This window comes from Sedimenticola hydrogenitrophicus (assembly GCF_025175675.1).
GTDB classification, from domain to species: domain Bacteria; phylum Pseudomonadota; class Gammaproteobacteria; order Chromatiales; family Chromatiaceae; genus Sedimenticola; species Sedimenticola hydrogenitrophicus.
In genome coordinates this window covers 1-57,671 of record NZ_JANIOA010000025.1, presented here as the reverse complement: position 1 = coordinate 57,671, position 57,671 = coordinate 1, and the positions used below count along the sequence as shown (strand labels likewise).

Annotated in this window: 51 protein-coding genes (1 of these 51 running past the window's edge); 28 read left to right on the top strand and 23 right to left on the bottom strand. The window is 63.8% G+C overall.

Annotated features, from left to right (window positions below; all coding sequences use genetic code 11):
* A protein-coding gene (locus tag NPX02_RS13970; protein WP_260294360.1) for an efflux RND transporter permease subunit crosses the window boundary here: on the top strand, positions 1-436 show its 3' portion. Its footprint begins 2,783 nt before the window's first position; the window shows 436 of its 3,219 coding nt (coding positions 2,784-3,219); its start codon lies off the left edge, out of view; it ends in the stop codon at positions 434-436.
* 294 nt (positions 437-730) lie between these two features.
* On the opposite strand, the gene NPX02_RS13965 is transcribed toward NPX02_RS13970, so the two are convergent.
* Positions 731-1,930 (bottom strand): TraB/GumN family protein, encoded by a 1,200-nt coding sequence (locus NPX02_RS13965; RefSeq protein ID WP_260294359.1) that lies wholly within the window; start codon positions 1,928-1,930, stop codon positions 731-733.
* A 432-nt stretch (positions 1,931-2,362) separates the two neighbouring features.
* Between NPX02_RS13965 and NPX02_RS13960 the strand changes: the two genes are divergently transcribed.
* Genes NPX02_RS13960 through NPX02_RS13950 form a run of 3 tightly spaced genes read left to right on the top strand, consistent with a single transcriptional unit; the run spans position 2,363 to position 4,550 of the window.
* Positions 2,363-2,779: a hypothetical protein gene (locus tag NPX02_RS13960; protein ID WP_260294358.1), complete on the top strand. Its 417-nt coding sequence runs from the start codon at positions 2,363-2,365 to the stop codon at positions 2,777-2,779.
* On the top strand, positions 2,779-3,882 hold the full coding sequence (locus NPX02_RS13955) for an AI-2E family transporter (RefSeq protein WP_260294357.1): 1,104 nt from the start codon (positions 2,779-2,781) through the stop codon (positions 3,880-3,882). Before NPX02_RS13960 ends, NPX02_RS13955 begins: the two co-directional genes overlap by 1 nt.
* 5 nt (positions 3,883-3,887) lie before the next feature.
* Entirely contained in the window at positions 3,888-4,550 is a 663-nt protein-coding gene (locus tag NPX02_RS13950) for a hypothetical protein (protein WP_260294356.1), read from the top strand.
* Positions 4,551-4,598: 48 nt separating this feature from the next.
* On the opposite strand, the gene NPX02_RS13945 is transcribed toward NPX02_RS13950, so the two are convergent.
* From NPX02_RS13945 to NPX02_RS13930, 4 genes are all read right to left on the bottom strand, one after another.
* Entirely contained in the window at positions 4,599-8,462 is a 3,864-nt protein-coding gene (locus NPX02_RS13945) for a DUF3683 domain-containing protein (RefSeq protein WP_260294355.1), read from the bottom strand.
* Between the two features lie 661 nt (positions 8,463-9,123).
* Positions 9,124-9,456, bottom strand: coding sequence for a PilZ domain-containing protein (locus NPX02_RS13940; RefSeq protein WP_260294354.1), 333 nt, complete (start codon positions 9,454-9,456; stop codon positions 9,124-9,126).
* A 144-nt stretch (positions 9,457-9,600) separates the two neighbouring features.
* Complete coding sequence (locus NPX02_RS13935; protein WP_260294353.1) at positions 9,601-10,311, bottom strand: hypothetical protein; 711 nt, start codon at positions 10,309-10,311, stop codon at positions 9,601-9,603.
* Between the two features lie 305 nt (positions 10,312-10,616).
* On the bottom strand, positions 10,617-12,371 hold the full coding sequence (locus NPX02_RS13930; RefSeq protein WP_260294352.1) for a chloride channel protein: 1,755 nt from the start codon (positions 12,369-12,371) through the stop codon (positions 10,617-10,619).
* A gap of 321 nt (positions 12,372-12,692) precedes the next feature.
* On the opposite strand from NPX02_RS13930, the gene NPX02_RS13925 reads away from it, so the two are divergent.
* The 4 genes from NPX02_RS13925 to NPX02_RS13910 all read left to right on the top strand — a co-directional run bounded on the left by NPX02_RS13925 (position 12,693) and on the right by NPX02_RS13910 (position 16,461).
* On the top strand, positions 12,693-13,412 hold the full coding sequence (locus NPX02_RS13925; RefSeq protein WP_260294351.1) for a class I SAM-dependent methyltransferase: 720 nt from the start codon (positions 12,693-12,695) through the stop codon (positions 13,410-13,412).
* Between the two features lie 209 nt (positions 13,413-13,621).
* On the top strand, positions 13,622-13,876 hold the full coding sequence (locus NPX02_RS13920; protein ID WP_260294350.1) for a FeoA domain-containing protein: 255 nt from the start codon (positions 13,622-13,624) through the stop codon (positions 13,874-13,876).
* Positions 13,877-13,918: 42 nt separating this feature from the next.
* A complete protein-coding gene (feoB, locus tag NPX02_RS13915) occupies positions 13,919-16,231 on the top strand; it encodes a Fe(2+) transporter permease subunit FeoB (RefSeq protein ID WP_260294349.1) in 2,313 nt (770 codons plus the stop codon).
* Positions 16,231-16,461, top strand: coding sequence for a FeoC-like transcriptional regulator (locus NPX02_RS13910; RefSeq protein WP_260294348.1), 231 nt, complete (start codon positions 16,231-16,233; stop codon positions 16,459-16,461). Before feoB ends, NPX02_RS13910 begins: the two co-directional genes overlap by 1 nt.
* Positions 16,462-16,685: 224 nt before the next feature.
* Here NPX02_RS13910 and NPX02_RS13905 read toward each other — a convergent pair whose 3' ends face one another.
* Entirely contained in the window at positions 16,686-17,318 is a 633-nt protein-coding gene (locus NPX02_RS13905; RefSeq protein ID WP_260294347.1) for an SPOR domain-containing protein, read from the bottom strand.
* Positions 17,318-19,078 (bottom strand): arginine--tRNA ligase, encoded by a 1,761-nt coding sequence (gene argS, locus NPX02_RS13900; protein ID WP_260294346.1) that lies wholly within the window; start codon positions 19,076-19,078, stop codon positions 17,318-17,320. Before argS ends, NPX02_RS13905 begins: the two co-directional genes overlap by 1 nt.
* Positions 19,079-19,307: 229 nt before the next feature.
* Between argS and NPX02_RS13895 the strand changes: the two genes are divergently transcribed.
* Entirely contained in the window at positions 19,308-20,981 is a 1,674-nt protein-coding gene (locus NPX02_RS13895) for an acyl-CoA dehydrogenase family protein (protein ID WP_260294345.1), read from the top strand.
* A gap of 226 nt (positions 20,982-21,207) precedes the next feature.
* On the opposite strand, the gene NPX02_RS13890 is transcribed toward NPX02_RS13895, so the two are convergent.
* Entirely contained in the window at positions 21,208-23,412 is a 2,205-nt protein-coding gene (locus tag NPX02_RS13890; protein ID WP_260294344.1) for a primosomal protein N', read from the bottom strand.
* Between the two features lie 578 nt (positions 23,413-23,990).
* On the opposite strand from NPX02_RS13890, the gene NPX02_RS13885 reads away from it, so the two are divergent.
* The 3 genes from NPX02_RS13885 to NPX02_RS13875 all read left to right on the top strand — a co-directional run bounded on the left by NPX02_RS13885 (position 23,991) and on the right by NPX02_RS13875 (position 26,782).
* Positions 23,991-24,608, top strand: coding sequence for an HNH endonuclease (locus NPX02_RS13885; RefSeq protein WP_260294343.1), 618 nt, complete (start codon positions 23,991-23,993; stop codon positions 24,606-24,608).
* Positions 24,605-25,486 (top strand): fructosamine kinase family protein, encoded by an 882-nt coding sequence (locus NPX02_RS13880; protein WP_260294342.1) that lies wholly within the window; start codon positions 24,605-24,607, stop codon positions 25,484-25,486. Before NPX02_RS13885 ends, NPX02_RS13880 begins: the two co-directional genes overlap by 4 nt.
* 414 nt (positions 25,487-25,900) lie before the next feature.
* Complete coding sequence (locus NPX02_RS13875) at positions 25,901-26,782, top strand: cytochrome-c peroxidase (RefSeq protein ID WP_335342571.1); 882 nt, start codon at positions 25,901-25,903, stop codon at positions 26,780-26,782.
* A 346-nt stretch (positions 26,783-27,128) separates the two neighbouring features.
* Here the strand turns inward: NPX02_RS13875 and NPX02_RS13870 are convergent, their stop codons facing one another.
* The 6 genes from NPX02_RS13870 to NPX02_RS13845 all read right to left on the bottom strand — a co-directional run bounded on the left by NPX02_RS13870 (position 27,129) and on the right by NPX02_RS13845 (position 33,530).
* The gene (locus NPX02_RS13870; RefSeq protein WP_418067339.1) at positions 27,129-27,908 is read right to left on the bottom strand and encodes an amino acid ABC transporter ATP-binding protein; all 780 of its coding nucleotides are present in this window, start codon (positions 27,906-27,908) and stop codon (positions 27,129-27,131) included.
* Positions 27,909-27,940: 32 nt separating this feature from the next.
* Positions 27,941-29,041, bottom strand: a complete 1,101-nt coding sequence (locus NPX02_RS13865) for an amino acid ABC transporter permease (protein WP_260294341.1) — start codon at positions 29,039-29,041, stop codon at positions 27,941-27,943.
* A gap of 3 nt (positions 29,042-29,044) precedes the next feature.
* Entirely contained in the window at positions 29,045-30,235 is a 1,191-nt protein-coding gene (locus tag NPX02_RS13860; RefSeq protein WP_260294340.1) for an amino acid ABC transporter permease, read from the bottom strand.
* Between the two features lie 263 nt (positions 30,236-30,498).
* Entirely contained in the window at positions 30,499-31,518 is a 1,020-nt protein-coding gene (locus NPX02_RS13855) for an amino acid ABC transporter substrate-binding protein (protein WP_260294338.1), read from the bottom strand.
* A 401-nt stretch (positions 31,519-31,919) separates the two neighbouring features.
* On the bottom strand, positions 31,920-32,396 hold the full coding sequence (locus NPX02_RS13850; protein WP_260294337.1) for a PaaI family thioesterase: 477 nt from the start codon (positions 32,394-32,396) through the stop codon (positions 31,920-31,922).
* Between the two features lie 321 nt (positions 32,397-32,717).
* The gene (locus NPX02_RS13845; protein WP_260294336.1) at positions 32,718-33,530 is read right to left on the bottom strand and encodes an alpha/beta hydrolase family protein; all 813 of its coding nucleotides are present in this window, start codon (positions 33,528-33,530) and stop codon (positions 32,718-32,720) included.
* A 214-nt stretch (positions 33,531-33,744) separates the two neighbouring features.
* Here NPX02_RS13845 and rpe point away from each other — a divergent pair, with 214 nt between their 5' ends.
* The 5 genes from rpe to trpD all read left to right on the top strand — a co-directional run bounded on the left by rpe (position 33,745) and on the right by trpD (position 38,446).
* Positions 33,745-34,431: a ribulose-phosphate 3-epimerase gene (gene rpe / locus NPX02_RS13840; protein WP_260294335.1), complete on the top strand. Its 687-nt coding sequence runs from the start codon at positions 33,745-33,747 to the stop codon at positions 34,429-34,431.
* Positions 34,428-35,129 (top strand): phosphoglycolate phosphatase, encoded by a 702-nt coding sequence (locus NPX02_RS13835; protein ID WP_260294334.1) that lies wholly within the window; start codon positions 34,428-34,430, stop codon positions 35,127-35,129. Before rpe ends, NPX02_RS13835 begins: the two co-directional genes overlap by 4 nt.
* A gap of 184 nt (positions 35,130-35,313) precedes the next feature.
* The gene (gene trpE, locus NPX02_RS13830; RefSeq protein ID WP_260294333.1) at positions 35,314-36,807 is read left to right on the top strand and encodes an anthranilate synthase component I; all 1,494 of its coding nucleotides are present in this window, start codon (positions 35,314-35,316) and stop codon (positions 36,805-36,807) included.
* 6 nt (positions 36,808-36,813) lie between these two features.
* Positions 36,814-37,395 (top strand): anthranilate synthase component II, encoded by a 582-nt coding sequence (locus tag NPX02_RS13825; protein WP_260294332.1) that lies wholly within the window; start codon positions 36,814-36,816, stop codon positions 37,393-37,395.
* Positions 37,396-37,423: 28 nt separating this feature from the next.
* A complete protein-coding gene (trpD, locus tag NPX02_RS13820; protein WP_260294331.1) occupies positions 37,424-38,446 on the top strand; it encodes an anthranilate phosphoribosyltransferase in 1,023 nt (340 codons plus the stop codon).
* Positions 38,447-38,588: 142 nt separating this feature from the next.
* Here trpD and NPX02_RS13815 read toward each other — a convergent pair whose 3' ends face one another.
* Positions 38,589-39,473, bottom strand: coding sequence for an HDOD domain-containing protein (locus tag NPX02_RS13815; protein ID WP_260294330.1), 885 nt, complete (start codon positions 39,471-39,473; stop codon positions 38,589-38,591).
* Between the two features lie 372 nt (positions 39,474-39,845).
* On the opposite strand from NPX02_RS13815, the gene NPX02_RS13810 reads away from it, so the two are divergent.
* From NPX02_RS13810 to NPX02_RS13795, 4 genes are all read left to right on the top strand, one after another.
* Positions 39,846-40,202, top strand: coding sequence for an AF1514 family protein (locus tag NPX02_RS13810; protein ID WP_260294329.1), 357 nt, complete (start codon positions 39,846-39,848; stop codon positions 40,200-40,202).
* A 37-nt stretch (positions 40,203-40,239) separates the two neighbouring features.
* The gene (cysK, locus tag NPX02_RS13805) at positions 40,240-41,151 is read left to right on the top strand and encodes a cysteine synthase A (RefSeq protein ID WP_260294328.1); all 912 of its coding nucleotides are present in this window, start codon (positions 40,240-40,242) and stop codon (positions 41,149-41,151) included.
* Positions 41,152-41,366: 215 nt separating this feature from the next.
* The gene (locus tag NPX02_RS13800) at positions 41,367-42,614 is read left to right on the top strand and encodes an HD-GYP domain-containing protein (protein ID WP_260294327.1); all 1,248 of its coding nucleotides are present in this window, start codon (positions 41,367-41,369) and stop codon (positions 42,612-42,614) included.
* Between the two features lie 11 nt (positions 42,615-42,625).
* Positions 42,626-43,882, top strand: a complete 1,257-nt coding sequence (locus NPX02_RS13795) for a putative bifunctional diguanylate cyclase/phosphodiesterase (protein WP_260294326.1) — start codon at positions 42,626-42,628, stop codon at positions 43,880-43,882.
* Between the two features lie 159 nt (positions 43,883-44,041).
* Here NPX02_RS13795 and NPX02_RS13790 read toward each other — a convergent pair whose 3' ends face one another.
* Together NPX02_RS13790 and NPX02_RS13785 are read right to left on the bottom strand one after the other, a co-directional pair.
* Positions 44,042-44,470: an acyl-CoA thioesterase gene (locus NPX02_RS13790; RefSeq protein ID WP_260294380.1), complete on the bottom strand. Its 429-nt coding sequence runs from the start codon at positions 44,468-44,470 to the stop codon at positions 44,042-44,044.
* A gap of 347 nt (positions 44,471-44,817) precedes the next feature.
* Positions 44,818-45,660, bottom strand: coding sequence for a LysR family transcriptional regulator (locus NPX02_RS13785; protein ID WP_260294325.1), 843 nt, complete (start codon positions 45,658-45,660; stop codon positions 44,818-44,820).
* A 112-nt stretch (positions 45,661-45,772) separates the two neighbouring features.
* On the opposite strand from NPX02_RS13785, the gene NPX02_RS13780 reads away from it, so the two are divergent.
* Positions 45,773-46,960 carry a YbfB/YjiJ family MFS transporter gene (locus NPX02_RS13780; RefSeq protein WP_260294324.1) on the top strand — a complete coding sequence of 396 codons (1,188 nt, stop codon included), beginning with the start codon at positions 45,773-45,775 and terminating at the stop codon, positions 46,958-46,960.
* A 57-nt stretch (positions 46,961-47,017) separates the two neighbouring features.
* Complete coding sequence (locus NPX02_RS13775) at positions 47,018-47,245, top strand: 2-hydroxymuconate tautomerase family protein (protein WP_260294378.1); 228 nt, start codon at positions 47,018-47,020, stop codon at positions 47,243-47,245.
* Positions 47,246-47,625: 380 nt separating this feature from the next.
* On the opposite strand, the gene greB is transcribed toward NPX02_RS13775, so the two are convergent.
* Positions 47,626-48,126, bottom strand: coding sequence for a transcription elongation factor GreB (greB, locus tag NPX02_RS13770; RefSeq protein ID WP_260294323.1), 501 nt, complete (start codon positions 48,124-48,126; stop codon positions 47,626-47,628).
* A gap of 81 nt (positions 48,127-48,207) precedes the next feature.
* Here greB and trpC point away from each other — a divergent pair, with 81 nt between their 5' ends.
* Positions 48,208-49,017, top strand: coding sequence for an indole-3-glycerol phosphate synthase TrpC (trpC, locus tag NPX02_RS13765; RefSeq protein WP_260294322.1), 810 nt, complete (start codon positions 48,208-48,210; stop codon positions 49,015-49,017).
* A gap of 70 nt (positions 49,018-49,087) precedes the next feature.
* Here trpC and NPX02_RS13760 read toward each other — a convergent pair whose 3' ends face one another.
* Positions 49,088-49,636 (bottom strand): invasion associated locus B family protein, encoded by a 549-nt coding sequence (locus NPX02_RS13760; RefSeq protein WP_260294321.1) that lies wholly within the window; start codon positions 49,634-49,636, stop codon positions 49,088-49,090.
* Between the two features lie 322 nt (positions 49,637-49,958).
* Between NPX02_RS13760 and NPX02_RS13755 the strand changes: the two genes are divergently transcribed.
* From NPX02_RS13755 to NPX02_RS13745, 3 genes are read left to right on the top strand one after another with little or no spacing between them, the layout of a single operon-like run.
* Complete coding sequence (locus NPX02_RS13755; protein WP_260294320.1) at positions 49,959-52,007, top strand: elongation factor G; 2,049 nt, start codon at positions 49,959-49,961, stop codon at positions 52,005-52,007.
* 26 nt (positions 52,008-52,033) lie between these two features.
* Positions 52,034-52,903, top strand: a complete 870-nt coding sequence (hslO, locus tag NPX02_RS13750; protein WP_260294319.1) for an Hsp33 family molecular chaperone HslO — start codon at positions 52,034-52,036, stop codon at positions 52,901-52,903.
* Between the two features lie 14 nt (positions 52,904-52,917).
* Positions 52,918-53,595 (top strand): SIMPL domain-containing protein, encoded by a 678-nt coding sequence (locus NPX02_RS13745; protein WP_260294318.1) that lies wholly within the window; start codon positions 52,918-52,920, stop codon positions 53,593-53,595.
* 27 nt (positions 53,596-53,622) lie between these two features.
* Here NPX02_RS13745 and msrA read toward each other — a convergent pair whose 3' ends face one another.
* Positions 53,623-54,198, bottom strand: a complete 576-nt coding sequence (gene msrA, locus NPX02_RS13740) for a peptide-methionine (S)-S-oxide reductase MsrA (protein WP_335342569.1) — start codon at positions 54,196-54,198, stop codon at positions 53,623-53,625.
* Between the two features lie 248 nt (positions 54,199-54,446).
* Between msrA and NPX02_RS13735 the strand changes: the two genes are divergently transcribed.
* On the top strand, positions 54,447-55,748 hold the full coding sequence (locus NPX02_RS13735; RefSeq protein ID WP_260294317.1) for a TAXI family TRAP transporter solute-binding subunit: 1,302 nt from the start codon (positions 54,447-54,449) through the stop codon (positions 55,746-55,748).
* Positions 55,749-56,030: 282 nt separating this feature from the next.
* Here the strand turns inward: NPX02_RS13735 and NPX02_RS13730 are convergent, their stop codons facing one another.
* Genes NPX02_RS13730 through NPX02_RS13720 form a run of 3 tightly spaced genes read right to left on the bottom strand, consistent with a single transcriptional unit; the run spans position 56,031 to position 57,510 of the window.
* Positions 56,031-56,255 (bottom strand): hypothetical protein, encoded by a 225-nt coding sequence (locus tag NPX02_RS13730; RefSeq protein WP_260294316.1) that lies wholly within the window; start codon positions 56,253-56,255, stop codon positions 56,031-56,033.
* A gap of 36 nt (positions 56,256-56,291) precedes the next feature.
* Positions 56,292-56,648 carry a TraR/DksA family transcriptional regulator gene (locus tag NPX02_RS13725; protein ID WP_260294315.1) on the bottom strand — a complete coding sequence of 119 codons (357 nt, stop codon included), beginning with the start codon at positions 56,646-56,648 and terminating at the stop codon, positions 56,292-56,294.
* Positions 56,635-57,510, bottom strand: coding sequence for an HpcH/HpaI aldolase/citrate lyase family protein (locus NPX02_RS13720; protein ID WP_260294314.1), 876 nt, complete (start codon positions 57,508-57,510; stop codon positions 56,635-56,637). The genes NPX02_RS13725 and NPX02_RS13720 overlap by 14 nt, the downstream gene beginning before the upstream one ends.
* Positions 57,511-57,671: the final 161 nt, after the last annotated feature.

Genomic DNA, 57,671 nt, shown 5'->3' with positions numbered 1-57,671 from the left:
GTTCCGCTCCTACCTGGTCCCGCTAGTGATCATGGCCCCCATACCCCTGACCCTGATCGGCATCCTGCCGGGCCACGCCCTGCTGGATCGCCAGTTCACCGCCACCTCGATGATCGGCATGATCGCCCTGGCCGGCATCATCGTGCGCAACTCCATCCTGCTGGTGGACTTCATCAACCAGCAGGTACGGGAAGGCATGGCGCTGAACGAGGCGGTGGTGCTGTCGGCGGTGGTGCGGGCCAAACCGATCATCCTCACCGCGCTGGCGGCGATGGCGGGGGCCTTCTTCATCCTGGATGACCCGATCTTCAGTGGCCTGGCGGTCTCCCTGATCTTCGGCCTGCTGGTCTCCACCCTGTTGACCCTGGTGGTGATCCCGGTGGTCTACTACGCGGCGATGCAGAACCGGATCGAGCGGATCACCTCAACACCCTGAGGAGTCCGGGTCAAGCCGCGCGCAATCCGTAGGTTGGGGTGAGCCTGCGAACCCCAACATGTGGTGTTGAAAACAACCATCGTCCGTTGGGGTTCGCTCCACTCACCCCAACCTACGCGCTGCCTTGGCCGATAGGCGGCCCGTCGATCCGGGCAACCACGGGGGGTTGCCCCTACGCCCGTCCAAGGAAGTTAAGGGGTCAGAGCCCTTTTAGCACACGGCGCGGGGAATTCCGGTAGCGGGGCAAATCTAAAAGGGCTCTGACCCCTTAACGCTTAACGCTGTGACGAAAAACTACCCCACCAGCCGGTCGAAAATGCGGAAACCGGCCACATAGGTGCCGGCGGCCGAGCCCAGGGTGCTGAACAGAAACACCAGCAGGGTGCGGGAGACCCGGTTGCGCCACCAGCCGCGTACCTGGGTGGTGTCGTGCTTGAGGCGGGAAAAATCCCCCACCTGCGGCTTGCGCAGATAGAGCTCCGCCGCCGCGGTCACCATGCCAGCCCCGACCGTGGGATTGAGCGAGGTGATCGGTGCCGCAACAAACGCGGTGAGGATGGTCAGCGGATGTCCCGCGGCGATCAGCGCCCCCAGCGCCGACAGCGCGCCATTGATCAGCACCCAGTCCATCACCAGCTGCCAGCCCAGCTCCGGACTGCGCAGGAAGCCGATGACGAAGCCGCTGATCACCAGTGCCACGATCAACCAGGGGATCAGCCGCGGCCAGCGGCTTGGGGTGGGCAGGTGATCCAGCTTCTCGATCACCCGGGCCGGCCGCTCCATGCCGCTATCCAGGTAGGCGCGGATACCCTTCAAGTGGCCGGCACCAACCACCGCCAGCACCCGCTCCGGGGACTGCTCCTGCAGCTCCTGCAGCAGTCGCGCCGCCATGTAGCGGTCCCGTTCATCGATCAGCGGGGTGAACAGATCCTTGCGGTCCTCGGCGAACTCGGCAAAGGTGTGCTCCAGCACATCACCCTCCTTCAGCCCCTCGATATCCGCCTCGCTCACCTCGTCCCGGGAGATCAGGCTGCCCAGCAGGCCGGCAAACAGGCCGAAGCGCTTCCACCAGGGCACATTGTGCAGCACCCGTCGCAGGGTCACGCCGATCTCGCGGTCGATCAGCAGCACCGGCTTGTGATGCTCCTGGGCATGACGGATTGCCGCCAACTGTTCCGCCCCTGGCTCGATGCCAAACTGCTCGGCCAGGCGCTGCTGATAGGCGCCCAGGGCCAGGTTGGCCGCCACCATGCTGACCTTGCCTTCCCGCACCACCTTGAACAGGTCCATGCGGGCGAGGGCATCGGGATCGAGAATGGCATGATAACGGCTGGGGCAGAGCTCCACCGCCACCGCGTCATAGGTGCCGCTGTCCAGCAGCTCCCTGACCTTGTCCGCACTGGCGCGCGAAACGTGGGCGGTCCCCAGCAAAGTGACCTGGCTGTTTCCGATCCGGACCTCGAACAGAGGCTCCTGTTCCACGCTTTCTGACATTAAATTAGGCTCCCTGACAAGCCGGGCATCATACCTGCTTGAACGTCGCCTTGTCTTTCCCCTGTGTCACTGTTTGCCGCAATTGGCACCACAGAGACACAGCGTGTAGGTTGGGGTGAGCGGAGCGAACCCCAACGGACGATGGTTGCGTTCAACGCCACATGTTGGGGTTCGCAAGCTCACCCCAACCTACAGGTTTAAGGTGTTCCGGTAATCCGCTCCGTCACGTTGCCCAGACCCACCTCCGTATCCTCTGTGACTCCGTGGTGCATTGGAGGGTCTCTGATCGACTGTGCGAGTGAGCAATTACTCCTCGACCGCCAGTTATGCGCCGTTTCGCATCCGCCGCCGGCAAATCGTCGTATAACTCGGGCTGCATACATTTTTTCCCTGATCCGGGTTACACTGCCGGCACCATTACAGGAGTAAATAATGAGCGGAAGCATCCTGAGAACCGTCGCCCTGCTGACAGCACTAATCCTGCTGACGGGCTGCAAGACCCTAAACCTGATGCAGGATAAAAAGGAGGAGACGCTGCAGGACCGACTGAAGGCCTACCAGTCGACCCTCCGCTGGGGCTATCCGGGTCAGGTCTACAACTTCCTGCGCAAGGACATTGCCGCCCAGAACCCGGTCCCCACCAATCTGGGCAATGTCAGGGTCACCGACTACAAGGTGATCCGGCTGCCGGATCTGGTGGCGGAAAACCAGGCGACCCAGACCGCCGTCATCGGCTTCATTTTCGATGACCGGCAGGTGGAAAAGACCGTCCATGACCAGCAGCTCTGGGAGTACGACCCCGAGGCTAAAACCTGGTTTCGCATCAACCCGATCCCCGAGTACCGCTGATGCCGGAAACCCACCGACCGGCCAACGGCGGGCGCGTGCTGCTGACTACGGCGGCCTTCGTCATCGTGGTGGCCGGGATGCGCGAGGCCCAGGGCATCCTGGTGCCGTTCCTGCTCTCCGGGTTTATCGCCATCATCGCCGCCCCAGCGCTGTTCTTTCTGCGTGCCTACCGGGTGCCGTCGGTGATCGCCATCATCCTGGTGATCCTGGCGATCGCCTCCAGCGGCCTGTTGCTGGGGGTGCTGGTGGGCAACGCGGTGGACGACTTCTCCTCCCAACTGCCGGTCTATCAGACCAAGCTCAAGGTCCTCACCGGCGCCGCGCTGCAGTGGCTCTCGGGACTGGGGGTGGCGCTGCCGGAACAGACCTTCTCCAAGCTGCTGGACCCGGCCCGGGCGATGTCCATGGCGGCACAGGGTCTGAGCAGCCTGGGCGGGCTGCTGACCAACACCTTCCTGATCCTGCTCACGGTGGTATTCATTCTGCTGGAGGCCTCCAGCTTCCCGGGCAAACTGCACCGCATCCTGGCCAACCCGGAGCAGTCGTTCCCCCACTTCGACCAGTTCCTCGACAACATCAAGCGCTACATGGTGATCAAGACCGCCACCAGCCTGCTCACCGGCGCCATCATCTACCTCTGGCTGCTGGTGGTCGGGGTGGACTACCCGGTGCTGTGGGGGGTGATCGCCTTCTTCCTCAATTTCGTGCCCAATATCGGCTCCATTATCGCCGCCATTCCCGCCCTGCTGCTGGCCTTGGTGCAGCTGGGGCCGGGCGGCACCGCCTGGGCGGCGCTCGGTTATCTGCTGGCCAACAATCTGGTGGGCAACGTGATCGAGCCGCGCTTCATGGGCAAGGGACTGGGCCTCTCCAGTCTGGTGGTGTTCCTCTCCCTGGTGTTCTGGGGTTGGGTCCTGGGGACCGTCGGCATGTTCCTCTCCGTGCCCCTGACCATGACTATCAAGATCGCCCTGGACAGCAACGACGACACCCGCTGGCTGGCGATCCTGCTCGGCCCCGAGGTCGAGGATGAGCCTGACCAGCCGAAACCGGGGGGCCTGCTGCGCTGGCGGCTGCCCCAGAAACCAGAGACCGACGAGTAGCATCTATGTCCTCACTCAGATTCAGCACCTTCCCCGGCAAACGCGAGCGCCACCTGCTGCGCAAGCAGCACAACCCCCTGTTCCCGGAGCCGCAGCGCACCATCACCCCGGCCCAACTGGAACAGGCCCAGCGCCTGGACCATGAGGAGTTGGTGGAGTTCATCAGCAGCTTCCGTGCCCTGGTCCACGAGGCGACCCAGCTGCCCGAAAACGCCGGGAGCGAGCGCATCCTCGCCATCAAGGAGCGGCTGGACCAGACCTATGAGCAGGCGGCCCGCATGGCGGACGATCAGCACGAGATCCAGCAGGGGGTCGAGAAACTGGTGGCGGTGGTGATGCAGGCGGTACGCAAGGGCGCGGGCAGCGATCCGCTGGCGCTGCAGGAGCTGGCCGACGAGGAGGCGGCGCGCAGCACCCATTACGCCCTGCTGGCCTACCCCCTGGTGGCCGACCTGCTGGATCCGGATTCGGTGATCAGCGAGCAGGAACTGCTGCCGAGCCTGCTCTCCGCGTCGCCGGAGGCGCTACGGGCGGCCCGCTCCCTGTTCGACCCGGCGCAGCTGGCGGCGCTGGCGGAGGCAGGCCGGACGCTGCTGGAAGAGACCGCCAACGCCCCCGACGAGGCCCGGGCCCGACTGCGCGAGCTATCGCGGCAGCGGGACAATTGATGAAGCTGTTAAGGGGCTGCCCCGACGGACATCAGTGGCCTGCCGGTCTCACAGCAGCACCCGCTCGATGCCCCCCTGCATCACCCGCTCGACGAAGGTCTTTTGCCAGTTCTCGCCCAGCCGGTCCCTGGCCAGCTCCTCGACGATGTAGGAGACCTCCAGGCCGGTCTCGTCCTTGTAGCGGTTCAGCCCCTGGGTACAGGCGGGACAGGAGGTGAGCATCTTCACATTGCCCCCGACCGCCCGCTCGGCGCCGCTCAGCGCCTTGATCCCCTGCTCCAGCTCCTCCACCTTGCGATAACGCAGCTGGCTGGCGATATCCGGGCGCGCCGTCCCCAGGGTGCCGGCCTCGCCGCAGCAGCGGTCGGACAACAGCACCTTCTTGTCCATCAGCTTCGACGCCACCTCGGTGGGGTTGTACTGCTTCATCGGGCTGTGGCAGGGATCGTGATAGAGATACTGGGTGGCGTCGCCGTGCTCCAGCACCACCCCCTTCTCCATCAGGTACTCGTGGATATCCAGCAGCCGGCAGCCGGGGAAGATCTTCTCGAACTCGTACTTCATCAGCTGATCGATACAGGTGCCGCAGGAGACGATGACCGTCTTGATGTCCATGTAGTTGAGGGTGTTGGCGACGCGGTGGAACAGCACCCGGTTGCCGGTGGTGATCTCCAGCCCCTTGGCGTGCTGACCGGCCGCGGTCTGCGGATAGCCGCAGCAGAGATAGCCGGGCGGCAGCACCACCTCGTTGCCCAGTTCGTAGAGCATGGCGATGGTGGCCAGTCCGACATCGCTGAACAGCCGCTCGGAACCGCAGCCGGGGAAGTAGAAGATGGCGTCCGACTCGTCGTTTACCTTGGCCGGATCGCGGAAGATCGGGATCATGCCGCTCTCCTCGATCCCGAGCAGGGCACGGGTGGTCTTTTTCGGCAGCTCCACCCGGATCGGCCGGCGCACCAGCTCCACCGCCAGCGCCTTGGGCTCCGGGCGGCCGGTGGTGGCGTGTGGGATCTGCTTGCCGCGCCCCAGCAGGCCGGTGCGCCGGAACAGCGCGTGGCCCAGCGCCAGCCCCTTGAAGCCCCACTCCAGCATGCCCTTGCGCAGGCTGCGGATGGTGCGCGGATCGGTGGTGTTGAGGAACGACATGGCCGCCCAAGTGCCGAGATTGCGCCGCTTCTTGCCCTGCTCGGTGAGGATCTTGCGCATGCGCACGGTGACCTCGCCGAAGTCGATATTGACCGGGCAGGGGTTGAGGCACTTGTGGCAGATGGTGCAGTGGTCCGCCACGTCGTTCATCTCCTCGAAATGGCGCAGCGAGATGCCGCGCCGGGTCTGCTCCTCGTAGAGGAAAGCCTCGATGATCAGGCCGGTGCCGAGGATTTTGTTGCGCGGCGAGTAGAGCAGGTTGGCGCGCGGCACGTGGGTCATGCACACCGGCTTGCACTTGCCGCAGCGCAGGCAGTGCTTGATGTCGTCGTTGAGCTCGCCCAGCTCGCTCGCTTCGAGGATGATCGCCTCCTGCTGCACCAGGCGCAACGACGGGGTGTAGGCGCCGTCCAGGTTGGAGCCGGGCATCAGCTTGCCGCGGTTGAAGTGGCGTCCGGGATCGACCCGCTCCTTGTAGGCGACGAAATCGCGCAGCTTCTCTTCCTCCATGAAACGGATCTTGGTCAGGCCGATACCGTGCTCGCCGGAGATCACCCCGTCGAGGGACTTGGCCAGCGCCATGATGCGCTCCACCATGCGCTCGGACTCGTGCAGCATCTCGTAGTTGTGCGAGTGCACCGGGATGTTGGTGTGCACGTTGCCGTCGCCGGCGTGCATGTGCAGGGCGACGAACAGGCGCGCATCGCGGATCTCGGCATGGATGGCGTTGAGCCGCTCCTGCACCGCCAGCATCTCCTGGCCGGCGAAGATCTCGTTCAGCCGTGTCATCACCTCCTTGCGGTAGTTCTGCACCAGGTCGCGCCGCAGCATCATGTCCAGCAGGCTGTCGCCGGGCCGCAGTTTTTCCAGCTCCTGCTCCCGCAGCAGGACGCGGTGCGCCGCCGCCGGGGCCTCCAGGTGCTCCAGGATCTGCCGCCAGCGCTGTTCGGCCGTGGCCACCACCTCGCAGGCGGCGTCGCGCTTGGCCTGGAGGATGGCGCGGCTCTCCTCCGACTCCTCGTACTCCTCCGGCAGCCGCAGCTCCGGCATGCGGCCGCGTAGATAAGCCAGCACCGCGCGCATGATCTGCAGCTTGTTGCTGATCGACTGCTCGATATTGATCTGTTCGATGCCGCGACTGTACTCCGCCAGCCGCTCCAGCGGGATCACCACGTCCTCGTTCACCTTGAAGGCGTTGGTGTGGGCGGAGATGGCGGCGGTACGGCTGCGGTCGAGCCAGAAGCGGCGCCGCGCCTCGGGGCTGACGGCGATGAAGCCCTCGCCCTCGCGGGCATTTACCAGCCGCACCACCTCGGAGGCGGCCTGGGCCACCGCCGTCTCGTCGTCCGACACCAGATCGGTGATCAGCACCATCTTCGGCCGCTCGCGGCGCGGCGCCTTGGTGCTGTACTTGACCGCCTTGATATAGCGCTCGTCCAGGTGCTCCAGCCCCACCATCTCCACCCCTTCGGTGGCGGCGATGCGGTCGCGGATCTCAATAATGGCCGGCACCGCCCTGGAGAGGTCGGAGCCGAAAAACTCCATGCAGACGGTGCGCACATGGTCCGGCATGCGGTGCAGGATGAAGCGCGCCGAGGTGATCAGGCCGTCGCACCCCTCCTTCTGCACCCCGGGCAGGCCGGAGAGAAACTTGTCGGTGACATCCTTGCCCAGCCCCGCCTTGCGGAAGCTGGCACCCGGCATCGCCAGGATCTCCGGCTCGCCGACCCGGCTCTTTCCGTCCGCCCGGTAGCGGGTGATACGGAAGCTGACCCGCTCCTGCTCGTGGATCTTGCCCAGGTTGTGATTCAGCCGCTCCACCTCCAGCCAGTTGCCGTCCGGCATCACCATGCGCCAGGAGGCGAGGTTGTCCAGGGTGGTGCCCCACAGCACCGCCTTCTTGCCGCCGGCATTCATGGCGATGTTGCCGCCGATGGTGGAGGCGTTCTGCGAGGTGGGGTCCACGGCGAAGGCGAGACCGCTTCCGGCGGCCAGGTCGGAGACCCGCTTGGTCACCACCCCGGCACCCGCCTCGACCGTCGCCACCTTGCCTTCGACCCCGGGCAGCTCGCGGTACTCGACCGCGCCCAGCTGTTCCAGCTTCTCGGTGTTGATCACCGCGCAGTAGGGATCCAGGGGTACGGCTGACCCGGTATAGCCGGTGCCGCCGCCACGCGGAATGATGGTCAGGCCGCTGTCGATGCAGGCGCGCACGATCGGCGCCACCTCCTCCTCCCGATCCGGACAGATCACCACGAACGGCACCTCGACACGCCAGTCGGTGGCGTCGGTGGCGTGGGAGACCCGCGCCAGACCGCCGAAGTCCACGTTGTCGCGGCGGGTGATCCTGGCCAGCGCCCGGCTCACCCGGCGGCGCAGCTCCTGGTTATGCTGGAAGCAGGCGGAGAACTTCTCCACCGCCACCCGCGCGGCACCCAGCAGGCGGATGGCGTCCGCGTTGCCGTTGGTGCGGGCCTCGAACTGGTCCAGCCGATGCTTGAGGGCGTCGATCAGGGCGCCGCGGCGCGCCGCATCCATCAGCAGGTCGTCCTGCAGATAGGGATTGCGCACCACCACCCACATGTCCCCCAGCACCTCGTAGAGCATGCGCGCGGAGCGGCCGGTACGGCGGCTGCCGCGCAACTTCTCGATCACCTGCCACATCTCCTCGCCGAGGAAGCGGATGACGATCTCCCGATCGGAAAACGAGGTGTAGTTGTAGGGTATCTCGCGGATACGCTGGGGTTCGATTGCAGGATCGGCCATAGGATCTAAATAACTCGGCAGGAGGCGTTACTTGTGATATCAGCTGCTTATGTACGCCCAAGGCGTATTAATACAGGGAGAGTGGCGTATTTTATCCCAATCCGGACTGAAACAGTAGGTCTTGCATGCGGAATCACCCGGGGAAACCATTGAAATTGCAAGGTAAGTTATTATTGACGGGGTGTACAGCCCGACTCCATCCCCGGCACGGAAACAGGCAGTCGATCGCTTCGGAATGTAAAGTTGGCGAATGACCTCCCGCCAAGACGCCAAGAGCGCAAAGGTGTAACTTCTCACCCGGTCTGTAAGTGATTGGCCTGCCTTGTTGGCCTCACACGATGGCTTGTTCCCTCGAATCCGGCCCCCTTTTCAGCGCCTGCCCAAACTCGCTTCGCTCAAACAAGGGCAGGCTTGAATCTGAAAACGGGACCGGATTCGAGGCGCCATCAAGATCGGCCAACAAGGCAGGCCAATCACCCCGTGAGTAGTTACGAAAAAAGGTTTTCTTGGCGCCTTTGCGAGAGTAAAGATCCTATTGACCAGACAGGCACGGGATCGGGACCCGCCCGGTCCCGACGCCAACCCGCCTCGGGGCAACCACGGGGCGTTGCCCCTACGAATGGTCCTGGATGCAGATACCAAGGCGGACCTGCAAGGTGGATCAGGGGAATTCGAGCCCCACCTCTTCCACCGCCAGCATCCGTTCGATACTGCAGGCGACCAAAAAGCCCCCGACCACCCCGTTCTCAACCGGCGTGCAGCGAATCACCTTCACCACCGCGTGCAGCGGCGGGGTGATGGCCTTGCCGGGCTGGATCTCCACATTCAGCGTCGCCCCGGCGGCCAGTTCCCGCCCGATCCGCAACTGTAGCCCGCCGGCGCTGAGATCCTTGACCGTGGCGTTTTGCACGGCATCTTCACCCGCCACCCGATAACGCGCCGCACAGTCCACCGCCATGCGATAAAAGTCCCGCTTCTCTGCATAGTCCTGCATTGCTCACCCCTGTCGGATTGTTGTTAAAGTCCCCTGGAATCCCGGTACCGGTCAGGCCGGTACCATCACTAACACCCCGCCCGATGCAGTAGGCGCGACCTGTTGACACACCCCACCCACATCGGCGCAAAAAACACACTATCTCTATGGGTCGACCGGTTTCCCGGATACTGAAGGGGGGAAAGGCTTTTTTTGCCCGGTATCCGCCCTCATCAATGCCTCCGCCTGGCGCGTCGAGAGATGACGCCAGGGCAGCGGAAACAGCGCCGGCACCCGCTCCCGGTAGCGGCGGTAGCGCTCCCCGTGATAGACCAGCAGCTTGCGCTCCTCGAGCCGCGAACCGAGGATGAAATAGCCGCTGATCATCAGGCTGGAGAGCAGAAACACGCCATCCATGTCGCGGGTCCAGACCATCACCAGCGCCAGGAAGTACCAGGGGTGGCGCACGAAGCGGTGCAGCGGCGAGATGTAGAAGCGCTCCTGATCCTCGACCCGCCGTTCGCGCTCGCGCCACTGGCGCAGGCCGAGGAACTCGGCGCCATCGTAGTAGCGCAGCGACCAGACGAAGCCACCGATGGCCGCAAGCGCCAATCCGTTGGACAGCCACCAGCCCGGCCCCGTCCAGCGCCACAGAAAGTCACCGTGCCAGCGGTAGATCAGCCACAGCGACGGGGCCAGGGTGATCGCCGCCAGCAGATTGAACCCCAGCCGGTAGAGCGGCATGCGTTCCGGCCAGCGCCGCGCCACCCGCTGCTTCAGCCACAGCGAGGCGGTGAACGAGTGCACCAGGCCGTACAGCAGCCAGGCGGAGCAGACGATCACTATCTGTTCAGCGGTAAGTTCCAGCAGTTTCATCCTGCCTCCGTCTAACGATTTCCCGGTTCGGGTAGGCTCATTCTGAATCTCGATTCAACCGCGAAGAACGCAAAGTGCGCAAAGAGATACAATAGCTTACCTTTATTTCCGTCCTCAGATACGTAAACGGTGCATTGCATCCTCGGCTCCGAAAGCGGTACATCCCTGTACCACTCCTCCTGCACCACTCCTCCGGCCCAACCCTGCAGGCGAAGGATCTGAAGAATACAAGTCGGTGTTTTCCTTCGCGTTCTTTGCGCCCTTCGCGGTTGAAATGAGGGTTTCAGGTTCATCCGGTCCGGCCTTCAGATTTTATAGGCCGACTCCACCTGTTCCCGGGTCAACACCCCGTAAATGTGGCGGATGCCCGGCGCGGTCATACGCTCCACGTAGAGCGCTTCGGCACCGCTGTTGAGCAGGCTCAGCGCCTCCTGCAGGGTGGCCTGCAGATAGATAGGCATCACCTCGATCCGCTGCGCCGGTATCTCCATCAGGTCGATTTCACCCGCGTCCGGCTCCGTCTTCAGGTAACGCACCAGATCAACCGCCGGCATCAGGCTGACGGGCCCGCCGTCGCCCTGGATCAGCAGCCACTCCGGCTCTTCCCGCAGCAGACTCTCGGCCTGGTCGCGGCTGAGCCGCCGCTCGGGGCGTGCAAAATGCCGGTGCATGACGCTGGCGACACCGGACCGGCGCAGCGCCAGCATCACCGGGTTGGTATCGTAATCCTTGCCGATGGCGCGCATCAGGGTGAGGAACAGGGACTCCTTGCCAAACAGATGGGTAACCGTCAGCCCCGCCACCACGATCGCCAGCATGCCCGGCATGATGGCATGGGGCGAATAGGTCAACTCCATCATGGCGGTGAGCGCGGCCAGCGGCGCCTGCAGCGTGGCTCCCATCATCGCCCCCATGCCGAGCAGGGCGTAGAAACCGACGCCCAGGGTATCGTGATGGAAGATCTGGGTGGCGATCTGGCCGATCAGGCTGCCGAGACAGCCACCTAGGAACAGCAGCGGGCCGATATTGCCGCCCGGTATCCCGAGGCCCAGGCAGGCCACGGTAGCGAGCAGTTTGGCCAGCAGGATCGCCGCCAGCAGGGCAATACCCAGCTCGCCCAGCAGGGCGCTGTTGACGGTGTCATAGCCGATCCCCATGGATTGGGGCACCAGGTAACCGATACCGCCCATCAGCAGACCGGCGAACAGAATGCGCTGCCAGTAGGCCACCCGCACCACCCGCGCCATGGTCATCTGCATCAGTTGGATAAACAGCGCCGACAACGCACCGACCAGCAGACCGAGCAACACCACCACCGGAATCTCCGCCAGGGAAGGCAGGGTCAGCGGCGGGATCTCGAATGCCGGGGCATTGCCGAACACGGCAATGGAGATACCGGTGGCGGTCACCGCCGCCAGGATCACCGGGATGAAGCTCACCAGGGAGTACTCCATCATCACCACTTCCAGGGAAAAGATCACCCCCGCCAGGGGGGTGTTGAAGGAAGCGGCAATACCGGCGGCGGTGCCGCAGCCCAACAGGGTGCGGATGCTGTTGTTGGGCAGGGAGAGGCGCTGCCCGAGCAGGCTGCCGGCGGCTGCCCCCAGGAGGATGTGCGGCCCCTCCCGCCCCACGGAGTGGCCGCTGATAATGGCCGTGGCGGCACCGAGAAACTGCAGCACAAAGCTGCGCAACGTCATATAGCCCTGGTGGTAGGCCATCCGCTCCATCACACAGGTGACACCCAGCACCGTCTCGCCCCTGGCATACCAGTGGAAGAACAGGGCGATGATCAGTGCCCCGACGATCGGCAACAGGAAACGCAGCCAGGGGGCAAGCGCCTCGTAGTTCTCCACCAGGCCCTCCGGCAAAAAGCCCGCCTGGGTCTGCTCCACCACCACCCGGAACAGCACAATCACCGTACCCGCCAGGAAACCCGTAAGCAGGCCCAGGAGAGAGAGCTGGAGCAGGGCGTCCTGACGCGACAGGTGCAGGCGCAATCGCTCCAGGCGTTTCTCCGACCAGTGATCGACCTGTTGCTTCAAATTGTTTTTTGTCATTGTGTTATAGGGTATCCGATATCAACATATATCAGTAACAACTTACGGGGTGCTTGGCCTGCCTTGCCGGCCTCACACGATGGCTTATCTCCTCGAATCCGACCCCATTTTCAGCGCCTGCCCAAACTCGCTTCGCTCAAACAAGGGCAGGCTTGAATCTGAAAATGGGGTCGGATTCGAGGCGCCATCAAGATCGGCCAACAAGGCAGGCCAATCGCTTACAGGCCGGGTGGGCAGTTACCATAACCACCGAATTTAAAGCGCTTCCCCTACCCGCCACAATGCGGACAACGCCGGATAAACCGACACAGGAACAACAGCATGCAGATCGACTCCCCGGAAAAATATCAGACTGCCACAGAGCTGGAGATAATTCAGCAACATCTGCCGATCCAGGACAGGCTGCTCCTGGAGCTGGGCTGCGGTCGCGCCTGGATGACCCGCCAGCTGGCCGAACGCTTTCACCCGCGCCGGATCATCGCCACCGAGGTGGACCGGATCCAGCACGCCAAGAATCTGCTGATCGACGACCTTCCCACGGTGGAATTCCGTGAGGGCGGGGCGGAGGCGATCGACCTGGAGGAGAACAGTATCGACGTGGTGCTGATGCTGAAATCACTGCACCATGTCCCGCAATCGCTGATGGCCCAGGCCATCTCCGAGATCGCGCGGGTGCTGCGACCCGGCGGCCTGGCCTACTTCTCCGAGCCGGTCTATGCCGGTGAATTCAACGACATCCTGCGCCTGTTCCATGATGAAAAAACCGTGCGCGAGGCCGCTTTCGCGGCGATTCGAAACTGCGTGGAGCAGGGCGAGCTGGCCCTGGTGCAACAGATCTTCTTCAACGCCCCCGGCCACTACAAGGACTTCGCCGAGTTTGACCAGCGGATGATCCGCGTCACCCACACCGAGCATCGCATCGACGAGGCCCTCTACGGGCAGATACGTGATGCCTTCAATCACCACATGGGGGAGGACGGCGCCCACTTCCTCAAGCCCTCCCGGGTCGACTTGCTGAAAAAGCCTGAAGTCCGCAATTGAGGCCGTCGATAGGTGAGGTGTCGGAGTCAAGCTGACTCCATGCCCGACCATACTTCACCCGGCATACACGGCTTGACTCCGACACCTGAGGATGAGATCGCCGGCAAATACCCCTGCCTAATTTAACGTTATTCTGGTTTATCAGTTGTTCCTGATATACAACGGTGATAGATTTAACGTAAATCATTCTTATTGAGATATCGCTGTCCATGGAGACCGCTGTTCCAGCCGCCAATCCGCTTACCCTGGCCCAGATCCCGGCCGGGACCTGTGCCCGCATTACCCACATCGTGGGAGGCAAGGGGCTGATCAGGCGGCTGCTCGGCCTGGGCCTGCGCGTCGGTTCGGAGATCAGCGTCCTGCAGCAACGTCGCCGTGGTGTGGTGGTGGCCAGCGCCGGCACCCGCGTCGCCCTGGGTGCCAGCGTGGCTGACAAGCTGTTGATGCAGCCGCTCGATCGATAGCAGCATTTACACGACCGGGCTCCCCGGTCACCGGAGGAGACCGTGATCACCATCGCCCTCGGCGGCAACCCCAACTGCGGCAAATCGGCCCTGTTCAACGCGTTCACCGGCATCCGCCAGAAGACCGGCAACTGGCCCGGGGTGACCGTGGACCGCAAGGAGGGACGCTTCCAGCTGGCGGGCGAGGAGCTGGCCATGATCGATCTCCCGGGTATTTACTCCCTGGACGCCAACTCCATCGACGAACAGGTCACCCGCGATTACCTGCTATCCCGTGAAGCCTCGCTGATCATCAATGTGCTGGACGCCTCCAACCTGGAGCGCAATCTCTATTTCAGTGTCCAGCTGCGCGAGATGGGGGTACCCATCATCGCCGCGCTGAACATGATGGATGTAGCGCGCAAGCGCGGCATCGACGTGGATATCGACCAGCTCAGCCGCGAGCTCGGTTGTCCTGTAGTGCCAGTGGTGGCGGTCACAGGTGAGGGACTGGAGCCGCTGAAACAGGCGATAGGCGGCATGATCGGCCAGACCGGACAGGACTTCCAGGTCAGCCACGAGGGGTGCGTCGAACAGGCCATCAGCGAGATCACCACCGGCATCGAAGCGGTGCCGATTGCCGCCAATCGACGCTGGCTGGCCCTCAAGCTGCTGGAAAACGACAGCCACGCCTTCGGCCTGGCCGGCGAGTCGATCCGCCCGCTGGTGGAGCGCTGGCAGGGACTGATTCGCGACCGCGCCGGCGAGGATGCGGATATCCACATCGCCGACGCCCGCTATGCCCATGCCCATACACTGGCGCTGCGGGTGATCCGCGAGCCGGGGATCCTCGGCAGCACCCTGTCGGACCGGATCGACCGACTGGTGCTGAACAGGGTGGCCGGCATTCCGATCTTCATGCTGTTGATGTACCTGATGTTCATGTTCACCATCAACATCGGCGGCGCCTTCATCGACTTCTTCGATATCGCGGTGGGTGCGGTGATGGTGGAAGGCGCAAACCACTGGCTGGCCCAACTGGGTTTACCCGCCTGGGCACGGGTGTTCATTGCCGACGGACTAGGCGGTGGTATCCAGGTGGTCTCTACCTTCATCCCCATCATCGCCTGCCTCTACCTGTTCCTTTCGGTACTGGAGGATACCGGCTACATGGCCCGCGCCGCCTTTGTCATGGACCGGGCGATGCGCGCCATCGGCCTGCCGGGCAAGGCCTTCGTGCCCCTGATTGTCGGTTTTGGCTGTAATGTGCCGGCGGTCATGGCGACCCGCACCCTCGAGAACCAACGGGAACGCAAGCTCACCATCCTGATGAACCCCTTCATGTCGTGCGGCGCCCGCCTGCCGGTATACGCCCTGTTCGCGGCCGCCTTTTTCCCCAGTAACGGTCAGAATCTGGTATTCCTGCTCTATCTGGTGGGCATACTGATCGCCGTACTAACCGGCATGATCATGCGTCGCACCCTGCTTTGCGGCGAGAGCAGTGGATTTATGATGGAGCTGCCACCCTACCACCTCCCCACCCTGAAAGGGGTGTTGCTGCGTACCTGGGATCGGGTCAAGCTGTTCATCCGCGATGCCGGAAAGGTGATCGTGATGATGGTGCTGGCATTGAATGTACTCAACTCCATCAGCGTCGATGGCAGCTTTGGCGCCCGGGACGGCAGCCCGTCGGTGCTCAACGAAATGGGCAAATCGGTCACCCCGCTGTTCGCCCCGCTGGGCATTAAACAGGATAACTGGCCGGCCACCGTCGGTATCTTTACCGGCGTACTGGCAAAAGAAGCGGTGGTGGGCACGCTGGACTCGCTCTATACCCGCCTGGCGGTGCAAGACGCCGGCGCCATCGCCGAACCGCCCCCCTTCGAACTCTGGACGCGTCTGGGCGAGGCACTGGCTACCGTGCCGGACAATCTTGCCGCCATTCGCGACACCCTGCTCGACCCCCTGGGACTGGATTTGGGCGATATCAGCTCACTGCAAGGAGCAGCCGCGGCACAGGCGGTCAACAGCGGGATATTTGGTGCCATGGCCGCCCGCTTTGACGGTCAGGCCGGCGCCTTCGCTTATCTGCTCTTCATCCTGCTCTACTTCCCTTGTGTCGCCACCATCGGTGCCATTGTGCGCGAAGCCGGCGGAGCCTGGGCCGGATTTGTTGCAATCTGGACCACGGGCGTCGCTTACACCACCTCCACTATCTTCTATCAAGCGGCCACCCTTGACCGACACCTTGGCAGCTCCGCCGCCTGGATTATCGGACTGAGTCTGTTCATTGCCGCCGTCATTCTGAGCCTGCGCATCTGGAGCAGGCGCGATCCACAGGCTCAACCACTGGCGGACAAAAAGGCCACCGTCTGATGCTCGCCAACATCAAACGCTACCTGTGCGGGCGCGGCCCCGTCTGCCTGTCCGATATCGCCCTGCACCTGGGCACCACGCCGGACGCGGCCCGCGGCATGCTGGAGACCTGGATGCACAAGGGCCGGGTGCGCCGGCGGACTGTCGAGGCGGGCTGCGGCAGCGGTTGCAGTAAGTGCCGATCGGACAGCATTGAGCTTTACGAGTGGGTCGACGGGGGAGGGGGTTAGCCGCCGGGTATCAGGTTCGGCCCCTGCGGGACAGACCGTAGTGTGGGAACGGGGGGAACGAAAAATCTTGATTCAACCACCAAGAACACGAAGGAAAACAGCGGCACGTATACTCCCGCTCCTTAACCTGACAGCCTGACCCGGACTGCCAGGTGAACCAGTAATTCTCTTTGCGAGCTTTGCGTTCTTCGCGGTTGAATCCAGGAGCCTGTCGAACCGTCCGGCTATTTTTTCAGCTTGATCACCAGGCTGTTGATATTGTTCTGGCTCAGGCGGGCACGCAGGGTGTTGACCTGGCCGCTGGTGTAGGGACCGCTGCGCACCCGGTGGAACACCTCGCCGCCGTCCAGGGTAAACTTCTGGATCTCGGCCTCGATCCCCACCAGGGCCAGGCTGGCCTTCAATTTGTCGGCATCGGTGAATTTCCTGAACGAGCCCATCTGCAACATATAGTAGGCGGACGCCGCCGCGCTCCGGGGTCCCGCACTGACCACCGGGGCGGCGCCGTTGGCAGGGGTCGCCGCGACGGACGCTTTCTCCACCTCCGGTTCCGGATCCGGCACCACCACCTCCATCTCCGGCAGAATGGTGTAGAAGTCGAAGCGCGGCTTGGGCGCGGACTGGGCCTTGGGCGGCTCCGGCTCGCGTTCCGCCAGCGTTTCCCGGGGCGCTTTGTAGGAGCGGTCAACCACCGCCGGTTTTGGTAGCACCGGCCCGTCCGGGGTCAGCTTGAGCCACACCAGCAGGGTGACGAACAGGCCCACCAGCAGGCCGCTGGCGAACCAGACCCAGCCGGACAGCGGCTGCTTGCGGCCCTTCTTCTGCGGCGTTGCCCGACTCTTGTAGTCCCGCGGCATTACATCTTCTCCGGTGCCGAAACCCCGAGCAGGTTGAGGCCGTTGCGCAACACCTGGCGCACCGCCAGGATCAGTTTGATACGGGCATCGCGCAGCGCCGCGTCCTCCACCAGGAACTGGTGGGCGTTGTAGTAGGTGTGGAAATCGTTGGCCAGTTCCCGCACGTAGTGGGTCAGCTGGTGCGGCTCCTCGTTCAGGGCCGAGGCCTCCACCACCTCCGGATAGCGCGCCAGGCTCTTCAGCAGCGCCTGTTCATGGGACTCGGTCAGCCGCTCCAGGTTCTGCCCGCCCGCGCTGATCTCCACCGGGATGCCCTTCTCCGCCGCCTGGCGCAGCACGCTGCAGACCCGGGCGTGGGCGTACTGCACATAGTAGACCGGATTGTCGCTGGACTGGGACTTGGCCAGATCCAGATCGAAATCCATGTGCTGCTCGCACTTGCGCATCACGTAGAAGAAGCGTGCGGCATCGGAGCCCACCTCCTTGCGCAGTTCGCGTAGGGTGACGAAGGAGCCAGAGCGGGTCGACATCTGCACCCGCTCGCCGCCGCGATAGAGAATGGCGAACTGCACCAGCAGTACATCGAGCCGTGACGGGTCGTCGCCCACCGCCTGCATCGCCGCCTTGACCCGCGGCACGTAGCCGTGATGATCGGCGCCCCAGACGTCGATTACGCGCTCAAAGCCGCGCTCCAGTTTGTCCATGTGGTAGGCGATGTCGGAGGCGAAGTAGGTGGTCTGGCCATTGTCCCGCACCACCACCCGGTCCTTCTCGTCACCGAAATCGGTGGACTTGAACCAGAGGGCACCACCCTGCTCGTAGACATGGCCGGATTCGCGCAGCCGCTGCAGCGCCTTGTTGACCGCGCCCGATTCGGTCAGGCTGCGCTCCGAGTACCACTCCTGGTAGGTGACGCCGAACAGGCCCAGGTCATCGCGGATGTCGTCCAGGATAGTGTTGAGGGCCAGCTCGAAGACATAGCGATAGCGATTGTCGCCCAGCAGCTGCTTGGCCTGCTCGATCACGCCGTCGATATGCTTCTCCTTGTCGCCACCGGCCGGCTCGTCCGCCGGCACGCCCTCGAACACCGCTTCGGCGGCATGCCGGTAGCTGTCGCCATGCTCGCGGTGCAGGGTGGCGGCGATATCCCAAACGTAGTCGCCACGATAGCCGTTGGCGGGGAAGGGGATGGTCTCGTCGCACAGCTCCAGGTAGCGCAGCCAGACGCTGGCGGCCAGGATATCCATCTGCCGCCCGGCGTCGTTGACGTAGTACTCGCGGTGCACGTCGTAGCCCACCGCCTCCAGCAGGTCGGCCACCACCGCGCCGTAGGCGGCGCCACGCCCATGCCCCACGTGCAACGGGCCGGTCGGGTTGGCGGAGACAAACTCCACCTGGATACGCTTGCCCTGGCCCAGGCGGCTGCGCCCATACTCGTGGCCCTGGGTCAACACCTCGCTGACCACCGCCCGGTAGGCATCCGTCGCCAGGGTGAAGTTGATGAAGCCGGGCCCGGCGATCTCCACCTTGGCCACCGCCGGCGAGGCCGGCAGAGCGGCGATCAGCTGTTCGGCCAGATCACGCGGCTTGCGGCGCGCCGCCTTGGCCAGTACCAGCGCCACGTTACAGGCGAAATCGCCATGACGGGGGTCGCGGGTACGCTCGATGATCGGCTGCGGCGCGGGCGTATCGCCCAACCCGCCCGCCGCGGCGATCTCGCCCAGGGCCTGGGAAACCAACTGCTGTATCAGGTTCTTCATCTCTTACTCAACGGCAAAACGGAAACGGATAAGGATACAACAAAGCCGGGGTCGGTGGGTAATGGTTGGCACCGCGCCTGCCGGCGTTTATAGGACGCAGCGCTTCGGATCGAGGCGGTCCAGCCGCGTATCGCCGCCCACACCGCGGCCGGCCATTTGACCCCGCGCCGGGGCTCGACTGTACTGTACATCATGGAACCCAATCCTGACCCTCGCGAGGGAGCATGCCATGGCTACCGACAACCAACCCTTTTTCCAGGACCCGCCACAGCTGACCAACACCTTTGAGGCCGATTCGGCCCTGCGCTTTCAGCTGGAACGGCTGTTCGCGCCAGAGCAGCTGGCAGAGATCCGCCCGCAGCTCCACGAACTCGGCGAACTGGCCGCCGGATCCCTGCAGACCCTGGCGATCGAGGCGGAACGGGATGTGCCGGAACTGGTGCAGTACGAGGCCTGGGGCCGGCGCGTGGACAAGGTGCGGATCAGCCCCGCCTGGCGGGAGATCCACCGGATTGGCGCCGAACAGGGTCTGATGGCGACCGCCCATGAAGCCCGCCTCGGCTGGCGATCCCGCCTTCATCAGGCGGCGCTGATCCACCTGTTCGGTCCCAGTTCCGCTTTCGTCTCCTGCCCCTATGCCATGACGGATGGCGCCATCGCGATTCTCAAGCGCTACGCCGATCCCGAGCTTGCCGCGCGGCCGCTCCGCCATCTGCTGAGTCGCGACCCCGATCAGGCCTGGACCAGCGGCCAGTGGATGACGGAAAAGGAGGGCGGTTCGGATGTCAGCCGCAGCACCACCACCGCGCGGCGGGAAGCGGGGGTATGGCGGCTTTACGGCAACAAGTTCTTCGTCTCGGCGGTCACCGCGGAGTGTGCGCTCACCCTGGCCAATGCCCAGGGCACACCCGGTCTGTCGCTGTTCTTTGTCCAGCCCTGGAACGCGGACGGGACGCTGCGCCACATCACCCTGCGCAAGCTGAAGGAGAAGCTCGGCACCCGGGCCCTGCCCACGGCGGAGATCGACCTGCAGGGTGTCGAGGCAACCCTGGTCGGCAAACCCGGCGACGGCGTGCGCCTGATCGCCACCGTGCTCAACCTGGCGCGTTTTCACAACACCCTGGCGGCCACCGGGATCATGGCGCGCGCTCTTCAGCTCGCCAAGGATTACGCCGGACGGCGTGTCGCCTTCGGTCGGCCGCTGATCGAGCAGCCATTGCACCTGGAGACCCTGGCCGGGTTGCAGGTCGAGTACGAGGCGGGCCTGGCCATCGCCCTGCGCCTGGCCGAACTGATTGGCAAGGTCGAGACCAGGGCCGCCAGCCCGCTCGAGGCGGGTGCCTGCCGACTGCTCACGCCGGTCGCCAAACTGGGCACGGGCAAGCAGGTGGTGCGCGTGGCCAGTGAGGCGATCGAGGCCATTGGCGGCATGGGCTACATCGAGGAGACCGGTCTGCCACGCCTGCTGCGCGACGCCCAGGTGCTGCCGCTGTGGGAGGGCACCACCAACGTGCTCAGCCTCGACGCGCTGCGCGCCATCGACCGGCAGGAGGCGTTGCGCCCGTTCCTCGAGGACACCCTGATGCGGGTCGCACAAGTTACCACCAGCGAGCTGGACGGCGCGGTCAAGTCCGTGCGGACGGCCGTCCAGACCCTGGGCCGCCATACCGAATCGATGGCCAGGGGCAACCGTTGCGACAGCGAGGCCGCGGCCCGCCGTTTCGCCCTCGGCCTGTTCAACACCTATGCCGCTGCCCTGCTGACCGAGGCGGCCAACTGGGAGGCAACGCGCGGGCAATCCTGCCGCCTGACGATCGCCGCACGGCGCTGGATCGGCCGGGGACTCACGGATCTGGCCGTGCCCGACGCGCAATACCGTGAGGAGAGCCGGCTGCTGCTGTGAGCCCTCGTACGGCCCACAGGGTGTTGGCCAGCTTCCCTAGGGCTCGCGCAAGAATAAACCCGTGGCGCGTAGAAGGGTGGACACAAAAACGAGCCCACCTTTCTACAAGCTGTTGGTGCGGTTCGCTGCGCTCACCGGCACCCTACGGGTTCGGGTTGTAGGATGCGGTGAGGGAAACGAACCGTATCGATTCCAAAATAGTCGCGCGGATGGCGAGAAATCCGGGCTAAAACATCTCCTGGGGATCGATATCGATCGACCAGCGCACGCGCCGCGCCGACTTGAGCTTTGCCAACTGACTCACCCAGGCGCACAGCAGCCGCTGCAGCTCGGCACGCTGATCGGCCTGCAGCAGCAGGTGGGCACGGTAACGCCCGGCCCGTCGCTCCATCGGCGCCGGCACCGGCCCCCAGAGCTCGACCCGCCCCGCGGCGAGCGTCTCCGCCAGAGCGGCGGCCTCCTCCAGAAACTCGCGGGGCGCTCCCTCCCGGGGCGCCTCCGCCCGCAGCAACGCCTGATAACTGTAGGGCGGAAAAGCGGCCGCTTCGCGCTCCGCCAGCAGTTCCGTGGCACAGGCGGCGTAGCCTTGGCTGACCAGCCGCTGCATCAGCGGATGGTCGGGATGACGGGTCTGGATCAGCACCCGCCCCGGTTTCTCGGCACGCCCGGCCCGGCCCGCCACCTGCACGACCAGCTGAGCCATGCGCTCGGCGGCGCGGAAATCGGCCCCGAACAGCCCCTGATCGACGTCCAGGATGCCCACCAGGGTCACATCGGGGAAGTGGTGCCCCTTGGCCAGCATCTGGGTCCCCAGCAGCAGTGAGTACTTACCCTGGCGGATCCCGTCAAGCAGCCGGTCGAGACTCCCCTTGCGGCGCGTGGTGTCGCGGTCGATGCGGGCAATCCCCGCCTCGGGAAAATAGCCGGCCAGCACCTCCTCGACCCGCTCGGTGCCCTGCCCCAGGGTGCGCAGATCGGCATCGCCGCACTCCGGGCACTTGGGCTCCTGGCGCCGCTGCGAACCGCAGTGATGGCACCAGAGCAGCCGGCTGGCGGCATGCAGGGTCAAGCGCGCGTCGCAGCGGCGACACTGGGCCACCCAGCCGCAGGCGTGGCAGGTGACGATCGGGGCGTAGCCGCGCCGGTTGATGAACAGCAGCGCCTGGTTGCCCGCCGCCAGTGTCTCCCGCAGCATGCGCAGCAACACCGGCGACAGCCCCGCCTCCAGGCGCACCGAGCGGATGTCCAGCAGGTCCAGGCGTGCGGGCTGTGCCTCGCCGGCCCGCTGCGGCAGCCGCAGGTGCCGGTAACGACCGGCACGGGCATTGTGCAGGCTCTCCAGCGAGGGGGTGGCGGAACCCAGCATCACCGGACAGCCGCTGCGCTGGGCGCGGATTACCGCCAGGTCGCGGGCGGAGTAGCGGAAGCCATCCTGCTGTTTGAACGAGAGGTCGTGCTCCTCGTCCACCACGATCAGGCCAAGCCGCGGCAGGGGCGTCAACAGGGCGGAGCGGGTGCCCAGCACCACCGCCGCCTGCCCCAGCCGCGCCAGGTGCCAGGCGCGCTCACGCTCGCCGGCCGCCAGCCCGGAGTGAAGCACCGCCAGGCCCATCCCCAGGCGCCGCTCGAAGCGGCGGATCAACTGCGGCGTCAGACCGATCTCGGGGACCAGCACCAGGGCCTGGCGGCCGGCCGCCAATGCCCGCTCCACCAGCGCCAGGTAGACCTCGGTCTTGCCGCTGCCGGTCACTCCGTCCAGCAGATAGCTGCCGAAGCACGCCAGGTCGACCGCCGTGACTGCCTGCTGCTGGTCGGCATTGAGTGGCAGTGGCGGGTGGCTGGTCGGTGCCGCCCTGACCTCCGCGGGCAGGCGCTCATCCAGCGCGATCCAGCCCTTGCGTTCCAGCGCCTGCAGTGCCGGCCGGCCGCCCCCGCCGGCCTGAAGAATCTGCTCCTGTCCCAGACTGCCACCGGACTCCAGCAGCAGCGCCAACAGTTCGGCCTGCCTCGCGGCGCGCCCGAGTGCGAGCGGATCCTGGCGCGCGCCCAGGGCGGTCAGTGACCAGATCCGCTGCAGCACCGGAAGCGGTGGTTCCCCCTTGCGCAGCCGCAGCGGCAGTGCGTTGGCGACCACTTCGCCGATCGGGTGCTGGTAGTAGCGGGCCGCCCAGCACAACAGCGCCAGATCGGCGGCGGAAAACAGGGGGGCAGCATCCAGCAGGGCGTGGGCACGCTTCAGGCGACGCCCGTCGGCATCCGCGGCGGTAACCACCTCCAGCAGCACGCCGCAACGCTCTCCACGACCAAACGGCACACGCACCCGCACCCCGGGGAGCAGCTGCTCGGCGGAAGCCTCGGCGGGCGGCAGATAGTCAAAACTGTGGTGCAGCGGGGCAGGCACAGCCACCCGCAGGATCTGTTGTTCAGGCATGGCGGAATGCTACCTGACTCCCGGCGATTTAACACTAGCCGTCCACGCTCACCGGGTATCTGGGCTAACTAAATTCTGCACAAAATCCGCTAACTGCCTATTTCATAAAAATAATTGTGTTTATCCACAGAAGCTGTGGATAACTCTGTTGAAAAACCGTTGGAACTGGCCGCAAGACCCGTAAATCATTACATTTCTGTTAATCTGACAAAAAAACCACCAACAGAAACAAATAATTAATAAACAATAGGTTACATAACTTTAGCATTCACTGATAAAACAAAGCGGCCCGTTCAGCCCGGCGCGCCACTTGCTGCACCGCAACTGTGCATAACAGCGGGAAGACGGATCGCTTGTTTTTCCCTTGTCAACCACTTTTTACACTTATCGACCCGCTTCCAGCGGCCGCGGGAGCGTACCTGATCGCTGAGAAAAAGTACCCGGCCAACACCCCGGCAGTCGCCCATCGATCGACCCGGCGGCGGCGCCCATTCGGGCCAAGCAGCCCCGGGCCGTGGCCATTTGCAACGATTTCCGAACTATGCTAACTAAATGATCAGTAACCAGGGTTTTTTGACATGGCAGGGCTTCACCAACTGATACTGCGTACCGATCTGGCCGGCATGCCACTTGAGTGGGTCGACTACAGGGACGCCGTGCGCCTGCATTTTCTGGACCAGATCGCCTATACCTGTGGCCGGGTACTCTACCGGGTGCATGGCGGCATCAACGCCAGAACCCACCGCCAGAGCCATGTCGACGTCAACTCCATCATCGCCACCCATGGCAACAGCCGGGCGCTGGAGAAGATGCGCACCGGCTATGTCCCGCCACTGAACAACCAGACCCTGTTTCAGCGGGATGGCCATATCTGCCTCTATTGCGGCGAGCATTTCCCCAAAAAACAGCTCTCCCGGGACCATGTCCGCCCGCTGAGCCTGGGCGGACCGGATCACTGGAACAACGTGGTCACCGCCTGCATCCGCTGTAACAACCACAAGGCGGGGCGCTCCCCGGAAGATGCCGACATGCAGCTCCTGGCCATCCCCTTCATCCCCACCCATGCCGAGTATATCTATCTCCAGGGACACAATGTGCTGGCGGACCAGATGGAGTTTCTGCGCGCCCATTTTCCCCGCTCCAGCCCCTTGCGCCGGCGCCTGGACAGGTATCCATCAACCCGCCGCCCGGAATGAAGGCATGGGGCACCGTCCTGCCGCACATCGCCCGGCGGATCACCGGCGAAGTGCCCGCTGAATTCGACACCCGGCCCCTGAGCGGCGGCTGTATCAACCAGGCCATCAAACTCACTCTCCGGGACCGTGCCTACTTCGTCAAACTCAATCGGGCCGACAGCCTGGAGATGTTCGAAACCGAGGCGGCCGGGCTGGAGGCCCTGGCCACGAGCGCGACGCTTCGCACGCCGCAAGTGGTTTGCAGCGGGCAATGGGAGGATCACGCCTATCTGGTCCTGGAATATATCCCGCTGCAGAGCACCGGGGACCAGGCACTGGCCGGCCGCCAGCTGGCCGCGCTGCATCGCGCGGCCGGCCCCCATTACGGCTGGAACCAGGGCAACCACATCGGCGCCACTCCCCAGCCCAATACGCCCAACGACAGCTGGGTCGAGTTCTGGCACGGACAGCGCCTGGGCTTCCAGCTGGCACTGGCCGAGCGGCGGGGATACGGGGGAGCGCTACAGGTAGCGGGCACCCGCCTGCTGGCGCGGCTGCCCGCACTGCTGGACCACAATCCCCCGGCCTCGCTGCTGCACGGCGACCTCTGGGCGGGCAATCTCGGTTATGACCTGGACGGACAGCCGGTGATCTACGATCCGGCCGTCTATTACGGCGACCGCGAGTGCGATCTGGCCATGAGCGAACTGTTCGGCGGGTTCTCCGAGCACTTTTACCGTGCCTACAACGAGGCCTGGCCCCTGGACGCCGGCTATGGCACCCGCAAAACCCTCTACAACCTCTACCACATCCTCAACCATCTGAACCTGTTCGGCGGCGGTTACGGCCAGCAGGCGCTGGCGATGATCGACCGCTTGCTGGCGGAACTGGGTGATTGAGCCGCCTTCCGCCCATCCGTTGATTCAGTCGGCACCGAATGGCACTAAGTTAAGCCCAGAGCCCCCATCATCCCGGCGCATGCCGGGATCCAGAATCCGCATCCGCGGTGAATTTATGGATTCCTGCCTTAACTTAGTGACATTCAAGTCGGCACCCTCCCATCCAGGCCCCCGGCATAGCCGTGCACACGGAAACCGGATGAAAAGTTGACCTGGAGCAATAAACCATGCGTAGACTAAGTTTATTATTAGTACGGTTCTAAAAAATAACTTAACTGTAGTTAATTGGAGGGTTTTATTGTGAACAACACTATTCAGCTTGTGCTTGGATGCACTGTTTTTGCCGCTACCGGAATTTCAGCCAGCTGGGCGAATGAGCCCATTTCCCCCATCGCTCCCGTCAAGGAGATCAATATGGCCCAGGTCGAGCTGGGCAAGAAACTCTACTTCGACCCGCGTCTCTCCAAGTCGGGATTCATCTCCTGCAACTCCTGCCACAACCTGAGCATGGGAGGTACCGATAATCTGAAGACCTCTATCGGACATAACTGGCAACAGGGGCCGATCAATGCCCCCACGGTGCTGAATTCGAGCATGAACGTCGCCCAGTTCTGGGACGGACGCGCCGCGGACCTGAAGGCCCAGGCCGGCGGCCCGATCGCCAACCCGGGCGAGATGGCATCCACCCACACCCTGGCGATCGACGTGCTGGAGTCGATCCCCCAGTACGTGATTGAATTCAAGCAGGTGTTCGGCAGCGACAAGATCACTATCGACGGGGTGACCCAGGCCATTGCGGAATTCGAGAAGACCCTGGTGACCCCCAATTCCCGCTTCGACCAGTGGTTGTTGGGCAACCAGGATGCTCTGACCGCCAATGAAATCGACGGCTATCACCTGTTCAAGAACAGCGGTTGTACCGCCTGCCACAACGGCCCGGCGGTCGGCGGCTCCTCGTTCCAGAAGATGGGCGTGGTGGAACCGTACCAAACGAAAGGTACGGCACAAGGCCTCAGCGGCGTCACCGGCAAGGACGCGGACCGCTTCAAATTCAAGGTCCCCACCTTGCGCAACGTTGAGATGACCTATCCCTACTTCCATGATGGCGAGGCCGAGACCCTCACCGAGGCGGTGGACCTGATGGGACGGCTGCAGTTGGGTAAAAAGTTCACCGATACAGAGAACGCCAAGGTGGTCGCCTTCCTCAAGACCCTGACCGGCGATCAACCGTCATTCATGATGCCGGCCCTGCCGCCGTCGACCGACAAGACCCCGCAACCCACACCGTTCGACTGAGGAGCCCAGCGGAACGACAAGCCCGGCCATTGGCCGGGCTTTTTTTGTTCCGGGGTAACTACTCACCCGCCCTGTAAGTGATTGGCCTGCCTTGTTGGCCGATCTTGACCCAGCCATCACGTAAGTCGCGTAGGGTGGGCACGTAGTCTGTGCCCACCTTTTTGCCCCGTACCGCACCTTCCGCGTGGGCACAAAAAGCGTGCCCACCCTACCGAGCTTATGCCGCGGAGGCCAGGATGCAATGGCCGGGAGCGGCTTTGTCCAGGGAATGATCCGGTTCGCAAGCTCACCGGCATCCTACACCACCGACAACCACCGTAGTCAGAAGGAGCGGCGTCGCCCCTCCTCAATGCTGCAGGATCTGACTGAGGAACAACTGGGTGCGGTCGGACTGGGGATTGTTGAAGAATTCGTGGGGTTCGTTCTCCTCGATAATTTCACCGGCATCCATGAAGATCACCCGGTTGGCCACGGTCTTGGCAAAGCCCATCTCGTGAGTCACGCAGAGCATGGTCATACCGCTCTCGGCCAGCTCGATCATGGTGTCCAGCACCTCCTTGATCATCTCCGGATCGAGCGCCGAGGTGGGTTCGTCGAACAGCATGACATGCGGATTCATGCACAGACTGCGGGCGATCGCCACACGCTGCTGCTGACCACCGGAGAGCTGGCCCGGATACTTCTTGGCTTGCTCCGGGATCTTCACCTTCTCCAGGTAACGCATGGCGGCGGCCTCGGCCTCCTTGCGCGGCAGCTTGCGCACCCAGATCGGAGCCAGGCAGCAGTTCTCCAGCACGGTCAGGTGCGGAAACAGATTGAAGTGCTGGAACACCATCCCCACCTCCTTGCGTACCTGATCGATATGCTTCACGTCGTCGGTCAGCTCGGTGCCGTCAACGATAATCTGCCCCTGCTGATGCTCTTCCAGCCGGTTGATGCAGCGGATCATGGTGGACTTGCCGGAGCCGGAGGGCCCGCAGATCACAATCCGTTCGCCCCGGTTCACCGCCAGATTGATATCCTTCAGAACATGAAACTGGCCGTACCATTTATGCACCCCGCGCAGTTCGATGGTCACATTATTCGTTGCGTGCGGCATGCCGCCCGGGTTGTCGGTCTCAGACATACTGTGTCTCCAACTCTTGCCTTTTTTGATGATTACCGGGCGTGGCCGGTATGCAGTTTCTTTTCCAGGGACATGCTGTAGCGTGACATGCTGAAACAGAAGACCCAGAAGATGCTGGCGGCGAACACGTAACCCTCGATGGAGTATCCCAGCCAGTCCGGATCGGCGAATGCCTGCTGGATAATCGCCAGCAGATCGAACAGGCCGATGATCAGCACCAGGGTGGTGTCCTTGAACAGGGCGATGAAGGTGTTGACGATACCGGGGATCACCAGCTTCAGCGCCTGGGGCAGGATGATCAGACCCATGCTCTTCCAGTAGCTGAGCCCGAGCGCCTCCGCCGCCTCGTACTGCCCCTTCGGTATCGCGGCCAGACCGCCCCGCACCACCTCGGCCATGTAGGCCGACTGGAACAGGGCGATACCGATCATGGCCCGCAACAACTTGTCGAAATTGGTCCCCTCGGGCAGGAACAGCGGCAGCATCACCGAGGACATGAACAGCACGGTGATCAGCGGTACTCCGCGCCAGAATTCGATGAACACCACACTGACCGATTTGACGATCGGCATCTTCGAGCGCCGCCCCAGCGCCAGCACGATACCCAGGGGCAGCGAGGCGACAATGCCGACACCGGCCAGGATCAGGGTCAGGCTGAGGCCGCCCCAGCGGCTGGTCTCCACATGGGTGAGGCCGAAGTTGCCCCCGGAGAAGAGCTGGAAGGTGATGATCGGATAGACCACCAGGATGAAGATCGCCAGCTTGCCCTTGGATTGAAACCGCTTGATGAACAGCGGTATCGCCAGCACGATCAACAGCCCGAAGGCCAGATTGATGCGCCAGTACTCGGACTCGGGAAAGAAGCCGTACATGAATTGATTGATGCGCACCTTCACAAACACCCAGCAGGCACCGCCGCCGCCGGCACAGGCCTCGCGGCTGTCACCGACCCAGGTGGCCTCCAGAAACACCCAGCTGATCATCGGTGGCACCGTCAGGTAGAGCAGGTAGATGGCGAACAGGCTCAATGCCGAATGCAGGGGCGAGGAGAACAGATTGCTCCTCAACCAGCCGAGCACGCCGACATTCAGGATCGGCGGCGGCATATCGGGATGGGGGGTATGTACGCTCATGGATTACCTCTCCACCAGTTGGATGCGTTTGTTGTACCAGTTCATGAACAGCGAAATGGAGAGGCTGATCGCCAGGTAGACCGCCATGGTCATGGCGATCACCTCGACCGCCTGGCCGGTCTGGTTCAGGGTGGTACCGGCAAACACGGCGACCAGATCCGGATAGCCGATGGCGGTGGCCAGCGAGGAGTTCTTGGTCAGGTTCAGGTACTGGCTGGTCAGCTGGGGAATGATCACCCGCAACGCCTGGGGAATGATCACCAGGCGCAGCGTCGGGCCGGGGCGCAGGCCCAGCGCATGGGCCGCCTCGGTCTGCCCGTGGCTCACCGCCAGGATGCCGGAGCGCACCGCCTCGGCGATGAACGTCCCAGTGTAGATACTCAAGGCCACCAGCAGGGCCGCCAGTTCCGGGATGACCACCATCCCGCCGCCCATATTGAAACGCTGCAGCACCGGCATGTCCCAGCTCAACGGCGAACCCATCATCAGGAAGGTGAGCAGGGGCAGGCCCAGCACCAGGCCGATGGCGGCATACACCGTATGGAACGGCTGCCCCGTTGCTTCCTGTCGCTTGTGCGCCCAGCGGGCCACCAGGACGGCGGCGACAATGGCCACCAGCAGCGCCACGACCACCAGCCAGAAGCCCTGCTCATAGATCGGGCTGGGCATATAGAGCCCACGATTATTGAGAAACAGCGTGTCGTTAAAGATCATACTCTGGCGCGGTCCGGGCAGCGGCCGGAGGACGGCGAAATACCAGAACATGATCTGCAGCAGCAGCGGGATATTGCGGAACACCTCGATATAGACCGTGGCCAGTCGCGAGATGATCCAGTTTCGCGAGAGCCGCGATACCCCCATGATGAAACCGATGATGGTGGCAAAGATGATGCCCAGACTGGCGACCAGCAGGGTGTTCAGCAGCCCCACCAGGAAGGTGCGGCCATAGGTGTAGGTCTCGTCGAACGGGATCAGGGTCATCAGGATGCCGAACCCGGCCTCACTGTTGAGAAAGCCGAAGCCGGTACTGATGCCGCGCTGCTGCATGTTGTGGAGGGTGTTCTGAAAGATGGTGTAACCGAAGAAACCGATACCGGCAATCAGCAGCAGCTGGAAAAACAGTGACCGGACTGCTGGCCTCCTCCAGAGCGCCGGCTTCGCCGGTTCCGACACTCCCCGTTGTTCATCCGCCATAAAATATCCTTCAGGGCAGTTGACCCGAATCTCTCACAAATTTGCGCTGATCTCGCTTGTATCCTGCTTGCACTAGAGATATCCCCTCAATCGGCCTACGCCGTGCGTTGTTACGCTCCAGGCAAAGCGGTCGGGAATCTCCTTAGTGAAAACAGTATCCAGCGCGATCTCCGCACAAATTCATGAAGTCTCCGGGTTAAGACGATAAGCCACGGGGCGGCATCACCACCTCGTGGCCCCTTACACGCGCCGGGGCGCGATGATCAGCGGATCGGCGGAGCGTACTGCAGGCCGCCCTTGTTCCAAAGGGCGTTCTGGCCCCGGGCGATCTTCAGCGCGCTACCCATGCCCACGTTGCGTTCGAACGCCTCGGCGTAGTTGCCGACTTGCTTGATGATATCGGTCGCCCAGCTGTCGGGGAGACCGAGCCCGCTCCCTTTGATGCCTTCCTTGCCCAGCAGACGGCGGATGTTGGGATCGGCGCTGGACATCAACTCGTCGACGTTGCCGGAATTTATCCCCAGCTCCTCGGCATTGAGCATGGCAAACAGCGACCAGCGGACGATCTTGTACCACTCATCATCCCCCTGCGCGGTGACGGGACCCAGCGGCTCTTTGGAGATCACCTCCGGTAGCACCACGGCGCCGTCCGGATTGCCCAGCTTGATGCGCAGGGCGTAGAGCTGGGATTGATCCGAGGTGAGGGCGTCACAGCGGCCGGCGTCGAAGGCCTTAACCGTCTCATCGGAGGAGTCGAAGGTGACCGGCGTATAGGACATGTCGTTGGCGCGGAAATAATCGGCCAGGTTGAGCTCGGTCGTGGTGCCGGCCTGGATACAGAACGAGGCGCCATCCAGTTCCAGCGCGCTCTTCACGCCTAGTGTCTTGGTGACCATGAAGCCCTGTCCGTCGTAGTAGTTGACGCCGGCGAAATTGAGGCCCAGGGACGAATCGCGGGTCAGGGTCCAGGTGGTGTTACGGGAGAGCATATCGATCTCACCCGATTGCAGGGCTGTGAAGCGCTCCTTGGCGGTCAGGGGTGTATATTTGACCTTACCGGCATCGCCGAACACGGCTGCTGCCACGGCGCGGCAGACATCCACATCCAGGCCCGACCAGTTGCCCTTTTCATCGGCACTGGAGAACCCGGGTAGGCCAGTACTTACGCCGCATTGCACAAACCCTTTCTTCTTGACTCCATCGAGGGTTGCGCCGGCAAAGGCGTTGCTTGACATGACCGCGGTCAGAGCGACCGCGGAGGCGATTACATGAATTTTCTTCATGGTACTGTGTTCCCCTTGTGAGAGATATTGTTGACATCGGTTTGATGTATTTCGGTACGTGCAGCTCTACTGCATGCCCCGCGCCGATCCTCCTCGGCAACGACGGCGGCGCACCCGCTTCCCGGTCGAGATCAGACGTTTATCCAAAAACGCTAAAGTACTGATACACAACATGGTAAAGTCAAATAAACTCTAGCCCGCCTGCGTACGATCTGCAAGCCTATTCGCAAATTCGGGACAACTTCGGGTGTTGCGGCGCAACAAAGCCGATACGGTCCATATTAAGGTATAAACTGCCGTCTAATCCGGCAAATTCCCGATTCAACCATAAAATCCCAATGGCGATCCGCTGCGCCGCAGCAACCGATCGGCTCGGCAAATGCGCCGCCCAGGCGGTCGACTCAGCCGCCCTCCGGCTGCGCCCGTACGGCCATCAAGGTCTGCAGGGCGGTGGCGCAGAGCGTTTCGCGCCCCTGTTCAACGGCCAAAACCTCGATCTCCGTGGTGGTCAGCGAACGACCGGCGCGGACCACCCGACCGCGGCCGATCAGACGCTCGCCGCGGCCCGGCGCGACAATATTGGTCTTATACTCCACGGTGACTATCCACATCCCCTCCGGCAGCAGGCTCCAGCCGGCAAATCCCCCGGACACATCGGCCAGGGTGGCGATGGCTCCGCCATGGAAATAGCCGTGGTTCTGACTGATATCCTCCCGGTAGGGGAGTTGCAACTCACAGAACCCGGGTTCGATCCGACACAGTTCCACGCCCAGCGACGCCAGCATCGCCTGCCCGGCAAACGCCTCCCGCACCCGTTGGACGTAGTCCGGATTACGCGGTTCGAAGGTCAGGGAATCACTGTGGCGACACTGTCTCATCGGTTCTCTCCAGTCACTGCCGGATCAACCTTAAGTCACGTTAACGTTAACGTCAATAATTTCGCTCCCGGCCTGTTTAGCGTTAAGGGGTCAGATCCGAATGGCACTGACTTAAGCCAAGAACCACCGTCATCCCGGCGCAGGCCGGGATCCAGACTGCTTAATGGTGGCGGTATTCCTGGATTCCGGCCTGCGCCGGAATGACGAATATCCTGCAATTCGCCTTAAGTAAGTGCCATTCGGGTCAGAGCCCTTTTAGTTTTACCCTCTTACCGGAATACCCTGCGCCGCGCACTAAAAGGGCTCTGACCCCTTAACGCTCTAACGAACGCTCCGCCGCTCCTCGCCCGGCGCCACCCGCCCCAGCCAGGCACGCACCTCGGCGACCAGGGTGTCGTTCAGGCCGTTGAAGAAGTGGTCGGCACCGTCAATCCGGTTTTGTCGATAAGCGCCATTTTTCGCCTGCCGCGATGCCGCCGAGCGGGCCGCCACGCTGTTCAGGACAGCATCGATATCCCGACTGCCATAGATGTCGAGCAGTGGCAGCCGCAGCTTTTTCAGCGCCCCCAGGGTACCGCTGTCCGGGGTAGTGTTGTCCGCCGACAGGCCAATGGCGACAAACGCCCGCAACTCTGCCGGGGCGCCCTGTGCCAGATATTCGACCCCCATGCGCGCCCCCAGGCTGTGTCCGATCAGCACGATATTGGTCACACCCTGCCGCTTCAGGTGCTCCACCGCGGCCGTGATGCGCGGGAAGGCCTCGGGGATCAGCTCCCGGTAGACCCAGCCGGAGGCGTCCGAGGCGGCGATGGGCAACTGGATCGACAGGGTCTTCCAGCCGTATTCGGGCAACCGGGAACGCAGCGGGTTGATCACATCCACCCAGTCCGGATGCGCCCCCCGCCCGTGCAGGATAATGGCCGCCCCCTGGATGTAATCGGTCTCCTCCGCCGCCTGGATGGCAAAAAACTCCACCCCCTGCGCCTGCAGCGTCAGCGGTTCGCCCACCAGCAGCGCGTCCTGGATCTCCGCCGCGATCCGTCCCTCGCGCGCCAGGTCCGATGCCCAGAGCGGGGCAGCCCAGATCTGCACAGCAAAGAGCAGCCCGGCGGCCGCCATCAGGTTAATCCGCATATCGCCTCCGACAAATTGTTCCGCTAACCATGCATAGTGCCATTGTAGCCGCTATCCGGGTCAACCATGTTCTTAAGGTATTTTTATGGCAACCATAAATAATGCTTCTCAATCAATATCTTAGGAAATTTACAGATGAAATGTTCCAACGCTTGCGGTAGAGTGCCCCCATTCACAATTCGACAGGCCGCCAAGGCCGAACGGGAGCAGCTCCATGACCGATTACAAAATAGCGCCATCCATCCTCTCGGCCGACTTCGCCCGACTGGGCGAGGAAGTTGACAGTGTGCTGGCGGCCGGCGCGGATATCGTCCATTTCGACGTCATGGATAACCACTATGTGCCCAACCTGACCATCGGCCCGCTGGTCTGTGAAGCCTTGCGCAAACACGGGGTGACCGCGGATATCGACGTGCACATGATGGTGAAGCCGGTGGACCGCATCATCCCCGACTTCGCCAAGGCCGGCGCCACCTACATCACCTTTCACCCGGAGGCGAGCGAGCATGTCGACCGTTCACTGCAACTGATCCGCGATCACGGCTGCAAGTCCGGCCTGGTGTTCAACCCGGCCACCCCGCTCAGTCACCTGGACTATGTGCTGGACAAGATCGACATGATCCTCATCATGTCGGTCAACCCCGGATTCGGCGGCCAGAGCTTCATCCCGGCGGCACTGGAGAAGCTGCGCGCCTGCCGCAAGCTGATCGATGCCTCGGGCCGGGATATCCGCCTGGAGATCGACGGCGGGGTCAAGACTGACAACATCCGCGAGATCGCCGCCGCCGGTGCCGACACCTTCGTCGCCGGTTCCGGCATCTTCGGTCACGCCGAGGCCTCCGACCCGCACCGCTATGACAGCATCATCGGCCTGATGCGCGAGGAACTGGCCAAGGCATGAGCGCGGGCCTGGTGAACAAGCCGCGGCTGATCCTGTTCGACCTGGACGGCACCCTGGTGGACAGCGTGCCGGACCTGGCGCGCTGCATCGACGGCATGATGGCACAGCTGGAGCGGCCGGCCTGGGGCGAGGCGCGGGTCCGGGAGTGGGTCGGCAACGGCGTTGAACGCCTGGTCAAGCGGGCGCTGATCGGTGAACTGGAGGGCGAACCGGATGCCGACCTCTACCGTCAGGCGCTACCCCTGTTCATGACTCTGTACCATCGGTACAACGGCCAGCGCTCGCAACTCTATCCCGGCGTGAAGCCAGCACTGGAGCGGCTCGGCCAAGCCGGCTATACCCTGGCCTGCGTCACCAACAAGGCCGAACAGTTCACCCGGCCGCTGCTGCGAGCGCTGGGCATCCACGACTGTTTCAGCCTGATCACCAGCGGCGACAGCCTGCCGCGAAAAAAACCCGACCCGCTGCCATTGCTGCACAGCGCCGAACACTTCGGCGTCAGCCCCGCCCAGTCGCTGATGGTCGGCGACTCGTCCAATGACGTGCGGGCGGCCCGCGCCGCCGGCTTCGCCATCGTCTGCGTCCCTTACGGCTACAATCACGGCGTGGATATCCGCGACTCCGAGCCGGATGCGGTGATCGACTCCCTGGAACAGCTGGAGGGGCTGTTTGAATCACCCGGGCTACCGATGGCGTAATCAAGGCGGCGTGATCAAACTGGATACTTGCGCCGGAATCGATTATCTTAGCCTCACAACTTAAACAGCTATAAGCCCTTCCGCATGCTCCACCACACGACAGACAAGACCGGAACCCGATGGCGTTGGTGATGCCCGCGCCCCGCTATCCCTGTCTTTAAGTTTTGCTTGTGTGGAGAGGCACATGACACCTGAAGAATTTGAACAGCTGGCCGCCCAGGGCCACAACCGCATCCCGCTGATGTGCGAGGTGCTGGCCGACCTGGACACCCCATTGAGCGTCTACCTGAAACTGGCCGATGCCCCCAACTCCTACCTGCTGGAATCGGTGCAGGGCGGCGAGAAGTGGGGCCGCTACTCCATCATCGGCCTGCCCTGCCGTACCCTGCTGCGGGTGACCGGACATACCATCACGGTCGAGACCGACGGCCGCGTGGAGGAGTCCCACGAGGTCGAAGACCCGCTGGCGTTCATCGACTCCTTCCAGCAGCGTTACCGGGTAGCGAGTCATCCCGACCTGCCCCGCTTCACCGGCGGCCTGGTGGGCTACTTCGGCTATGACACCATCCGCTATATCGAACCGAAGCTGGCCGAGTGCCCGAACCCGGACACCATCGGCACCCCGGACATCCTGCTGCTGGTCTCCGACGAGGTGGTGGTATTCGACAACCTGCGCGGCCGGCTCTATGTGATTGTGCACGTGGACCCGACCACGGGCGGGACCTTCGAATCGGGCCGGAAACGGCTGCGGACCGTGGTCGGCCGGATGCGCGAGTGTCTGCCGGATCAACCGCCCGGACAGCGTCGCCAGATCAACGAGGCCGATTTCATCTCCGGATTTACCGAGCGCGGATTCAAACAGGCGGTGGAGCGGATCAAGGCCTACATCCTGGACGGCGACTGCATGCAGACGGTGATCTCCCAGCGCCTCACCGTCCCCTACCACGCCCGGCCCCTGGATCTCTACCGGGCGCTGCGCGGGCTCAACCCGAGCCCCTACATGTATTTCTACAACTTGGGGGATTTCCATATCGTCGGCTCCTCACCGGAGATCCTCACTCGGCTGGAGGATGGCGAAGTGACGGTACGCCCCATCGCCGGTACCCGTCCCCGGGGACGCACCGACGCCGAGGACCAGGCCCTGGAACAGGAGCTGTTAGCCGACCCCAAGGAGCTGGCCGAACACCTGATGCTGATCGACCTGGGGCGCAACGACGCCGGCCGGGTGGCCAGGACCGGCAGCGTCAAGCTGACCGACAAGATGATCGTGGAGCGCTACTCCCATGTGATGCACATCGTCTCCAATGTCACCGGCCAGCTGAAGGAGGGAATGGACGCCATCGACGTGCTGCGTGCCACCTTCCCCGCCGGCACCGTCAGCGGGGCACCCAAGATCCGTGCCATGGAGATCATCGACGAGCTGGAGCCGGTGAAACGCGGCATCTACTCCGGGGCCGTGGGTTACCTCTCCTGGAACGGCAACATGGACACCGCCATCGCTATCCGTACCGCGGTGATCAAGGACTGTCAGTTACATATTCAGGCGGGGGCCGGGGTGGTGGCCGACTCACAGCCGCAGCTGGAGTGGGACGAGACCATGAACAAGGGGCGGGCGGTGTTCCGTGCCGTGACGCTGGCCGAGGCCGGCCTGGACAACAACAGCTGTGAAGGAGCCTAGCCAGTCATGCTGCTGATGATCGACAACTACGACTCCTTCACCTACAACCTGGTGCAATATTTCGGCGAACTGGGCGCGGAGGTGCGGGTCTACCGCAACGACGGCATCACCCTCGAGGAGATCGCGGCGCTGCAACCGGCGCATATTGTCATCTCCCCCGGCCCCTGCACGCCCAACGAGGCAGGTATCTCGGTGGCCGCCATCCGGCGCTTTGCCGGAGAGATCCCCATCCTCGGGGTCTGCCTGGGGCACCAGGCGATCGGCCAGGCGTTCGGCGGCCGCATCGTCCACGCCCGCGAGGTGATGCACGGCAAGACCTCGCTCATCTATCACGCCAATGTGGGGATCTTCAACGGCCTGAACGACCCCTACACCGCCACCCGCTACCACTCCCTGGTGATCGACCGGGAGACCTTGCCGGACTGCCTGGAGATCACGGCCTGGACCCAGGATGCGGCCGGCGAGATGGACGAGATCATGGGCGTCCGCCACCGCCAGCTGAACGTCCAGGGGGTGCAGTATCACCCGGAATCGATCCTGTCCGAACACGGACACGATCTGCTGGATAATTTTCTGCAGGGCAAATAAGAACCAAGGTATTCAGAGGGGAAACACTATGGAGATGCCACAGGCGATCAATCAGGTACTGGCCCACAAGGATCTCTCCAGCGAGGAGATGACCAGCGTCATGCGCACCATCATGACCGGTGGCGCCACCCCGGCCCAGATTGGCGGTTTTCTGATCGGACTGCGCATGAAGGGGGAGTCGGTGACCGAGATCGCCGCCGCCGCTTCGGTGATGCGCGAGCTGGCCAGCGGCGTCAGCATCGGCGACCTCTCCCACACCGTGGACATCGTCGGTACCGGCGGTGACTGCTCGGGCACCTTCAACATCTCCACCGCCTCGATGTTTGTCGCCGCCGCCGCCGGCTGCAACGTGGCCAAGCACGGCAACCGCTCGGTCTCCAGCAAATCCGGTGCCGCCGATGCCCTGGAGGCGGCTGGCATCCGTCTCGATCTGACCCCGCAACAGGTCGAGCAATGCGTGCGCCAGGTGGGGGTCGGCTTCATGTTCGCCCCGGGCCACCACAGCGCCATGAAACACGCCATCGGCCCGCGCCGGGAGATGGGCACACGCACCATTTTCAATGTGCTGGGCCCGCTGACCAACCCGGCCGGGGTGCCCAACCAGTTGCTCGGGGTGTTCAGCGAGGCGCTGCTGGAACCGCTGGCCCAGGTGCTGCAGAAACTGGGCAGCCGCCACGTGATGGTGGTCCACTCCCGAGACGGCCTGGACGAGATCAGCATCGGCGAGCGCACCGAGGTGGCGGAGTTGAAGCAGGGACAGATCCGCCGCTTCAGCATCCAGCCGGAGGATTTCGGTCTGAAACGGGCGCCCATCGATCAGCTGAAGGCGGCGGACGCCGCCGCCAGCCTGACCATTATCCGCGCCGTGCTGGACAATCAGCCCGGCCCGGCCCGGGATATCGTGCAGCTCAATGCCGGTGCCGCCATCTATACCGCCGGTGTGGCGGAGACCCTGCAGGAGGGGGTGGAACGGGCCGGTCAGGCCATCGCCAGCGGCGAGGCCCGTAACCGTCTCGACCGGCTGGTGATCCTGACCCAGAGCTTCGACTGACTATCTACCAGTTAGGTGTTGCATAAGGCGTCTTGAGGGGTCGGAGTCAAACCGCCTCAAGCGCTCTGTACAAGCCACCCCGCCACGGGCGGTTTGACTCCGACCCCTGATGTTCGTTGCCGAGTAGGGCCCACGCGAGGGTCTACTCATTGACGGCAAAGATCCGGTACATCGCCTCGATCATCTCCCCGGAGACGGTATCGCTGACCTGCACCACCTGCTGACGGCTGAGGCCGGTCAGCTCCCAGGCCGGCGCGGCGATGCGGTCGAAGATCTGCTCCATCAGCAGATCGGTATTCAGCCCGTGGGTTATCCAGGCGGCCAGGTGCAGCACCGCCGCCTGCCGGGCGTTCGCCTGCCCCTCCTCCGGGTGCTGCAGCCAGGCGAAGGATTCGACGAAGCTCTGGGGCAGTTTCCAGCTCCTCATCAGTTGGGTGCCGAGCTCATTGGCGTCACAACCGATCAGCTCGCGCTCCAGACGGTAGAACCCCAGCAGGTCGTCACCGGACTGGGCCAGCGCCTGGCGACACTCCTCGGGAAAGCGGCTGTAAAGGATCAGGTGGCCGATATCCAGCAGCAGCCCGCGTACAAACAGGCTCTCGATCTCGCGCATGCCGCAGGCCCGGGCCAGTTCACGGGCGAGGAACCCGCACATCACACTGCGGTACCAGAAGGTACTCATGTCCATCAGCTCGTTGGGCAGCCCCTCAAACGCCTGCGCCACACTGGTGGCCAGCGCCAGGTCGTGAATCTGCCGGGTGCCCAGGATGTTCACCGCCCGGGTGATGGTCTCCACCTGCGAGGGCAGGCCATAGTAGGCGCTGTTGGCGATGCGCAGCAGCCGGGCGGCCAGCGCCGGATCGAGGGAGACCACATCGGCCACATCCTTCATGCTGCTGTCATCCGCGGCCATCACCTCCTGCAGGCGGGTGAAGGCGGCCGGCAGGGAGATCAGGGTCAGGGAGTCCTGCACCAGCTGCTCGGCGCTGTGACGCACAGGGGTTTGCGTGCCGGTACTTATGGACATATCTCTCTCCTGCTCTTATTACTTATTTACTGGGATCCCAGTGAGGGTAGCGGCCATTCGCCACAAATCCTGTGTGCGGAAGGTCTCATTCTTTAAATATTTTGCCTGAAAATATAGCAGTCATTGTTCCGGATTACCCTTAAGGGCTCGCGCAAGAATAATTTCGCAGTACCGAGGGCGTCGCCAGGTTACTCTGGGCGCCACGCTGGTAAGGCACGCTTTGCAGGCAATGGCCATTCCCTTGCCAAAAAGCGTAACGCCGCCAGCGGGGTCCAGGGGCGACCGAATACCGAAACTTATTTTTGCGCGAGCCCTAAGCGTTGCGTGCGTATACTATTCCAACCAGTACCATGCACTTCACGGGAACCACCGATGACTACCGATGACCGCCACCCGGTCTGCACCCTGCCCATGGCACCGGACTACAGCCGGGTCACCCTGATCTCGCTGGACCCCGAACCCGCGCCCGGTAATTACCTGGAGGCGATGACGCTGGCCAACCGGGAGGCCGAGGCGCGCCTGGGCGAGCACATGCTGCTCTCCTGGTATGACCGGGACCGTGACTTCGAGTCGCCGCAGCACGCCAGTGAATGCCATCTCAATAGCGCCACCCCCGGCTATGTGGATTATGCCCTGCATCGGAACGCCACCCTGCGCATCGACTTTCAGCAGGGACGCTTTGTGTTTTTCTACCTGCCGGTCGATCTACTGCGGAAGGGCGGCAAATAGGCTATCATTCCGCGCTCGTTCACAGCCGGCCGCCCCGATGAAATACGACAACATCCTGCAGACCATTGGCAACACCCCCGTCATCCGCCTGAACAAGGTGACCGATATCCTGGCCGCGGAACTCTGGGTCAAGCTGGAAAGCTTCAACCCGGCCGGCTCGGTCAAGGACCGGCCGGCCCTGAACATGATCGAGTGCGCCGAGCGGCGCGGCGACCTGAAGCCCGGCGACACCATTATCGAGCCCACCTCCGGCAACACCGGCATTGGCCTGGCGATGATCGCGGCGCAGAAGGGCTACCCTTCGGTCTTTGTCATGGCCGAGGACATGAGCGAGGAGCGCAAGACCATCCTGCGCGCCTTCGGCGGCAAGCTGGTGCTGACGGCGGCGGAAAAAGGCACCAAGGGGGCCATCGAGGAGGCCAAGGGACTGGCCGCGGAACACGGCTGGTTCTTCGTCGGCCAGCACTTCAATCCGGACAATCCGGATGCCCACAAAGGTACGGCCGACGAAATCTGGGCCGACTTCGGTGACCGGCTCGACGCCATCGTCTGCACCACCGGCACCGGCGGCACCATCTCCGGTATCGGCAAATACATGCGTCTGCACAATCCGCATATCCAGATCATCGCCACCGAACCGGCCGATTCACCCATCCTCTCCCGGGGGATCGCCCGCAAACACAAGATCATGGGTACCGCGCCCGGCTTCATCCCGGAGACCCTGAATACCGAAATCTACGACCGGGTATTCCAGATCACCACCGCGCAGGCCTACGACACCACCCGCTTCCTGGCCCAACGGGAGGGAATCTTCGCCGGCATCTCCTCCGGTGCCGCGGTGGCCGGTATGATCCAGGCGGCCCGGGAGGATGCCTTCCGCGACAAGATCCTGCTGGCCATGCTGCCGGATACCGGCGAACGCTACCTCAGCACCGACCTCTGGAGCTGAAGCGGGTGCCGCACCCTGCCACCCGGCCCGGCAACAGCAAAAAGGATAAAGATTCCGTCACCCCGGCCGACATAAAGGGGGGACGTCCGGCAGAACCGGTTTCCTGCATACACAGGGGCCGAAATCTGCCGCATAAAATACCATACTGAAGGGACGCACCGGTCGTGGACACGTCCGCATTTAGCGCATGACCAGCAACTGCCCAGAGCCGTTCAATGTCGATAACCGTCATTAAAGTACGCGTGGATGACCTGCAACGGGGCATGTTTGTCTCCAGCCTCGACCGGCCCTGGCTGGAGACCCCGTACCCCATCCAGGGCTTTCAAATCCTCTCCGAACAGGACCTGCTGGCGCTGAAGAGCTACTGCGACTACGTCTATGTGGATGTACTGAAGAGCGAAGACCACTCGATCCCCGGCCATATTCTGGGCGCGGGCGGGGCGCACGATCCGGTATCCGACGCAATGCAGATCCGTCGCCTCACGGGACGTACCCGCATCAACTACCAGAAGTCCGTACCACGCGAGGAGGAGATGGGGAGCGCGCGGCTCCACTACGAGGTATTGGAAAGCACCTACCAGACCCTGCTGCAGGATGCGGAAGGGGACAAACAGCTCAATCTGCCGGTCCTGAAAAAGGCGATAGAACCGATGGTGCAGAGCATCACCCGCAACCCGGATGCCTTCATCTGGCTGGCCCACCTAAAGCGCATGGACAGCTACACCTATCACCATGCACTCAGCTGCGCGGTCTGGGCGGTGGCCTTCGGCCGCCACCTCGGCCTGCCGGTCAACCAGCTTAACTCGCTGGCGACCGGCTGCTTTCTGTTCGATATCGGCAAGTGCCGGCTCTCCAAGGAGCTGCTGAACAACCAGCGCCGCCTGAGCGTCGAGGAGTTTGAAACGGTCAAACAGCATGTGCGGATCGGGTTCGAGATGGTGAAGCAGACCAAGGGTGCGGACCGAATGGCGCTGGAGATGATCAGCACCCATCACGAGCGGCACAACGGCAGCGGCTACCCCCTGGGACTGAGCGAGGAGAAGATTCCCCTGTGCGGCCGTATTGCCGGGATTGTGGACGCCTACGACGCCATCACCTCGCAGCGCCCCTTCTGCCAGCCACTGCCCGCCTTCGAGGCGATCGAACTACTCTATCAATGGCGCGGCATCGACTTTCAGACCGAACTGGCGGAGCAGTTCATTCAGGTGGTGGGCATCTATCCCGTCGGCAGCCTGGTCGAACTCAGCAACGGCAGTGTCGGCGTGGTGATCGGCCAGAATGATCATTACCGCCTGCGACCGCTGATCATGGTCCTGCTCGACCATGACAAGCAGCTGCTGGATGAGTTCCAGGAACTGGACCTGCAGGCCGGCCTGGAGAGTAAGGGGACCGCCCCACTCAGCATCGCCCGGGGCCTGCCGCCGGGCGCCTATGACCTGGACCCGAACCTCTACTACTTTTAAACCGGAGATCCGTGGACCAACACATCTCATCCCCAACACAACTGTTTGAGCGTCTGGAGGCACTAACGGCCTCGGCGCAGGCAAACTATGCCCTGGTACTCATCTACCCGCATGGCCTGAGACGTATCGGCAGCATTTTTGGCGCCCGGCATGCGGAACGGATCATGGCCGATCTGTCCCGCCAGCTGGAGCAGGCACTCCACCCCGACGACCGGATAATCCGCTCGGGGCGGTTTGAGTTTGTCGTGCTGCTCAGCCGATTGGTGAATCGTGGTCACGCCATCCTCGCCGTCAACAAGCTGGCAGGCATTCTCGGCTCACCCATCGAGATCCAGAATAAGGAACGAAAGTTTTCATTCTCCATCGGCATGGCACTGGCCCCGGAACACAGTCGTGACCCGGAACAGCTGTTCCGCTATGCCGAGATTGCCAATCTGGCTTCGAAAATCACCCGGACGCCCTATCAGATTTACAACCACGATGATCTGAAGAGCATCGTTACCGACTGGGATATCGAAGGTGACCTGGACAATGCCATCACCGGCAACCAACTGAGCCTTCACTACCAGCCGAAGATCGCCTCGCACAGCGGGCGCCTGCTGGGAGCCGAAGCACTGATGCGCTGGCGGCACCCGGTTCACGGCATGATTCCCCCGGACCTGTTCATTCCGGTAGCCGAGCGCATGGGCATCATGCCGAAACTGACCTGGTGGTGTCTCAACACCGCCCTGCGCGAACGCCAGGAGTGGGGCGATCCGGCCCGAAATCTCTCCGTGGCGGTAAATATCTCGGCCCTCGATCTGACCGACGAACGCTTCATTAAGGCAGTGACCAGCGCCCTCGGCCTCTGGGACACCCGCCCCGAACTGCTGACCCTGGAGGTCACCGAGGGATCATTGATGCAGGATATCGCGCGTAGCGCCGACATCCTGAAGCGGCTTCAGGACAACGGCATACGCATCTCCATCGACGACTTCGGCACCGGCTACTCCTCCCTCGCCTACTTCAAGCAGCTGCCGGCGGATGAGCTGAAGATCGACCGCTCCTTCATCCTGAACATCCTCAACGACGACCTCGACCGGCATATCGTCAGCACCATTATCCAGATGGCCAGAAAACTGCATCTGGAGATCGTTGCCGAGGGGATAGAGACGGCAGAGATGCAGGAGATCCTGGTCGAGCTGGGTTGCGACATCATTCAGGGCTACCACATCGCCCGGCCGATACCGCATGCCGAATTCGTCACCTGGGCAAGCGCACATGACTAAGCTCCCAGGGTGCGGGCTCCATCCACGCCACCATTCGGAGCAAGGGGTCGGCGTCAAACCGCTCAAACCAGGTTGCCTGTCGCGTCGCCGGTGCGCTGCTTGACTCCGCCCCCTGTCTGCTCATTATCCGACCCTGGCTGAGGGGCTGCGACTACCGCCTCACTGGTCGCTCAGCATCGCCGCGAGGATCGCCTCGGGCACCGGCATCGGCTGCTGGGTCTGCCGGTCGACGTAGACATGCACCCAGTGGCCGGTGGCCGCCGCCTCGCCCTCACCCTGGCGGAACATGGCCAGGGCGTAGACCACACTGGTGCGCCCCACCCGGATCACCCGCAGCCCCAGATCGAGTACGTCGGGGAAGCTGACTGCGCGGCGGAAACGGCACAGGCTCTCTGCCGCGTAGGGGATCACCGGGTCCTGCATCCAGTCCAGACCGGCGTCGGTCAGATACTGGACGATCAACGCCTCGTATAGCCGGTAATAGATGACGTTGTTCAGGTGCCCGAACTGGTCATTGTCATTCCAGCGGGTCGGGATGGTGTAGAAATAGCGGTAATCGTCGCGCTTCAGCCATTCGTTGTTGATCATCGGTTCCACTCGGATTTGGTCCTCGGGCCGTCATCGTCAGCCACCACCGAGCCGCAGACGACTACATGAATTAAAGGTAACTACTCACGAGGTGATTGTCCTGCCTTGCCGGCCTCGCACGATGGCTTGTCTCCTCGAATCCGGCCCCTTTTTCAGCGCCTGCCCAAACTCGCTTCGCTCAAACAAAGGCAGGCTTGAATCTGAAAAAGGGGCCGGATTCGAGGCGCCACCAAGATCGACCAACAAGGCAGGACAATCACTTGAAGACCGGGTGAGCAGTAACAACTAAAGGTTGATTTATTGATGCTGCAAGACAGCATAGTCTCATCTGATACTATCTGGCAAGTTCAGCGGTGGGCCTCGGTCAGCTCGATCAGCTTGTGCATGGCGCCGCTCAGCGGGGTGTCCCGGCGACGGATCAGCAGGGTCTGGATGCGGGCGATATGGGCCGGGATCGGGGTGACCGCCACATCGACCTGGAAGGCCGAACGCTCCACCACGGCACGCGGCATCAAGGTGCAGCCGAGACCGGCATCGACGCAGCCGAGGATCCCCTCCAGGGTGCCGTACTCCATGATCGCATAGGGCAACCGTCCCTCCTCCCTGAGCCACTGCTCGGCCCGCGCCCGGTAGACGCAGCCGGAGCGGAACACCAGCAGCACGTTGGGGGTCACCGCCTGGCGGGCGGTGACCAGCACCAGCTCCTCCTCGAAGGCGATCTCGCTGGCCAGCTCCGGATGCTCCACCGGACCGCCCACGAAGGCGCAGTCCAGGCGGTGCTCCAGCACATCGCGGATCAGCCCCTCGGTGCGTCCCGTGCTGACACTGATCTCCGCCCCCGGCATGTCGCCGTGCAGCGTCTTGAGGATCGCCGGCAGGCGGATCGCCATGGTGGTCTCCATGGAACCGAGGCGCACCGAACCACCATCCTTGATGGTGCCGCGCACCGCATCCGCGGCCTGCAACTCCAGGCGCAGGATGCGCTCGGCGTAGTCCTTCAGCACCCGCCCGGCCGCGGTCAGGGACATGCCGCGACTGCGGCGCACAAACAGCGCCGCCCCCAGCTCCTGCTCCAGCTTCTTGATCCGCGCGGTTACGTTGGACTGGACATAGTGCAGCTTCTCGGCCGCCGCGGAGATGCCACCGGTCTCGGCCACGCTGAGAAAGATCCGCAGACTGCTGACTTCCATACCCCACCTCTAAATTCATAAATAGTGAACGTTCTGATCATTATAAATCGTTTGTAATGATAGGCAAGCGCCCGCATGCTCTGTCACAGACCATCGACACGGGAGAAACGTCTTGCACAGCACACGCCAAAACCTGCAGATCCTGGCAGGCGGGATCAGCAGCCTGATCCTCACCATGGGGATCGCCCGCTTCACCTACACCCCGGCCCTGCCGCGCATGCAGGAGGCGCTGGGGCTGGGCGACGCCGCCGCCGGGCTGCTGGCGGCGATGAACTTCGCCGGCTATCTGAGCGGCGCGCTGCTGGCCAGCAGCCTGAGCAACGGCCGCCTCCGGGAGCGGCTGTTCCGCGCCGGCCTGATCCTGGCGGTACTCTGCAACGCCCTGCTGCCCCTGAGTGAATCCATGCCGGTGTGGTCGCTGCTGCGCTATCTCTCCGGCCTCAGCAGCGCCGCCGGCATGGTGCTGGGGACCAGCCTGGTGCTGGAGCACCTGACCCGCCAGGGGGTGCGCCAACTGATCGGCGTGCACTTCGGCGGGGTGGGGGTCGGTATCGTGCTCACCGCCCTGGCACTGGGCGGGGCCGGCAGCCCTCTGGACTGGCGGCTCACCTGGTGGGCCAGCGCCCTGCTCGGCCTGCTGTTTGTCCTGCCCGCCTGGCGCTGGGTCAGGAGCGGCGGTGGGGAGCCCCATCCGCAGGCCGGTCGGCGCATGGCCTGGCGCGAGCTGGGACGGCCGTTTCTCTACCTGACCGGCAGCTACTTCTTCGCCGGCGCCAGTTTCGCCGTCGGCACCACCTTCATCATTGCCGTGATCCAGGCCAATCCGCAACTGGCCGGTGTCGGCCAGTCGGCCTGGCTGCTGCTGGGGCTGGCCGCCGCCCCCTCCTGCTACCTGTGGGTGCGCTGGGCGGGACGTATCGGCAACCTGCCGAGCCTGGTGGCGGCCTATCTGATTCAGACCCTCGGCCTGCTGCTGCCGCTGCTGGGGAGCGCCACCCCCACCCTGGCCGGCGGGCTCTGCTTCGGTTTCACCTTCATGGGCATCGTCGCCATGGTGCTGAGCCAGGCAGGGCATCTGGCGCAACACAATCCGGCGCGGCTGATGGGCCTGCTGGTCACCTCCTACGGGGTCGGCCAGATCAGCGGACCGATTATCGCCGGCCAGTTGATGGCCCAGGGTGGCAACCCGCAGATCGCCTTGTGGCTGGCCGCCGGCCTGAGCGCGGCCGGCACCCTGCTGGCAATCGGCACCCGGGAGCCGCGTGCAGAGCTGCAACCGGAGTGCCCCCAGCCCGGGTAATGGCGGGTGCCCGCGAAGCGGAAATATGCCACCCTGCGCGGCATCCATCGCACAGACATTCATCATCGAAGGAGAAAAAGCATGCCCTACGTGAACATCAAGATTACCAACGAAGGGGCCACGGCCGAACAGAAGGCGACCCTGATCGAGGGGGTGACCCGGCTGCTGCAGGAGACCCTGAACAAGAATCCGGCCACCACGGTGGTGGTGATCGAGGAAGTGCCCACCGACAACTGGGGTATTGGCGGGCGTTCAGTCACCGAACTACGGCGGGAGAGTCAGTAAATTAAACGCGAGGCACAGAGGACACGGAGGTTTACTAAATATATATGTCGCGTGGAGTGGGCACGTAGTTTGTGCCCACCTTTTTGCCCAAGGATGGACAGATACCGCGTAGGCCATGAGGAGTGGTACAGGGAGGTACCGTTTACGGAGCCGAGGATGCGATGGCCGGGAGCGGCTTTGCCCAGTGCCGCACCATCCTCGTGGGCACAAAAAACGTGACCACCGAGCTCTCGGACGTAGGGTGCCGGTGAGCCCGCGAACCGCACCAAACCTCACTGGAAACGGCAGTCCCCCTTGATGCGGTTCGTTTCACTCACCGCATCCTACAAATTTGTCAGGTTGGCCAACCCCGAAGGGGTGGAGCACAGTGGCGCGCTCTCTCAATCGACGGCGTAAGTGACTGACAACACCCAGAAACGGCGCTCTCCGGCAGGGGTCTGCACCCTGACCTCATCGTCGACAAAGCGCTTCAGCAGCGCCTGGGCCAGTGGTGCATCCATGCTGATCCAGCCGCGCTGCGGATCGAACTCATCCGGACCGACGATCCGGTACGCCAGCGCTTCACCGGCGTCATCTTCCAGCTCGACCAGTGCGCCAAAGAAGATCTGTTCCGGGTTGCTGGGCCGCGTCTCCACCACCTTCAGGTCGGGCAGGCGCTTCTGCAGGTAGCGGATGCGCCGGTCCAACTCCCGCAGCTCCTTCTTGCGATAGATATACTCGGCATTTTCCGAACGGTCGCCCTCGGCGGCGGCGGCGGCGAGTGCCTTGGTCACCTCGCGGCGGCGTACCCAGAGGAGCTTCGATTCCGCTTCCAGGCGCAGGTAACCGGCGCGGGTGATGTAGGGGGACTGTTTGGGCTGTGGGGGACGGTAACGGCCCATCTCTACCTCGTACAGGCTTAATTCAAAAACGAGAACGTGTAAACTACGCTCCCTGACTGTATTTACCAGAGAAGATTGCCCATGAGCAATACACCCGACATCCTGAAGACGATCGTCCAACGCAAACGCGAAGAGATCGCCCAGCGCCGGGCGGCGCTGCCGCTGGAGCACCTGACCGAACGACTGGCGCAAATCGATAACCCAACCCGCGGCTTTGCCCGGGCCATCGCCGAGCGGATCGAACAGGGTGGGGCAGGGGTGATCGCCGAGATCAAGAAGGCCTCCCCCAGCAAGGGGGTGATCCGCGCCGACTTCCGGCCCGCCGAGATCGCCGCCAGCTACCAGCGGGGCGGGGCGGCGTGCCTCTCGGTGTTGACCGATGTCGACTTTTTCCAGGGCAGCGACGACTACCTGAAACAGGCCCGCGCCGCCTGCGACCTGCCGGTGATCCGCAAGGATTTCATCATCGACCCTTACCAGGTGCACGAGGCGCGGCTGATCGGCGCCGACTGTATCCTGCTGATCGTCAGCTGTCTGGATGACGGGACGATGGCGGAGCTCAACGACCTGGCCCACCGGCTGGGCATGGATGTGCTGGTGGAGGTACATGACGCGGCGGAGCTGGAGCGGGCGCTACGCCTCAACAACCGGCTGGTCGGCATCAACAACCGCAATTTGCGCACCTTCGAGGTCTCCCTCGACACCACCCTGGAGCTGCTGGCGCAGATCCCCCCGGAGAGCATCGTGGTGACCGAGAGCGGCATCCACAGCCCCGCCGATGTGGCGCGCATGCGCCGCCATGGCGTTCACGCCTTCCTGGTCGGCGAGGCGTTCATGCGCGCCGCGGAGCCCGGCCAGAAACTGGCTGAACTGTTCGGCCCGACCGCCTGAAGCGAGGCCGCCGGTCCGGTCCAGCAGCCTCCCCCGGGCATCTCCACCCCGGGGAGCCGCCTCACAGCGGTTACTTTTTCAGCGAATCGTTGGCCGCGGTAAAGCCGTTCAGCGACACCTCGAGACCCAACGGCTTGTTCTGGGCGTCGGCAAAGGCCACCTGGAGCTTGTCGCCCTGTTTCATCGCCGCCAGCAGCACCTCGTCCACTGCCAGGCTGGCGCGGCAACCGTCGGCGACGCAGAGATTGTAGGGCACCTTGCGGGGCTCACCCACACTGTCCACCCGCAGCTCAATGCCAGCGATCAGCGACACCCCCAAGGGCGTGGTCAACACCATCACCGGCCCGGTACCGAGCGGCGGATAGCCAAAGGTCACGTGGAGTACCGTCTTGTTGTTCTCTTTCAGTCGCAGCCGCTGGAAGATGAGACAGAGCTCCTCCCCGGTACTGCTCAGGACCTCGCAACGCCGTCCCCAGTCATTGAACACCTGACCGCCTGACGCCTCGCCCGCCGCTTCACCCGCCGCCTCGCCCTTCGGCTCTTCGGCCGAGATCCCGGTAACGGGGGTCAGCACCGCCGCCAAGGCCAATAATAGAATCGCACATCCACGTTGCTTCATAAGCTGTTGCTCCCGAACTGCTCCACTTGCCGATTGACCATGCCGCGTTCCATGGTACACGACACGCCGACATCCTACCGCAAACCAACGGTCGGGGGCGACAAAAGCCGCTCCCGGATATTTTCTGCGTAGCCCGCCGCAGGGGCAGGCCCCTGTGCCTGCCTGATCTTTCGACACCACCCCATCCGGCGGGCAACCACGGGGGGGTTGCCCCTACACCCATCCCTGGACAAAAAAGCGGCCGATTGCACCGGGGTTGTTCCACATTGCCGCCGAGTCGTTTAGTCTTGCCCGGATATCCACTCTCGCTGCAGTCTGTCAAATGAATAATAGCCATTCGATTGAAAAAGTTCGCAATATCGGCATTGCCGCCCACATCGATGCCGGCAAGACCACCCTGACCGAGCGCATCCTGTTCTACACCGGGGCGCTGTACAAGATCGGCGAGGTGCATGACGGCGCGGCGCACATGGACTACATGGCGGAAGAGCAGAGTCACGGTATCACCATCACCTCGGCACTCACCAAGGCGACCTGGCGGGATCACCTGATCCAGATCATCGACACCCCCGGGCACGTGGACTTCACCATCGAGGTGGAGCGCAGCATGCGGGTGCTGGATGGCTGCGTGATCGTGCTGGACGGGGTCCGCGGCGTCGAGCCGCAGACCGAGACGGTGTGGCGGCAGCGTTCAAAATTCAATCTCCCCTGTCTCTTCTTTGTCAACAAGGTGGACCGCGCCGGAGCCGATTATGATCATGCCCTGGCCACCATCGGCAAACGCCTCGGCGCGCGCCCGCTGCCGGTCACCCTGCCGCTACTGGAACAGGGCGCGGTGATCCACCTGATCGAGCGCAGCCTGATCCGCTTCGGCGGCGAGCATGGCGAATTACTGGAGACCACGCCCTGCGACCCGGCCCTGTGGGAGTCGGTGGCGGCGTATCGGGAGAGTCTGCTACTGGGGATCGCGGAAACCGATGAGGCCCTTGCCGACCGCGTGCTAGGCGGCGAGGAGCCCGACCCGGAGCAGGTCTGGGCGGCGCTGCGCGCGGCCACCCTGAAGGGTGAGGTATGCCCCTGTTTCGGCGGCTCGGCACTGCGCAACCTGGGGGTGCAGCCGCTGCTCGATGGGGTGGTCCGGCTGCTCCCCTCGCCGCTGGAGCGTCCGCCGGCCAGCGCCTGGCTGGCCGACGGCACCACCACCACCATCGCCATGGAGGACGACCAGCCCCTGGTGGCATTGGCCTTCAAGGTACAGATGTGGGACGGGCGACGGCATGTGTTCGCCCGGCTCTACCGCGGTCTGCTCAGGCCGGGCGATACGGTCCGTTTCAGCCGCGCCGACGGCAGCGAGCTGCGGGAACACGTGGCACGTATATTCGACGTGGATGCGGCCAGGAAGAGTCGGCTCGACATCGCCCACGCCGGCGATATCGTGTTGCTGGCCGGGCTGCGCCACGCCGCCACCGGCGATACCCTGTGCCACCCGGACCACCCCCTGCTGCTGGAGCGCATCGACACCCGCGAGCCGGTGCTGAGCCTGGCGGTGGAGCCGGCCTCCTCCAGCCAGGAGGAGAAGTTCCTGGAGGTGATGGCGAAGCTGCAGGAGGAGGACCCGACCCTGCAGTTCGGGGAGGATCCGGAAACCGGCCAGAAGCTGCTCCGCGGCATGGGCGAGCTGCACCTGCAGATCATCATCGAGCGGCTGCAGCGCGAATACAACCTGCAGGTGAGGACCGGCAAGCCGGCCGTGGCTCTGCGCGAGACCATCACCCGGCGCAGCGAGCTGACGCACCTGTTCCAGCCGCCGGCCGATCCGACCCGCAAGGAGCCGTTGCGGGCCCAGGTGACGGTCGCCGTCAGCCCGCTGCCACGGGGCGCCGGCATCGTCAGCCACTGCCAGCCGGCCATCCTGCCGGAGGGCAGTCAGCTCAGCGCCCCGCAGCGGGAGGCGCTGGAACAGGGCATCCGCTTTGGCCTCGGTGGCGGCCCCCTGGAGGGGGCCCCACTGCAGGATCTGGAGGTGAGCGTCACCCAGGTGGAGCTGTTCGGTGCCCACTCCACCCCCGAGGCCCTCACCTCGGCCACCGCCCGCGCCCTGCGCAGGGCGCTGGAGAGTGCCAGACCGGCCCTGCTGCAGCCGATCATGAAGGCGGAGATCGTGGTGCCGGAGGAGAACCTGGGCACGGTGCTGGGGGATCTGCAATCCCGCCATGCCCTGATCCAGGACACCGAACGCAGCATCGCCCAGGCCACCATCCACTGCGAGGTGGCGCTGGCCAGCCTGCTCGGCTACACCACCGAGCTGCGCAGCATGACCCAGGGGCGCGGCCAGTTCAGCACCCAGTTCGAGCGCTTCGATATCTTCTGACCAGCGGATTGCCTACTATCAACACCATGAACACTCAAGATCGGCTGTACCGTTTTGTTTTCGACGAACTCGATATCCGTGGCGAGATCCTCCAGCTGGACGCCAGCTGGAAGGCGGTGCGGGAGCGTTATGCCTACCCCGCCGCGGTCGCCGAACAGCTCGGCCAGGCCATGGCCGCGGTGCTCCTGCTCTCCGCCACTATCAAATACGATGGCTCTCTGATCCTGCAGGCGCAGAGCGGCGGCCCACTGCGCACCCTGGTGGCACAGGCCACCCGGCAGCGTACCGTGCGCGGGCTGGCGCGCTGGGAGGGCGAGCTGCCGGAGGGCGATCTGCCGGCCATCTACGGCGCCGGCCAGATGATGCTGACCGTGGCCAACCAGGGCGGCGACCGCTATCAGGGGATCGTCGGACTGGAAGGAAAAAACCTGGCCGAGGCCCTGGAGCGCTATTTCAACCATTCCGAACAGCTCGCCTCGCGCTTCTGGCTGGTGGCGGATGGGGAGCGGGCGGCCGGCCTGTTTCTGCAACAGCTCCCCGCGGAGCGGGAGCACCCGGAAGCGTGGGAGCGGATCTGCCTGCTGGCGGCGACCGTCACCCGGGAGGAGCTGTTGAACCTGCCTGTGCAGACCCTGTTGCACCGGCTGTTCCACGAGGAGCCGCTGCGGCTGTTCGAACCGGAACCGGTCGCCTTCCGCTGCGGCTGTTCCCGGGAACGCATCGCCAATTCACTGCGCGCCCTGGGCCGGGCGGAGCTGGCGTCGATCCTCGCGGAGCAGGGGGCCATCGAGGTCGACTGCGAGTTTTGCAACAAGCACTACCGGTTTGACGCCATCGACGTGGAACAGCTGTTTATCGGCGGGGTGCCGGTCGGGACCTCCGACACGCCGCAATGACCCGAGGATCAACCATGACATTGCGCTATCTGCTGCTACTGCTGACCCTGAGCACCGGCCAGCTCCTCGCCGACGAGCCCCCGACCTACGACCGCATCAACCTGACGGTCTCCGCCGCTGAAGAGGTGGACAACGACACCCTCAGTGCCACCCTGTTCGTCCAGCACGAGGGGAGTGATCCCGCCGAACTCGGCGCCCGGGTCAACCGCACTATGCGCCAGGCGGTGGAGACCGCCAAACAGCAGCCCGGGATCAAGGTGCAGACCCTGGATTACCAGACCAGCCCGGTCTATCGCAGCAACACCCTGTCCGGCTGGCGCGTGCGCCAGTCGCTGCGCCTGGAAGGCCGCGACGCCGCGGCCATCAGCGAGCTGATGGGCAAACTGCAGCCAGCGCTCGGCATCGGCGGCATCAGCTACGGCATCTCGCCGCAGCGGCGCGAACAGATCGAGGAGCGGTTGATCCGCCAGGCGCTGCAGCGCTTCCGCACCCGGGCCGAGCTGATCAGCCAGGCGATGGGCCACAACCGCTACCGGCTGGTACAGATGAATATCAGTCAAGACGGCGCCGGCCCGCGACCCTATCCGCTGCAGGCCATGACCCTGCGCGCGGAGACTGCCCCCACCCTGGAGGCGGGCAGCCAGCGGCTCGAGGTGCAGATCAACGGCACCATCGAACTGCGGCCGGAATAAGCCGGCCCGCCGCCGCACCACACCAGCTCAATCCACCCCGGCCGGACAGGCCACGCCGGTACCGCCCAGGCCGCAGTAGCCGCCCGGGTTCCTGGCCAGGTACTGCTGATGGTATTCCTCGGCATAGTAGAACTCCGGGGCTGCCACGATCTCGGTGGTGATGGGGCCATAGCCGCGCGCCGTGAGCGCCGGCTGAAAGGCGTCCCGGGAGGCCTCGGCCTGGCGTCGCTGCGCCTCGCTGGTGACGTAGATCCCGGAACGGTACTGGGTGCCGATATCGTTGCCCTGGCGCATCCCCTGAGTCGGGTCATGCCCCTCCCAGAAGCACTTCAGCAGCTCGGCATAGGCGACCTGTTCGGGGTCGAACACCACCTGCACCACCTCGGCGTGTCCGGTGGTGCCGCTGCACACCTGCTCGTAACTCGGGTCGGCCAGATGCCCGGCGGCATAACCGACCGCCGTGCTGTAGACCCCCGGGATCTGCCAGAACAGCCGCTCCGCCCCCCAGAAGCAGCCCATGGCGAACAGGGCGCGCTCCAACCCCTGGGGAAACGGCGGCAACAGCGGGTTGCCGTTGACGAAATGCTGGTTGGTGATCGGCATGGCGACCTCGGGAATCTGGGTTATAGTGAATAGCGGGAGCCGTATCTGGCCTTCAGGAATATTAGCCCAATTTATTCTCGCAAATGCGCGGGACCCTGTCGGGCCTGCCCGATCCCAGAGTGTAGGTTGGGGTGAGCCCGCGAACCCCAACGGGGTGTCATGCGTGTGCCCCATGATGTTGGGGTTCGTTCCTCACCCCAACTACGGACTGCGCGAGATTCACCACATCAACGGATCAGGATAGCGTCTTGGGCAAACAACGCAAACCCGTGCCAGGCAAGGATCACCTGCACATCTTCGGCCCGGCCGTGCTGCTGGTGCTGCTGGGCTTCGTGCTCGCCTACCAGTTCGTCCAGCCGGCGCCACCGGAGCGGATCCGCATGGCCACCGGCCAGCCGGACGGGGCCTACTACCTGTTCGGACAGGCCTACCGGGAACGGCTGCTGCAGGAGCAGATCGAACTGGAGATCCTGACCAGCGCGGGCTCCATCGACAACATCGGCCGCCTCAGCCGCGGCGAGGTGGCGGCGGCCCTGGTGCAGGGCGGCACCAGCGGCAACACGCCCGAGGAGGCCGGGCTGCGCTCCCTCGGCAGTCTCTATTTCGAACCGCTCTGGGTGTTTTACCGCCGGGCGCTGCCAGTCGGCCGTCTGACCGACCTGCAGGGTCTGCGCACCGCCATCGGTGCCGAGGGCAGCGGCACCCGCTCGCTGGCCCTGCAACTGCTGGCGGACAACGGCATCGTCCCGGGCAGCAGCCCGCTGCTGGAAACGGGGGGCCAGGCCGCCGCCGACGCGCTGCTGAACGGCGAACTCGACGCCGCCTTCTTTGTCGCCTCACCCCTGTCGCCGGTGGTGCGCCGCCTGCTCGAGGCCGAACAGATTCAGCTGCTGAGTTTTGCCCGCGCCGAGGCCTACACCCGCAGTCACCGCTTCCTCTCATCGGTGATCCTGCCGCAGGGGGTGATCGACCTGAAACGCAACCTCCCGGAACGGCCCACCATCCTGCTGGCCGCCAGCGCCAACCTGGTGGTCCGCGACGACCTCCACCCGGCGCTGATAGGGCTACTACTGCAGGCCGCCCGGACGGTGCACGGGAGCGGGGGCTGGTTCGAGCAGAGCGGACAGTTCCCGGCCCCGGAGTACCTGGTCTACCCCCTCAGCGGCGAGGCCGAACGCTTTTACCAATACGGTCCGCCGCTGCTGCAGCGCTACCTGCCGTTCTGGGCCGCCACCCTGGTGGACCGGCTGAAGGTGATGCTGCTGCCGTTCCTGGCGCTGATGCTGCCGCTGTTCAAGATCATGCCGCCGATCTACCGCTGGCGCATGCGCTCGCGCATCTACCGCTGGTACCGGGAGGTGCTGTCCATTGATCACCTGCTGTTCCAGCCCGAGGCCGATCTGGCGCAGGCCCGGGCCGCGCTGGAGCGGATCGAGCACGAGGTGGCGCATATCGAGATCCCGCTCTCCTACGCCGAGGAGCTATATGACCTGCGTCTGCATATCAGCCTGATCCAGCAGAAGCTGGAGCGGCGGATGGGGGAAGGCTGAGTCGACAGCCATCGGCGGAACGGGGTCAGTCCAGCGCAGGACGTAGGATGGGTGGAGCGCCCCCATAAACTCTCCGCCGGCACCCACTCCAGCGCGTAACCCATCGCACACCTGCATCCACATCCGATGATGGGTTACGGCGCGCCCGACCACCGCGAACAGCCGTCAACAAAAGTACCGCGCCTCCACCCATCCTACACGCGTGTTCATCGGCATTTGTGGGTAAAGGATAGTATCAGTGCGCCCCGCGGGAGCCAATTCACCGTGACCGGTGGGCTTGGCTCAGTCCAGCGCTGGCCCCAGGACAAAATCGAGGGTGCGAAAACCTTGGGCATCCAGGGCGTCCTCGATATCCTCCCAGGTAAACTGGGGGTTCGCCTCTTCGGCGGCGGCGATCACCCCGGTGGCGTGGCGGTACGCCTCCTGGGACTCCATGTCCTCGGGAATCTGCACCAGGCGGATCTTTTCTGGTTTTTTGCTCGGCAACACCATGACATTGCAATTCATCTCATCGAACTCCTCTGATAATCGGGGCCGGTACGCTCAACCGCGCCCCTTTTCCCGCTCGCTGGCACAACCGATGCAGAGTGGGGCGGCCGGATCGACCGCCAGGCGGTTCTCTGCGATCTCCTCGCCGCACTCTACACAATATCCATACTCGTCGTCCTTGATACGGCGCAATGCCTGGACAATACGTGTCAACTCAAGCGTGCGACGCCGCTGGTTCTCCTGGGACATGGCCTGCTGCTGCAGGGCGTCCATGCGGGTCAGGCGGCCGACCCGGGTCTGATCCAGCTCCACAATATTGGCGGCGTCGCTGGCGGTATCGGTATCCGCGATCAACTCGGCCCGGCGCGCCAGCAAGCGCTGGCGGAACCGTTCCACTTCAGCCGCGCTCACGGATCGCCTCGTGCATCGCCACAGTCCGTTCCGCCTCTTGCACGTGCAGCTGCTCCACCAGGCGCCCCTCCACCACGCAGACACCGCGCCCGGCCTGTTGTGCCTCGCGCCAGGCGGCGATGATCCGTTGCGCCTGTTCCAGCGCCTCGGCGCTGATGCCAAAGGCCCGGTTGGCCGCCTCGATCTGCCGTGGGTGGATCAGGGTCTTGCCATCGAAGCCCATGTCCCGGCCCTGCTCGCAGGCGGCCTCGAAACCCGCCTCATCCCGCAGATCCAGATACACTCCGTCCAGGATCTCCAGCCCCTCGGCACGCGCCGCCAGTACGCAGTGCCCCAGCGCGGCGACCAGCCCCACCCGATCCGGGGTGTGGCGCACCCGCAGCTCCTTGGCCAGATCGGAGGTACCCATCACGATCACCTCCAGGCGTGGATGGGTGACGGCGATAGCCCCGATCTCCAGGATACCGCGAGGCGTCTCGGCCATGATCCAGAGCGGCAGGTCGGCCGGCCCGCCGGCGGCATCCAGGGCCGCCAACGCCGCCAGTACGGCCTGCGGGGTCTCCACCTTGGGCAGCAGGATCGCATCGGCCCCCGCCCGGGCGACCGCCGTGATGTCCGCCGCACCCCAGGGGGTATCCGGTCCGTTGATGCGCACCACGCGGCGGCGATGGCCGTAGCCACCCTCGGCCAGGACCCGCACCACCGTATCCCGCGCCAGCGCCTTGGCCTCCGGGGCGACGGCATCCTCCAGGTCCAGGATCAGGCCGTCCGCCGGCAGGGTACGGGCCTTGTCCAGGGCGCGGGGATTGGCGCCCGGGGCATAGAGTACTGAGCGGAGGGGGCTGTATGTTCTGGAAGTCATCGGCCATGCCTGTTGAAGTTGAGACGAGGGGGTTGGAGTCAGGCTGCGAACAGATGGTTGCCTGGGCCGGCCTGAAGGGGCCGCCTGACTCCAACCCCTGAGTAAGTCGCGCGCAGGTATTGCACCCTATCCTACCCGAACCCCCCTGGGGAACAAGGGGC

Coding starts and splice junctions, on each gene's coding strand:
- NPX02_RS13965 (WP_260294359.1), bottom strand. CDS start 1,930: ATGTCAGAAAGCGTGGAACAGGAGCCTCTGTTCGAGGTCCGGATCGGA.
- NPX02_RS13960 (WP_260294358.1), top strand. CDS start 2,363: ATGAGCGGAAGCATCCTGAGAACCGTCGCCCTGCTGACAGCACTAATC.
- NPX02_RS13955 (WP_260294357.1), top strand. CDS start 2,779: ATGCCGGAAACCCACCGACCGGCCAACGGCGGGCGCGTGCTGCTGACT.
- NPX02_RS13950 (WP_260294356.1), top strand. CDS start 3,888: ATGTCCTCACTCAGATTCAGCACCTTCCCCGGCAAACGCGAGCGCCAC.
- NPX02_RS13945 (WP_260294355.1), bottom strand. CDS start 8,462: ATGGCCGATCCTGCAATCGAACCCCAGCGTATCCGCGAGATACCCTAC.
- NPX02_RS13940 (WP_260294354.1), bottom strand. CDS start 9,456: ATGCAGGACTATGCAGAGAAGCGGGACTTTTATCGCATGGCGGTGGAC.
- NPX02_RS13935 (WP_260294353.1), bottom strand. CDS start 10,311: ATGAAACTGCTGGAACTTACCGCTGAACAGATAGTGATCGTCTGCTCC.
- NPX02_RS13930 (WP_260294352.1), bottom strand. CDS start 12,371: ATGACAAAAAACAATTTGAAGCAACAGGTCGATCACTGGTCGGAGAAA.
- NPX02_RS13925 (WP_260294351.1), top strand. CDS start 12,693: ATGCAGATCGACTCCCCGGAAAAATATCAGACTGCCACAGAGCTGGAG.
- NPX02_RS13920 (WP_260294350.1), top strand. CDS start 13,622: ATGGAGACCGCTGTTCCAGCCGCCAATCCGCTTACCCTGGCCCAGATC.
- NPX02_RS13910 (WP_260294348.1), top strand. CDS start 16,231: ATGCTCGCCAACATCAAACGCTACCTGTGCGGGCGCGGCCCCGTCTGC.
- NPX02_RS13905 (WP_260294347.1), bottom strand. CDS start 17,318: ATGCCGCGGGACTACAAGAGTCGGGCAACGCCGCAGAAGAAGGGCCGC.
- argS (WP_260294346.1), bottom strand. CDS start 19,078: ATGAAGAACCTGATACAGCAGTTGGTTTCCCAGGCCCTGGGCGAGATC.
- NPX02_RS13895 (WP_260294345.1), top strand. CDS start 19,308: ATGGCTACCGACAACCAACCCTTTTTCCAGGACCCGCCACAGCTGACC.
- NPX02_RS13890 (WP_260294344.1), bottom strand. CDS start 23,412: ATGCCTGAACAACAGATCCTGCGGGTGGCTGTGCCTGCCCCGCTGCAC.
- NPX02_RS13885 (WP_260294343.1), top strand. CDS start 23,991: ATGGCAGGGCTTCACCAACTGATACTGCGTACCGATCTGGCCGGCATG.
- NPX02_RS13880 (WP_260294342.1), top strand. CDS start 24,605: ATGAAGGCATGGGGCACCGTCCTGCCGCACATCGCCCGGCGGATCACC.
- NPX02_RS13875 (WP_335342571.1), top strand. CDS start 25,901: ATGGCCCAGGTCGAGCTGGGCAAGAAACTCTACTTCGACCCGCGTCTC.
- NPX02_RS13870 (WP_418067339.1), bottom strand. CDS start 27,908: ATGTCTGAGACCGACAACCCGGGCGGCATGCCGCACGCAACGAATAAT.
- NPX02_RS13865 (WP_260294341.1), bottom strand. CDS start 29,041: ATGAGCGTACATACCCCCCATCCCGATATGCCGCCGCCGATCCTGAAT.
- NPX02_RS13860 (WP_260294340.1), bottom strand. CDS start 30,235: ATGGCGGATGAACAACGGGGAGTGTCGGAACCGGCGAAGCCGGCGCTC.
- NPX02_RS13855 (WP_260294338.1), bottom strand. CDS start 31,518: ATGAAGAAAATTCATGTAATCGCCTCCGCGGTCGCTCTGACCGCGGTC.
- NPX02_RS13850 (WP_260294337.1), bottom strand. CDS start 32,396: ATGAGACAGTGTCGCCACAGTGATTCCCTGACCTTCGAACCGCGTAAT.
- NPX02_RS13845 (WP_260294336.1), bottom strand. CDS start 33,530: ATGCGGATTAACCTGATGGCGGCCGCCGGGCTGCTCTTTGCTGTGCAG.
- rpe (WP_260294335.1), top strand. CDS start 33,745: ATGACCGATTACAAAATAGCGCCATCCATCCTCTCGGCCGACTTCGCC.
- NPX02_RS13835 (WP_260294334.1), top strand. CDS start 34,428: ATGAGCGCGGGCCTGGTGAACAAGCCGCGGCTGATCCTGTTCGACCTG.
- trpE (WP_260294333.1), top strand. CDS start 35,314: ATGACACCTGAAGAATTTGAACAGCTGGCCGCCCAGGGCCACAACCGC.
- NPX02_RS13825 (WP_260294332.1), top strand. CDS start 36,814: ATGCTGCTGATGATCGACAACTACGACTCCTTCACCTACAACCTGGTG.
- trpD (WP_260294331.1), top strand. CDS start 37,424: ATGGAGATGCCACAGGCGATCAATCAGGTACTGGCCCACAAGGATCTC.
- NPX02_RS13815 (WP_260294330.1), bottom strand. CDS start 39,473: ATGTCCATAAGTACCGGCACGCAAACCCCTGTGCGTCACAGCGCCGAG.
- NPX02_RS13810 (WP_260294329.1), top strand. CDS start 39,846: ATGACTACCGATGACCGCCACCCGGTCTGCACCCTGCCCATGGCACCG.
- cysK (WP_260294328.1), top strand. CDS start 40,240: ATGAAATACGACAACATCCTGCAGACCATTGGCAACACCCCCGTCATC.
- NPX02_RS13800 (WP_260294327.1), top strand. CDS start 41,367: ATGTCGATAACCGTCATTAAAGTACGCGTGGATGACCTGCAACGGGGC.
- NPX02_RS13790 (WP_260294380.1), bottom strand. CDS start 44,470: ATGATCAACAACGAATGGCTGAAGCGCGACGATTACCGCTATTTCTAC.
- NPX02_RS13785 (WP_260294325.1), bottom strand. CDS start 45,660: ATGGAAGTCAGCAGTCTGCGGATCTTTCTCAGCGTGGCCGAGACCGGT.
- greB (WP_260294323.1), bottom strand. CDS start 48,126: ATGGGCCGTTACCGTCCCCCACAGCCCAAACAGTCCCCCTACATCACC.
- trpC (WP_260294322.1), top strand. CDS start 48,208: ATGAGCAATACACCCGACATCCTGAAGACGATCGTCCAACGCAAACGC.
- NPX02_RS13760 (WP_260294321.1), bottom strand. CDS start 49,636: ATGAAGCAACGTGGATGTGCGATTCTATTATTGGCCTTGGCGGCGGTG.
- NPX02_RS13755 (WP_260294320.1), top strand. CDS start 49,959: ATGAATAATAGCCATTCGATTGAAAAAGTTCGCAATATCGGCATTGCC.
- hslO (WP_260294319.1), top strand. CDS start 52,034: ATGAACACTCAAGATCGGCTGTACCGTTTTGTTTTCGACGAACTCGAT.
- NPX02_RS13745 (WP_260294318.1), top strand. CDS start 52,918: ATGACATTGCGCTATCTGCTGCTACTGCTGACCCTGAGCACCGGCCAG.
- msrA (WP_335342569.1), bottom strand. CDS start 54,198: ATGCCGATCACCAACCAGCATTTCGTCAACGGCAACCCGCTGTTGCCG.
- NPX02_RS13730 (WP_260294316.1), bottom strand. CDS start 56,255: ATGAATTGCAATGTCATGGTGTTGCCGAGCAAAAAACCAGAAAAGATC.
- NPX02_RS13720 (WP_260294314.1), bottom strand. CDS start 57,510: ATGACTTCCAGAACATACAGCCCCCTCCGCTCAGTACTCTATGCCCCG.